The organism is Dehalobacterium formicoaceticum (assembly GCF_002224645.1).
GTDB classification, from domain to species: Bacteria; Bacillota; Dehalobacteriia; order Dehalobacteriales; family Dehalobacteriaceae; genus Dehalobacterium; species Dehalobacterium formicoaceticum.
In genome coordinates this window covers 1035594-1093264 of the sequence record NZ_CP022121.1, presented here as the reverse complement: position 1 = coordinate 1093264, position 57671 = coordinate 1035594, and the positions used below count along the sequence as shown (strand labels likewise).

General features: G+C 44.8%; 52 protein-coding genes, 2 tRNA genes and 1 pseudogene (1 of these 55 only partly in view). 4 read left to right on the top strand and 51 right to left on the bottom strand.

The window, feature by feature from the left end:
• Positions 1 to 140 precede the first annotated feature (140 nt).
• From CEQ75_RS05315 to CEQ75_RS05250, 14 genes and pseudogenes are all read right to left on the bottom strand, one after another.
• Positions 141 to 2405 (bottom strand): cohesin domain-containing protein, encoded by a 2265-nt coding sequence (locus CEQ75_RS05315; protein ID WP_089609413.1) that lies wholly within the window; start codon positions 2403 to 2405, stop codon positions 141 to 143.
• 107 nt (positions 2406 to 2512) lie between these two features.
• Entirely contained in the window at positions 2513 to 4171 is a 1659-nt protein-coding gene (locus tag CEQ75_RS05310) for an Ig-like domain-containing protein (RefSeq protein ID WP_089609412.1), read from the bottom strand.
• A 187-nt stretch (positions 4172 to 4358) separates the two neighbouring features.
• Complete coding sequence (locus CEQ75_RS05305) at positions 4359 to 6935, bottom strand: carboxypeptidase-like regulatory domain-containing protein (RefSeq protein WP_089609411.1); 2577 nt, start codon at positions 6933 to 6935, stop codon at positions 4359 to 4361.
• 284 nt (positions 6936 to 7219) lie between these two features.
• A complete protein-coding gene (locus tag CEQ75_RS05300; protein ID WP_089609410.1) occupies positions 7220 to 8005 on the bottom strand; it encodes a stalk domain-containing protein in 786 nt (261 codons plus the stop codon).
• Positions 8006 to 8193: 188 nt separating this feature from the next.
• Positions 8194 to 8625: a transcriptional regulator gene (locus tag CEQ75_RS05295; RefSeq protein ID WP_089609409.1), complete on the bottom strand. Its 432-nt coding sequence runs from the start codon at positions 8623 to 8625 to the stop codon at positions 8194 to 8196.
• A 157-nt stretch (positions 8626 to 8782) separates the two neighbouring features.
• A complete protein-coding gene (locus tag CEQ75_RS05290) occupies positions 8783 to 9499 on the bottom strand; it encodes a response regulator transcription factor (protein WP_157677342.1) in 717 nt (238 codons plus the stop codon).
• Between the two features lie 327 nt (positions 9500 to 9826).
• A complete protein-coding gene (ndk, locus tag CEQ75_RS05285; protein ID WP_089609407.1) occupies positions 9827 to 10276 on the bottom strand; it encodes a nucleoside-diphosphate kinase in 450 nt (149 codons plus the stop codon).
• Positions 10277 to 10281: 5 nt separating this feature from the next.
• The gene (gene ftsH, locus CEQ75_RS05280; RefSeq protein WP_089609406.1) at positions 10282 to 12180 is read right to left on the bottom strand and encodes an ATP-dependent zinc metalloprotease FtsH; all 1899 of its coding nucleotides are present in this window, start codon (positions 12178 to 12180) and stop codon (positions 10282 to 10284) included.
• A gap of 124 nt (positions 12181 to 12304) precedes the next feature.
• Entirely contained in the window at positions 12305 to 12871 is a 567-nt protein-coding gene (tilS, locus tag CEQ75_RS19195; RefSeq protein WP_276327727.1) for a tRNA lysidine(34) synthetase TilS, read from the bottom strand.
• A gap of 282 nt (positions 12872 to 13153) precedes the next feature.
• Positions 13154 to 13692: pseudogene (tilS, locus tag CEQ75_RS05270) on the bottom strand (tRNA lysidine(34) synthetase TilS); the annotation flags it as partial.
• Between the two features lie 109 nt (positions 13693 to 13801).
• The gene (gene spoIIE, locus CEQ75_RS05265) at positions 13802 to 16309 is read right to left on the bottom strand and encodes a stage II sporulation protein E (RefSeq protein WP_089609404.1); all 2508 of its coding nucleotides are present in this window, start codon (positions 16307 to 16309) and stop codon (positions 13802 to 13804) included.
• A 193-nt stretch (positions 16310 to 16502) separates the two neighbouring features.
• Positions 16503 to 16581 (bottom strand) — tRNA-Glu (locus tag CEQ75_RS05260).
• A 4-nt stretch (positions 16582 to 16585) separates the two neighbouring features.
• Positions 16586 to 16662 (bottom strand) — tRNA-Met (locus CEQ75_RS05255).
• Positions 16663 to 16749: 87 nt separating this feature from the next.
• Positions 16750 to 17193 (bottom strand): DMT family transporter, encoded by a 444-nt coding sequence (locus CEQ75_RS05250; protein ID WP_089609403.1) that lies wholly within the window; start codon positions 17191 to 17193, stop codon positions 16750 to 16752.
• Positions 17194 to 17318: 125 nt separating this feature from the next.
• On the opposite strand from CEQ75_RS05250, the gene CEQ75_RS05245 reads away from it, so the two are divergent.
• Positions 17319 to 17975 carry a DUF421 domain-containing protein gene (locus CEQ75_RS05245; RefSeq protein ID WP_089609402.1) on the top strand — a complete coding sequence of 219 codons (657 nt, stop codon included), beginning with the start codon at positions 17319 to 17321 and terminating at the stop codon, positions 17973 to 17975.
• A 117-nt stretch (positions 17976 to 18092) separates the two neighbouring features.
• On the opposite strand, the gene CEQ75_RS05240 is transcribed toward CEQ75_RS05245, so the two are convergent.
• The 3 genes from CEQ75_RS05240 to CEQ75_RS05230 all read right to left on the bottom strand — a co-directional run bounded on the left by CEQ75_RS05240 (position 18093) and on the right by CEQ75_RS05230 (position 21363).
• On the bottom strand, positions 18093 to 19214 hold the full coding sequence (locus tag CEQ75_RS05240; protein WP_089609401.1) for a glycosyltransferase family 4 protein: 1122 nt from the start codon (positions 19212 to 19214) through the stop codon (positions 18093 to 18095).
• Between the two features lie 138 nt (positions 19215 to 19352).
• Positions 19353 to 20345 (bottom strand): CotS family spore coat protein, encoded by a 993-nt coding sequence (locus tag CEQ75_RS05235; RefSeq protein WP_157677341.1) that lies wholly within the window; start codon positions 20343 to 20345, stop codon positions 19353 to 19355.
• Position 20346: 1 nt separating this feature from the next.
• Positions 20347 to 21363, bottom strand: a complete 1017-nt coding sequence (locus CEQ75_RS05230) for a CotS family spore coat protein (RefSeq protein WP_157677340.1) — start codon at positions 21361 to 21363, stop codon at positions 20347 to 20349.
• Positions 21364 to 21640: 277 nt separating this feature from the next.
• Between CEQ75_RS05230 and gdhA the strand changes: the two genes are divergently transcribed.
• A complete protein-coding gene (gene gdhA / locus CEQ75_RS05225; RefSeq protein WP_089609398.1) occupies positions 21641 to 22978 on the top strand; it encodes an NADP-specific glutamate dehydrogenase in 1338 nt (445 codons plus the stop codon).
• A 110-nt stretch (positions 22979 to 23088) separates the two neighbouring features.
• On the opposite strand, the gene CEQ75_RS05220 is transcribed toward gdhA, so the two are convergent.
• The 3 genes from CEQ75_RS05220 to CEQ75_RS05210 form a co-directional block, all read right to left on the bottom strand.
• Positions 23089 to 24144 carry a protein kinase family protein gene (locus CEQ75_RS05220; protein ID WP_089609397.1) on the bottom strand — a complete coding sequence of 352 codons (1056 nt, stop codon included), beginning with the start codon at positions 24142 to 24144 and terminating at the stop codon, positions 23089 to 23091.
• A 28-nt stretch (positions 24145 to 24172) separates the two neighbouring features.
• Positions 24173 to 25171 (bottom strand): protein kinase family protein, encoded by a 999-nt coding sequence (locus tag CEQ75_RS05215; RefSeq protein ID WP_089609396.1) that lies wholly within the window; start codon positions 25169 to 25171, stop codon positions 24173 to 24175.
• A 72-nt stretch (positions 25172 to 25243) separates the two neighbouring features.
• On the bottom strand, positions 25244 to 26428 hold the full coding sequence (locus tag CEQ75_RS05210; protein ID WP_089609395.1) for a LysM peptidoglycan-binding domain-containing protein: 1185 nt from the start codon (positions 26426 to 26428) through the stop codon (positions 25244 to 25246).
• Positions 26429 to 26558: 130 nt separating this feature from the next.
• On the opposite strand from CEQ75_RS05210, the gene CEQ75_RS05205 reads away from it, so the two are divergent.
• Positions 26559 to 27059, top strand: a complete 501-nt coding sequence (locus CEQ75_RS05205; RefSeq protein WP_089609394.1) for a peptidylprolyl isomerase — start codon at positions 26559 to 26561, stop codon at positions 27057 to 27059.
• Positions 27060 to 27125: 66 nt separating this feature from the next.
• Here the strand turns inward: CEQ75_RS05205 and CEQ75_RS05200 are convergent, their stop codons facing one another.
• The 20 genes from CEQ75_RS05200 to pth all read right to left on the bottom strand — a co-directional run bounded on the left by CEQ75_RS05200 (position 27126) and on the right by pth (position 45575).
• Entirely contained in the window at positions 27126 to 28247 is a 1122-nt protein-coding gene (locus tag CEQ75_RS05200; protein ID WP_089609393.1) for a glycosyltransferase family 4 protein, read from the bottom strand.
• A 16-nt stretch (positions 28248 to 28263) separates the two neighbouring features.
• Positions 28264 to 29271, bottom strand: a complete 1008-nt coding sequence (locus CEQ75_RS05195) for a CotS family spore coat protein (RefSeq protein WP_089609392.1) — start codon at positions 29269 to 29271, stop codon at positions 28264 to 28266.
• A 12-nt stretch (positions 29272 to 29283) separates the two neighbouring features.
• Positions 29284 to 30219, bottom strand: a complete 936-nt coding sequence (locus tag CEQ75_RS05190; RefSeq protein ID WP_257913238.1) for a CotS family spore coat protein — start codon at positions 30217 to 30219, stop codon at positions 29284 to 29286.
• Between the two features lie 156 nt (positions 30220 to 30375).
• Positions 30376 to 31458 (bottom strand): mannose-1-phosphate guanylyltransferase, encoded by a 1083-nt coding sequence (locus CEQ75_RS05185; RefSeq protein WP_089609390.1) that lies wholly within the window; start codon positions 31456 to 31458, stop codon positions 30376 to 30378.
• 98 nt (positions 31459 to 31556) lie between these two features.
• A complete protein-coding gene (locus tag CEQ75_RS05180) occupies positions 31557 to 31934 on the bottom strand; it encodes a S1 RNA-binding domain-containing protein (protein WP_089609389.1) in 378 nt (125 codons plus the stop codon).
• A gap of 106 nt (positions 31935 to 32040) precedes the next feature.
• Positions 32041 to 32451 carry an FtsB family cell division protein gene (locus CEQ75_RS05175; protein ID WP_242965449.1) on the bottom strand — a complete coding sequence of 137 codons (411 nt, stop codon included), beginning with the start codon at positions 32449 to 32451 and terminating at the stop codon, positions 32041 to 32043.
• Positions 32444 to 32692, bottom strand: a complete 249-nt coding sequence (locus CEQ75_RS05170) for a helix-turn-helix transcriptional regulator (protein WP_089609387.1) — start codon at positions 32690 to 32692, stop codon at positions 32444 to 32446. Before CEQ75_RS05170 ends, CEQ75_RS05175 begins: the two co-directional genes overlap by 8 nt.
• A 124-nt stretch (positions 32693 to 32816) precedes the next feature.
• Positions 32817 to 33350, bottom strand: a complete 534-nt coding sequence (gene yabQ / locus CEQ75_RS05165; RefSeq protein WP_089609386.1) for a spore cortex biosynthesis protein YabQ — start codon at positions 33348 to 33350, stop codon at positions 32817 to 32819.
• A gap of 14 nt (positions 33351 to 33364) precedes the next feature.
• On the bottom strand, positions 33365 to 33649 hold the full coding sequence (yabP, locus tag CEQ75_RS05160) for a sporulation protein YabP (RefSeq protein ID WP_089612508.1): 285 nt from the start codon (positions 33647 to 33649) through the stop codon (positions 33365 to 33367).
• A gap of 87 nt (positions 33650 to 33736) precedes the next feature.
• Positions 33737 to 34366 (bottom strand): NF038143 family protein, encoded by a 630-nt coding sequence (locus CEQ75_RS05155; protein ID WP_089609385.1) that lies wholly within the window; start codon positions 34364 to 34366, stop codon positions 33737 to 33739.
• Positions 34367 to 34465: 99 nt separating this feature from the next.
• Positions 34466 to 34735 carry a hypothetical protein gene (locus CEQ75_RS05150; RefSeq protein ID WP_089609384.1) on the bottom strand — a complete coding sequence of 90 codons (270 nt, stop codon included), beginning with the start codon at positions 34733 to 34735 and terminating at the stop codon, positions 34466 to 34468.
• Between the two features lie 33 nt (positions 34736 to 34768).
• Complete coding sequence (locus CEQ75_RS05145; protein ID WP_089609383.1) at positions 34769 to 36511, bottom strand: YeiH family protein; 1743 nt, start codon at positions 36509 to 36511, stop codon at positions 34769 to 34771.
• 402 nt (positions 36512 to 36913) lie between these two features.
• Positions 36914 to 37879, bottom strand: a complete 966-nt coding sequence (locus CEQ75_RS05140) for a SpoIID/LytB domain-containing protein (RefSeq protein ID WP_089609382.1) — start codon at positions 37877 to 37879, stop codon at positions 36914 to 36916.
• A gap of 71 nt (positions 37880 to 37950) precedes the next feature.
• Positions 37951 to 38220 carry an RNA-binding S4 domain-containing protein gene (locus tag CEQ75_RS05135; protein ID WP_089609381.1) on the bottom strand — a complete coding sequence of 90 codons (270 nt, stop codon included), beginning with the start codon at positions 38218 to 38220 and terminating at the stop codon, positions 37951 to 37953.
• A gap of 57 nt (positions 38221 to 38277) precedes the next feature.
• Positions 38278 to 38553: an HU family DNA-binding protein gene (locus CEQ75_RS05130; protein WP_089609380.1), complete on the bottom strand. Its 276-nt coding sequence runs from the start codon at positions 38551 to 38553 to the stop codon at positions 38278 to 38280.
• Positions 38554 to 38639: 86 nt separating this feature from the next.
• Positions 38640 to 39422 (bottom strand): nucleoside triphosphate pyrophosphohydrolase, encoded by a 783-nt coding sequence (gene mazG, locus CEQ75_RS05125; RefSeq protein ID WP_242965378.1) that lies wholly within the window; start codon positions 39420 to 39422, stop codon positions 38640 to 38642.
• A 189-nt stretch (positions 39423 to 39611) separates the two neighbouring features.
• A complete protein-coding gene (spoVT, locus tag CEQ75_RS05120) occupies positions 39612 to 40184 on the bottom strand; it encodes a stage V sporulation protein T (protein ID WP_089609379.1) in 573 nt (190 codons plus the stop codon).
• A 174-nt stretch (positions 40185 to 40358) separates the two neighbouring features.
• Complete coding sequence (locus tag CEQ75_RS05115) at positions 40359 to 41333, bottom strand: SurA N-terminal domain-containing protein (RefSeq protein ID WP_089609378.1); 975 nt, start codon at positions 41331 to 41333, stop codon at positions 40359 to 40361.
• A 27-nt stretch (positions 41334 to 41360) separates the two neighbouring features.
• Entirely contained in the window at positions 41361 to 44849 is a 3489-nt protein-coding gene (gene mfd / locus CEQ75_RS05110) for a transcription-repair coupling factor (protein WP_089609377.1), read from the bottom strand.
• A 156-nt stretch (positions 44850 to 45005) separates the two neighbouring features.
• Positions 45006 to 45575 (bottom strand): aminoacyl-tRNA hydrolase, encoded by a 570-nt coding sequence (pth, locus tag CEQ75_RS05105; RefSeq protein WP_089609376.1) that lies wholly within the window; start codon positions 45573 to 45575, stop codon positions 45006 to 45008.
• Between the two features lie 125 nt (positions 45576 to 45700).
• Between pth and CEQ75_RS05100 the strand changes: the two genes are divergently transcribed.
• Positions 45701 to 46534 carry a PRC-barrel domain-containing protein gene (locus CEQ75_RS05100; RefSeq protein ID WP_089609375.1) on the top strand — a complete coding sequence of 278 codons (834 nt, stop codon included), beginning with the start codon at positions 45701 to 45703 and terminating at the stop codon, positions 46532 to 46534.
• Between the two features lie 56 nt (positions 46535 to 46590).
• Here CEQ75_RS05100 and CEQ75_RS05095 read toward each other — a convergent pair whose 3' ends face one another.
• From CEQ75_RS05095 to CEQ75_RS05045, 11 genes are all read right to left on the bottom strand, one after another.
• Positions 46591 to 47538: a ribose-phosphate pyrophosphokinase gene (locus tag CEQ75_RS05095; RefSeq protein ID WP_089609374.1), complete on the bottom strand. Its 948-nt coding sequence runs from the start codon at positions 47536 to 47538 to the stop codon at positions 46591 to 46593.
• A gap of 102 nt (positions 47539 to 47640) precedes the next feature.
• The gene (gene glmU, locus CEQ75_RS05090; protein WP_089609373.1) at positions 47641 to 49020 is read right to left on the bottom strand and encodes a bifunctional UDP-N-acetylglucosamine diphosphorylase/glucosamine-1-phosphate N-acetyltransferase GlmU; all 1380 of its coding nucleotides are present in this window, start codon (positions 49018 to 49020) and stop codon (positions 47641 to 47643) included.
• Positions 49021 to 49129: 109 nt separating this feature from the next.
• Complete coding sequence (gene spoVG / locus CEQ75_RS05085; RefSeq protein WP_089609372.1) at positions 49130 to 49402, bottom strand: septation regulator SpoVG; 273 nt, start codon at positions 49400 to 49402, stop codon at positions 49130 to 49132.
• Positions 49403 to 49525: 123 nt separating this feature from the next.
• Complete coding sequence (purR, locus tag CEQ75_RS05080; RefSeq protein WP_089609371.1) at positions 49526 to 50353, bottom strand: pur operon repressor; 828 nt, start codon at positions 50351 to 50353, stop codon at positions 49526 to 49528.
• Between the two features lie 103 nt (positions 50354 to 50456).
• Positions 50457 to 51227, bottom strand: a complete 771-nt coding sequence (locus tag CEQ75_RS05075) for a nucleotidyltransferase family protein (protein ID WP_089609370.1) — start codon at positions 51225 to 51227, stop codon at positions 50457 to 50459.
• Between the two features lie 63 nt (positions 51228 to 51290).
• A complete protein-coding gene (locus tag CEQ75_RS05070; protein ID WP_089609369.1) occupies positions 51291 to 51995 on the bottom strand; it encodes a GntR family transcriptional regulator in 705 nt (234 codons plus the stop codon).
• 18 nt (positions 51996 to 52013) lie between these two features.
• Positions 52014 to 52862, bottom strand: coding sequence for a 4-(cytidine 5'-diphospho)-2-C-methyl-D-erythritol kinase (ispE, locus tag CEQ75_RS05065; RefSeq protein ID WP_089609368.1), 849 nt, complete (start codon positions 52860 to 52862; stop codon positions 52014 to 52016).
• 142 nt (positions 52863 to 53004) lie between these two features.
• A complete protein-coding gene (gene dapF, locus CEQ75_RS05060; protein ID WP_089609367.1) occupies positions 53005 to 53841 on the bottom strand; it encodes a diaminopimelate epimerase in 837 nt (278 codons plus the stop codon).
• Between the two features lie 226 nt (positions 53842 to 54067).
• On the bottom strand, positions 54068 to 54736 hold the full coding sequence (locus CEQ75_RS05055) for a lipoyl(octanoyl) transferase LipB (protein WP_089609366.1): 669 nt from the start codon (positions 54734 to 54736) through the stop codon (positions 54068 to 54070).
• Between the two features lie 440 nt (positions 54737 to 55176).
• Complete coding sequence (gene glnA, locus CEQ75_RS05050) at positions 55177 to 56508, bottom strand: type I glutamate--ammonia ligase (RefSeq protein WP_089609365.1); 1332 nt, start codon at positions 56506 to 56508, stop codon at positions 55177 to 55179.
• Between the two features lie 173 nt (positions 56509 to 56681).
• A protein-coding gene (locus CEQ75_RS05045; protein WP_089609364.1) for a bifunctional glycogen debranching protein GlgX/4-alpha-glucanotransferase crosses the window boundary here: on the bottom strand, positions 56682 to 57671 show its final stretch. It continues 2529 nt past the right edge of the window; only the last 990 of its 3519 coding nucleotides appear in the window; the start codon falls outside the window, past its right edge; it ends in the stop codon at positions 56682 to 56684.

Here is a 57671-nt window from a genome sequence, read left to right as displayed (position 1 = left end):
CCTTTCAAAAATATGTATTTTCTGACTGAAGGAAAGGGAATGCGCTTCATGGTGACTTTCTATGGAATAAAGACACTCCCCCGATTGAATCCAGGAAGAGTGTCTTTTGGTTCATGTATTCCCCATCTGCTTAAGAGATATTACTGGTTACGATACCGGTTCAGCATCGTAGCAGCTTCTGCTCTGGTTGCCGTATTCTTCGCCTTGAAAGTAGGCGGATTTCCGGGATAGCCATTGATCAAGCCTTGCTCAACAGCAATCACCACATGACCTTTAGCCCATGCTGCAATTTGAGCATCATCACTAAAGGAAGTCATTTCTTGTGCTTTGGCTGCGGCTTCATTTTGCATACCCATCGCTCGCACTAAGATAATAGCGATTTCCTGACGGGAAATTTGATCATTAGGACGGAACTTACCTTTGCCGTCGCCCATGACCAGCCCTGCCTGAGTTGCAGTTTCCACATATTGGTAGTACCAATTGCTTCTGGCTGCATCCTGATATGTGGGCTGAGCAGGATTAACCAAAGTTGTTCCTTTAACGCCTACAATAATCTTGGCAAACTCAGCACGGGTAATACTTCTTTCCGGGCCGAAGGTGCCATCGGGATAACCATTGATGATCCCTGCTTCACAGAGTTCAATGATATCCTTGTAAGCCCAGTGGTTTGCGGTCAGATCAGTGAAGGAGCAATCCGGCTTGGATGGAGTTTCTTCTTTATCATCATCCTTATCCTTGTAGCTGCCGCCGCCTCCACCGCCGCCGCCGCCACCGCTGGAAGCGACTGTGAACTTACCATTATTCAATTTGTCTGCAATTAAGGGTTCTCCTTCATCGTCAGAGAAAACAACATCGTTTAAATTAAGGTTACAGGAATTTCCGGTTCGTGCTCCGGAAACAACGGTAAAGTTGATCTTGGCCACGGTGCCTTCCCCAGCCGCAATAGCAGTTACCGGTATTTTCACCAGTAGGACATTCACAGCGCCGGCTGCAGGTTCGGCCTCGACTTCAAAGCCCGCAGTTAAAGCTCCCTTATCGATACTCTTGAAGCTAAGCAATGCGGGATCATAAGACAAGGCAAACTGAATGCCGGCCACATTTCCTTCGCTGAGTAAGGTAATAGGCACAGAAACATTTGATCCGGCTCTCCCGGTAACTGTTCCAGCCGTCAAAACCAGCTTATCGGAAGCAGCTGTTCCTGTCACGGTAAATAATCCGTTCGTGGAACCATTATCCGGCAATGCTTCCCCCTCTACATCTGCGAAGATGATGTCGCTGAGAGCCAAGGGGCTTGTTGCCCCAGGCTGAGCTGAATTTAGGACATTAAATTCCAGAACTGCCACGGAGCCGCTGCCTACCGGGATTGCAGCCACCGGTATATCAACGATCAGGATATTAACCTTCCCATCCTGAACCGGTTCTGCATCCACTGTAAACCCGGAAGTCAGCGCACCATCACTAATCCCCTGATAAGAAAGGATTTCAGGATCATAGTTTAGGGTAAATTGCATCCCGGCAACAAGTCCCACGGTGTTCAGCATCACAGGAACTTCAACCGTCGTACCCGGATCCCCGGTCACGTTAGGAATAGACAGAGCCTGACTGTCGATGACAGTTACGGGGACGGTAGAAGTGACTGCAATATGATTTTCTTTATTCGCAGTCACAGTAATCGTTGTGTTACCGGCTGCCACCGGAGTCACCAAACCGGTTGCGGATACTGTCGCAACATCATCATCATCGGACTCGTAAGTGAAAGCTGCACCAGCCGCCACAGGTGACAACTGTTCGCCGGAAGCACCAACTACAAGATTAAGGGCAGCAGGCAGTCCGGTGATTATCATATCCCCGGCAATAGTGAAAATGCCGTCGTTAATGGCATCCGGCGTTAATGTTTCCGCCGATGGATCGGAGATCAAAACATCAGTCAGATCTAAATTACTTTCCTGAGCCGGAGCGGCAGCCGCGTTAACCTTAAATTTCAAGTTAATAACGGTAAAGCTTCCCGCCGGAATGCTTTCACCCAGCGAATGATAAACGATTACCCTGATATCATTATTCCCTAACTTACTTCCAGCTACAGAAAACCCAGCGGGTAAGTTACCAGCCGTAAAATCCAACACCAACTTATCTTGACTGTTCTTAACCTCAATGGGTGTCAGTAATGATGTATCATACTTTAAATCAAACTGCATCCCAGCAGCCTCACCATCACTGGTAAAGACAACAGGGACAGAAATCGTTGCACCCGGATCGGCCGTCTTGTTTCCGACACTTATGGTCAATCCGTTCTCTCCACTTGCCCCTAAGGCGCTTAACGAGATCGCCCCGAAGCTTAACAATAACACCAGAGAGAAGGTCAGCAGGCGCATTAAGCTCTTATGATTGTTTTTCCAATTCTTCATGTAGCTCCTCCCTCCTGATCGCTCATCATGAATTGTCTAATATACACACTCCCCTCGGCTCGTCCAAGGGGAGCGTTTTAACCATGTTTGATAAAGGTAAACTAATACTAAGCTTCCATCACCAGATTGATGATTTTTACTACGTCTAAAATATTTACCTTGCCATCATTATTCAAATCTGCCGCTTCAATTTGTAATGCCGTAGGAACAGTTCGCCCGATGGCAATATTGATCGCAGTCTGAATATCAAGAGTGTTCACTTCACCATCTAAATTCACATCACCGGAAATTATAGGAGCTACAGTAACTGCCACTGTTTCTTGCACATCATCATAGCCTTCCTTGGAGGCTGTTACGGTGATGGTCGCTCCACCAACTGCTACCGCAGTAAGCTTGCCATTAGCCACCGTCACAACTCCTGCATTTGAAGTCTCGTAAGTAAGAACAGCATCAGTCGGAACAACAGCAACCGTCAAATCAAAACTTTGACCGGTTTCACCCAGATAAAGGGTTACTTCAGCCGGTGTTACTGTTAGCTGTAATTCACCAGGTTCGGCTTCAGTAACGGTAACATTCACAGTTACTGTTTTTGGTAAATAACCGGTGAGGGAAGCTGTAACTTTAATCGTGGTGCTTCCTGGAGCTACGGCAGTGATTACGCCGCCAGCTACTGTAGCAACCGTTGGATCTACGGATTCATATGCGATAGAAGCACCTTCCGTAGCATTAACAGAGAGCGTGCTTGTGGCATCCTCTTCCAGGGTTACATCCAAGGGGCTGACTGTGAGAGCTACTTGTTCCATGGCTTCCGTTGTTACATAAACGGTAACCTGAGCCGTGGCATCATTATAATTCGCTCTTGTCGCAGTTACGGTAATGGTAGCATTCCCCACTGCAACAGGAGCCACTAAACCATTTGTAACAGTAGCTACACCGGCATTAGTGGATGCATAACTAAAAGCGGCACCCGGGGCTGCGGGATTCAACTGTTGGCTAGATCCGTCCACTAAAAGATTAAGGGATGCGGGGAGTCCAGTAATAGTCAAATCACCTTTCTGAACCGTTACATTAACGGTAGCAGCTGCATCTGTGTAATCATCTGCACTGGCATTAACGGTGATCGTAGTTGTACCGGGGGCAACAGCTTGCACAAGGCCGCTGGTATTAACGGTAGCAATGCCATCATTAGCAGATTCAAAGGTCACGGCAGCATCTTCAGGATCAGTAACGACCGCCAGTGTAGCAGATTCCGCAGCACCAAACTTCAGGGTTAAGTCACTGATAGGATCGATCGTCACAACCGGATCTTCGGCATCGGCTTCACCGGTAGTGAAGGTAATCATTCTACTGCTAATATTCTCATAAGCGAATCCATAGTTGTTTGCTCTTACTAAGTTTTCAGGAATATTCAATTGATATTGGGTGTCTTCCTTTAAAGAAGCATTAAGTGCCATGCTCATTTGGGTCCCGCTGGCAGTAAGCGTGAATGGAACATCCACCCCTGATACTTTTTCCTTAAGAGTCAGATCATCATTAAATTGTCTTTCCATTTCAGGTACTAATGTAATGTTCTCATCCCAATCCACAGTGATGGCAGATAAACCAGGATCAACATTGATTGCTCCATTCATTGGATTGGATGATACAAATTCAACATATCCTGGTACGCCAAAAGCCGTACCGGCAAAGCATAAACACAGGATCATCACTAAAGTTATGACTAAAGCATATTTTTTTCTCGTTTTTTTAGGCTGCAAGTTCATCATCTCCCTCCTTACAGCAAATTTTGTTTTTTATTTTCCATTGTATGGTGCATCTGATATACATCAGGAAAGGGGAAGGGTTAAGGTTAACCCTTCCCCCATTACCTTAATACATCGAAGCTGTTCATTTAAATAAATGGGTTATTTATGCTAAACTGAGTTAAATCCAGTTAAGCATATTTTTAAAGTACTAATTAAGAGGTGCTGGCCAATACGGAGGTTGAGCAATGGGCTTATAGTTGCCGCCGATCCACTCAATCATATCCAAACCAACATTAGTGGTATTAATATTTGGCCCAAGGATACCGGAGCTGAAGACCCAGTATACGTCGCCGTTATACACCGTAGCCCAAGGATCAACAGAAGTGTTCGGTGTTGCATTGCCGCCTAAGGCAAGGCTGGTAAATTGATCATTGACGTTGGCTAATTTTTCACCAGGATTCCAAACCATGATCGAATCTTTATTTTTGATCAAGGCACCTAAAGCTTGTGCTGCCGTATCAGACTGCATGGTCATCGGATCATCTGATGCTTTGGTATCATCTACGCCTACACCAACGCTGTTCCAGTAGAAAGGAGCCAAGTTAGCTGCATCTGCAGGAAGCGGCGGATAAGTCATTGTGTAAGGCATGGACAAAGTGGGCGTAGTTGCCCGGGCAAATACATATTCAATTTGGAAAGGAACTTTTCTCATATTCCAATCGCCTTTTTCCCGTTGAGGGGTTCTGACATAATAACCGGCCAATGGCTGAACTTCTTCATCAGGCATTACTACACGCCATGCACCATTTTCATAACCCAAGACAAACAATTCAAGTTCATCATACATGAAAGGTCCGCCATCAAGCATTTCTTCGGCTAACGGCCAAAGCAACTCATAAACCTTTCCGTATTGCGGAGTTTCTTCACAGCGGGCAGCTAAAAGCTTCGGTGTGGAGAAGGTCTGCCAGGAATCAGGAGCCAATTCTCTTGTTAATTCAACAGGGGTAACAAAGTTCAAAGGAATATCTACGCCTTTGTTATTGGTGAAGAAATCTGCCGATGCGGTACCAACGCTGTCAACGGTTACTTCAACCTCAAAATCACCTCTTAAATCTTCGCAGGGATAAAGCATGAAGTACCATTTATCGGTGCAATAAGGGAAGATCGCTTCATAGTCACCTTCGCATTCGGATGCAGCAACACCAAAAGCAGCAACAAACTCATCATAATTCATAGGAGGAATGTAATCCGGACCTGTATAGCCATTTACTAATTGATCGGCTACGAGCACAGGTTTGCCGTTGATGGTGAAGCTGACATTATAGTTGGCACCGGCAGTTCTGTCTAAAGCGACAGCGGCAACGATGGGCCAGCCAGCTCTAACGTTACCTTGATCATCGGTAGCCAAGGGGTGGAGATCCATCATTACTTCTCCTGGAGCAAAAGAAGTCACTGTTTTACTTTGGGTAATTTCACGATTACCAATCTTAATAGTAGCGGTAATGGTGATTTCACCTTCAACCAAAGGAACCATTTGAACATTTACACAAGAATCATCCGGATTAATGACCATGGAGTTGATTTGGCCATAATTCCGATCCCAATGTGTACATTGACCATTAATGATGCTATCATATTCGCAACCACAATCAACTATTTCAGGACATACTTCATAGAAATGACCGGCTACGATGGGATCCTGCCCTGGTCGTTCCTGAGTTGCTGTGAAATAAATCGTGGTAGGTGCAGTTACGGTTGCATCCCAGTCACAATCATCGAAGAGACAAAATTGAACATCGTTACATTTGTTGTACCGCAGTTCATCTTCTACCCCATCAGCGCTTTCAACATAAATTTCCATGTTGGTGGCAAATGTCTTTTCAATGGTTAAAGGAACGGTTGCTGAGGCATCTTCGCAGGGACCGTCTGCTTCTACCTTTACTGTGTATTCACCCGGTTCCCATTCTCCTCTAATGTTAAAGCTAAAGTTTCCGTTGGCATCAGTTACAGCGCCACTTGGCGGTGTTACGTCTGTACCGTTTAAATAAGCAGATAACGGCCAGTTGAGAACTGGTTCATCAGCACAGTTGAGAAGTCTGCCTGTTACAGTATAGCAACGTACGCAATCGCCAGGAGGTGTTTCAGCTGGGGTTATCGCCAAATGAACAAGACCTTCTGCGGCAGGAGCAGATTTAATCTCAAAATAATCCTTGAGCACGAGATCTTCACAAGTTCCATCAATAATCATCTCAATGCAATATTCATCAGCTTCACAGGGATTGATAACTCTGAGATCTTGATTTTCATCCCCTACAACAACCTCAGTGATGTATTTGTACTTGCTGTCAATCTGCAGATCTTCAACCTTCAGAGTAATCGTGCTTTGAGCTGCAAATCCAGGACCTCCCGGAACGGTAGGCTGAGCAGTATACCAAGCACCTTGGGCACCGGCAGTGCCGTAGGGTTTATCTTGAGCCCATACCTTAACCGGCAGAGAATAATCCCCATCTAATTCTACTGAATAAGATTCTTCATCACATTCAAAGTTCAGAATGATATCAAAGCCCTTGTCATTATTTAAACAATCAGTCGTAAAATATTCAATGCCGGTGGCATCCAGGACATATGAGGCTTCACAGCCGGTATAACCAAAGTCATCATATGCACCGTTATTATCACTGATTGTAACATCTAAATATCCGGCTGCTGCCAAAGCAGATCCGCCAAAGGCCAGGCATAAGATCGCTACAATCGTCAAAACTAGCGCTAATTTTGATTTTTGCATACTCTATTCCTCCTTAAAATTTAAAATAGAAATACAGTTTTGTTCTGACCCTGCTGATGGTATCAACAGTATCATCTTGCCTTGTCCCAACCACCTCCTTAGTCTAAGTTATCGTGTCCTCTCCGCAACCCCTCCCTTCGCCTTGCTTTTTATTGCTTTCCAACTTTTTTTATAGCAAGGGTTTTCACCCAGGCCGTCAAACTGAATCCAATGATGATCCTATGATTTGAAAAAACAAATTATGTATATTTTTTCTCCCGCTCCACGAGCAGGAATTAATTCCCTCAGGTCTTACATTCTACTTTTTCTCCGCCGCTGTTTTCCATAGGTGCTTTAATGGCTCGATCCGCAGTTTTGGTACCCTGCCAAGCGATATCAAAACCGTACATCATGTTCTTAACCGGCAGTCCCTGAACACCCAGAACCCCGGCCAGCAGGCCGGATTGATTACCGGTGTAGCAATAGAGGACGATTTCATTCTTGCCGCCCAGAGCTACATGTTCCTTTAAGAGCTTTTTCAATTGGTTGATGTTTTCCTGATCCCCCATCTCGGGTGCGGCTGCTATCCAGGTGGCACTGGGGATATGGGTAGCAAGATATTCCGCCTCACCACGCACGTCCACCACCAGAGGATCATTCTTAACGGAGTCGCCGCCGTTATGTCCCGACCTATAATCAGCAATATCATTGTCTGCATCGTCATCGAGCAGATTTTTCAGATCCCGCGCCGAAATCATATTGTTGCTGATGCCCTTATCACCTTGAGCAAAATTTTCTCCCTTTAAATAGGAACTTCCGCCATCACCTTGGCTTCCCTTGCCCTCCCCGGTTACAACGACAGCATTATTCTTTTGATCCCACTGAACCTTTGCACCCAATCCCTCGGAAATGACCCGGATGGGCACCAGGGTACGCCCCTGAGTAAGGAGAGGTGATACATCACTGGGGATAACGGAACCGTTCATAATAATCCTGATTGTACTGTCAGCAATGGAAGGATATGCCACGGTTGAAAATAACACGGCTCCTGCGACGATGACTCCTGCTAAAAAAACTTTTGTCTTTTTCATAAATCACGTCCCCTGTCTGCTTTATTAGCTCTTGATAATCATAATCCTGATCATCAATCCTGGAAGAAAAAAGGCCAGCACGGACACTACAACTTCCTATAACAAATATATCATGATTCCTAAATTATTACGTCCGCCGTCAGGTGGAGCGACGGATGATTTTCCATAATTTTGCGGTGATCTAAGTTTCATGCCTGACCGTTGTTGGCAAAGACCTCCAGATCTTTTGGTGCCCCTAAAAAGAAAAAACGCCCTGAATAACAGACCAGTTCAATCGCTTTTTGAAGAAACCCCGGCATTAAAGGACCCTGGATATAACCATCACACAGTTGGGAAAACTTGTTGATTTTCTGGATATTCAGGTTGTTGCAGCTATAAAGAATAATTTTGGTCCAGCTGCAATTTATTCTCAACTGATGCAGAATCTCCTCGTATTCTTGCACATCAGCGCCATTCAGTTCAAAAAGGATAAAATCAGGCTGTATTTCAAAAGCTTCTTGTAAGATATCGGAGCTGTCCCGGCCAACGATCTCAAAGTTTTTGATGCCGTTGAGGATTAAGGCAATTCCTTTTCGGGTTACTTTTTCTTTAGAGGAAACCATTCCCCGAACTTTTTGCATTATGCTTTCCCCTCCCATTCGACCGGATCCGATTAATCTGAAAAATTTGAATGACTAAAGAAAGGAGAACGTATCATTAAGATATGTCCTCCTTAAGGTTAAGATATTTGGTAGATCTTTGCAATCAGCCTAAAGTATGATATTTTTACCGACAATTTTAAAAGAATGATTTTAGGAGGGCAGCCAGACTGCCATGGAAAAGGATGAGAGCGGAAATCAATCCTGCCTGATAAGAGTAAACAACGGCTTGTGCTCTGTTATTCTGCTTTAATTTGCGCAGAATATTGCTCACATGGGTTTTCACAGTTGCTTCGCCAATAAATAATGTTTCGGAAATTTGCCGGTTAGATAAGTTTTCAGCCATTAATTGCAGTACTTCATACTCTCTTTTGGTGAGAACTTCATTACCGTCCAGAACAAATTTTTTTATATTCCCGGCGGCGGAAGGAGCGGCACCGTTCAGAGCTACCTTGCTTTTTATCGAGCCGGGGAGGCAAAGGACACCGCACCGGCAGACCAGTTCAATGGTCTTGACCAGGCTGCCCCGCATCATGCCTCGAGGGATACAACCGTCGATGCCATGGGCAAGGAGCGCAGAAATAATATCATTTTGTTCCTCCGTCACGATGGAAAGGATCATACTGCAGGGGCAGGCTTCATTTAATTGATCCAATCGCTCAAGCTGCTGGGGAGTGATCCGATCCTCAATATCCAGCAAAACCACATCAGGTTGAATGGAGATCGCTCGGCGTAGACCTTCTTCAATAGCATAAGTTCCTACCATTTCAAAAGTATCCTCTTGAGCAAAAATAGCGGCTAGTCCCTGCCGGGAAGAGGAATTCTCACTTAAAACCATCATCCGGATCTCTTCCATATCATCATCCCCCATCAGTTGTAGTTCGGATATGCTTTTCCCTCCGATGATAGGGAATATTTCCCTATCCATATCATACTTTCTTCATATTTATTAAAAGTCCTGCAATATTTGGTAAAAAAAATATGGCATTTTGTCATAATTTTATATTGAATAGATTATAATAATCATCTCAAGTTCTGAGCCTATACTTTGATCAAGGAAAAGGAGATGGGGGAGGAGAATTCTCCCCCATCCCGGGCAGGAGAGTACCACCGGGGATAAAAAAAGATGGAACGAAGGATGTATTCGTTCCATCTGGTCAGGCTTAGGCTTACTGATATTAAATTATTCATAGATCCATTGATCGATGTTCTTTTCGTAGGAGATTAATTCCCCCGTCTGAAAGTATATGGCTATCTCCCGCCCGGCACTTTCAACAGAATCTGCCCCATGGATGATATTCCGGCCCAAATCCAAACCATACATGCCCCGAATGGAGGCAGGATCAGCTTCAGCAGGATTGGTGGAGCCCATCAGCTTGCGGGCGGCGGATACCGCATTCTCTCCTTCCCAAACCATGGCCACTACCGGTCCGGAGGTAATGAAAGAGATCAACCCATCATAAAACTTCTTGCCCACATGTTCCTGGTAATGGGCCTCCGCCTGCTCCGGGGACAAACGTAAAAATTTCATGGCGGTCAGCTTCAGCCCTTTTTTTTCAAAGCGATTGATAATCTCCCCCGTGAGATTACGCTGCACCCCATCGGGCTTGATCATCACATAAGTTTTTTCCATCACCATCACTCCTTATTACCCCAAGTAAAATTTAATTTAAACATCACCGGAAGAGGTTCCCCCGGAGTGCTGTCCCCTTCTTTTGCCGGAGGCTCCTTGGGATCATCAAAGGACTTCATCAAAGCTGCGAATTCCTCTGCCTCTAGGGTCTCCTTATCCATTAGAGTTTGTGCCACAGCCTTTAAGCGATCCATATTATCCGTGAGCATTTTTTTGGCTTTATTATAAGCTTCATCAATCATGCGCCGGGCTTCTTTATCGATGGAATAGGCGACAGCCTCCGAGTAATTGCGTTCCTGGGAAATATCCCGACCCAGGAAGACCTGATCATGACGATTACCAAAGGTCAAGGGCCCCAGCTCCTCAGACATTCCGTAGCGGGTAATCATTCTGCGCACGGTTTCTGTAGCTCTTTCCAGGTCGTTTTGGGCACCGGTGCTAACTTCCTTTAAGACCAGCGCTTCCGCCATCCGACCTCCTAAGAGCATCACCACCTGATCCTTCATTTGAGATTTGGTCATATAATTCCGGTCTTCTTTGGGCAGAAGCAGGGTATATCCTCCTGCGCCGCCCCGAGGAATAATGGACACTTTATGCAAAGGATCTGCATTAGGTAATAAGTAGGCAATGACAGCATGCCCGGCTTCATGATAAGCCACCAGTTTCCGTTCATAATCGCTGATGACACGGGATTTTTTCTCCGGTCCGGCAATCACTCTTTCCACGGCATCTTCCATATCCTTCATATTAATTTCATTTTTATTACGGCGGGCGGCAAGTAAGGCCGCTTCATTCAAAAGATTGGCCAAATCCGCCCCGGTAAAGCCGGGCGTGCGCCGGGCCAATACCTCAAGATCAACATCCTTGCCTAAAGGTTTTCCCTTGACGTGGACCTGAAGAATTTCTTTACGGCCCAAGATATCGGGAACATTAACCGTAATCTGCCGGTCGAAACGTCCCGGGCGGAGCAAAGCTGGATCGAGAATATCCGGTCTGTTGGTGGCTGCTACCACAATAATGCCTTCATTGGCGGCAAAACCGTCCATCTCTACTAAAAGCTGGTTCAGGGTTTGTTCTCTTTCATCATGGCCGCCCCCTAAGCCGGCACCTCTCTGTCGGCCGACAGCATCAATTTCATCAATAAAAACAATACACGGGGCGTTCTTTTTGGCTTGTTCAAATAAATCACGTACCCGGGAGGCGCCCACACCCACAAACATTTCGACAAAATCTGAGCCGCTGATGCTGAAGAAGGGCACCCCGGCTTCTCCGGCCACTGCCCGGGCCAGCAAGGTTTTCCCGGTGCCGGGAGGTCCGAATAATAATACGCCTTTGGGAATTTTCGCCCCCAGCTGGCTGAATTTGCGGGGAGACTTTAAAAACTCCACGATTTCTTCCAGCTCTTCCTTCACCTCATCAACCCCGGCCACATCAGCAAAGGTCACTTTCTTTTTTTCATCGGTATGCAGCTTGGCTCGGCTTTTGCCAAATTGCATCACCCGGTTCCCGCCGCCCTGGGTTTGCTGCATCATAAAAAAGAATAAACCAACCAAAAGCAAGATGGGCAGCAAAGCGGAAAGGATGCCGGTCCACCATGGAGGTCCCGGCTCTTCATCAAATTTCACCTTAACGCCCTGACCCTCGAGAATCCCTAATAATTCAGGGGCAGGGGCCGCCGTAGTGGTAAATTTCTCCTCATTTTTCAGGATACCTTCGATGGCATACCGATGCTCACCGGCCAGAATACTGACCTCTTTTACTTCCCCATTTCCTACCTTAGCCATAAATTCGTCATAAGTTAATTTCCCGACCTCTTCCGCAGGGGGAGCTGTCATTTGATAAAAAGAAACGGCGATTAAGACAATCAGCACATAAATGGCAAGGTTTTTAAAAACTCGGTTCAAACGTTACACTCCTCTCGACACAATGAAAAGAAAACTTGGCTCGCACCAATCCTTTTTTTCAATATATATGCAATTTTACTATGTGATTGTACCATATTTTATTTCTATTTTCAAACTATGGTATTTATGACGGGCAACTCTTTTTTAACCGAACCAATACTGCTTTGTGATCATCTCGCCCCGCTTCAAAAAGCCTGCTCCGGCGGTATCCCGCCACCCAGACAATCTGATCTCCCGCCAGGAGGAGGGGGACGGTTGCTCTCTGGGATTGGGGGATTTTTTCATCAATAAAGAAATCCTTTATTTTCTTTTTGCCCCTCATCCCCCGGGGATAAAAATAATCTCCCCCACGGCGATTTCTGATCGTTAAGGTTTTCTGCAAAATGTCCAAGCTGAAAACCTGGGTCTCCCTGTCCGGAGTTAATCCCGGCTCCGGCCAGGAGATTAGTGATACGGTTACCGCCCGTGCCAGCCGGGGCAGATAGGTGGTTCCCGGTGCTGTGAGCTCCACGGGAGCTAAAACCGGTGCTGCCGGAGCTTTCCTTTTTTCCGGGGAGAAAATCAGGGTGCTGCCTTCCCGATAGGCATAGATCGGACCCGGTAAAAACAACTCCTGTCCCGGGGCAAGGTTCAGCAAGGCTTCCGTATGATCAAAGGTCAATGTGCCCTGCTTACCGGTATAATCATCCATGATCTGACGGATCAGCCGCCGCTGGATGGCCGGATGAAAGGATTTCATTTGATCAAAATCCAGCCCTGTATGCCCAGACCCAAGGGGGACCTTGATTTTTTCTCCCGCCGACCGGGTTAATTCTTGCAATAAATCATTTTCTTCCCGTAAAATATCAGCCGTTTTCACCAGGGAAGGAATGATGCGGGGATTAAATTGTTTCAGGTGGGGGATCAACCCTAACCGAATCCGGTTGCGGGTATAAATCTCTTCCTGATTGGTGGGATCGAGACAATAGGCGATCCCCTGCTCATGGCAATAAACCAGGATTTCCTCCTTGGTAAGGCCAAGCATTGGCCGAATCAGAGCACCTTCACGGGGGACATGGCCGCTAATCCTTCCGGCCCGGTACCACGCAGGAGATGAAGTAGTACCGTCTCTGCCTGGTCATCCCCATGATGGGCAGTCACGATCCCATCAGCCTGGATCTCCTGTGCTGCCCGATGCAAAAATTGATAACGCAGGATGCGGGCGCCTTCCTCCGGGGACAAACCTGTCTCTTGAAGATAGCGGGGTACATCTACTCTGGCTACCCTGCAGGGAAAGCCCATCTCCTGAGCCTTTGCGGCAACAAAAGCGGCTTCTTCCTCTCCCTGGGTGCCCCGCATCATATGATTCAAATGGGCCGCATAAAGCTTCAGCTGCCAATCAGAAGCGATTTGACCCAATACATAGAGCAAAGCCATAGAATCAGGCCCCCCGGAAACAGCAAGAACCAGGGTGTTTCCCGGGGCAATCAGGTGATATTTTTCGATGGCGGTGAGAATTTTCCTTTTGATCATCTTTTCCTTTTCCTACCCTCTAAAAATAAATCAATTTTTATGCAAAAAAACACGGTCCTTACCGTGTTTTCGCGATCCATTGCTCTTTTCCCTTTATTATGACCAAATTTTATCTCTCGTAATCTTCAATTTCTGCAACATCTTCCACAACGGCCACGATGACGGAGATATCATCCCGGGGTCTTCCTCCGCCCAGGTTGACTGCGTTTTTTGCCAAGGATTCTGCCAATTTATTGGGGTTCTTTTCCAGACTATTTTCAATGATCCCGGCAATCCAGCGTTCCGCATCCTCCAGCTTATGCCCTGTATCCAATAAACCATCGGAGGATAGAACGATCACATCCCCAGGGCGGATGGTCTCTTTGATGGTTTCCATTTCCACATGATGCAAAATTCCGATGGGCAGGCTGGAGGCCCGAATGACTTTTACCCCTTCCTTATTCTTAACAAAGCTGGGCCCGGCGCCGATTTTAATGAAATCTGCCTCACCGGAAAATAAATCGATGATGCAAATATCCATGGTGGCAAAAGTATCTTCCTTGGCCCGAAACATGAGGACCGAATTAATAGTGTGGATGGCGCTGTATTCATCAAAGCCGGTTTCCAGTAATTTTTCCAGAAGCTGAAGGGAAGTCCCGGATTCCGCGGCTGCGCTTGCTCCTACACCCATACCGTCGCTGAGCATGAGAATCTGTTTTCCCTCGGGAAGTAAGATGGTATTGGTGCTGTCACCGCACACTTCCTCTTCATATTTGGCAATTTTATATTGGCCGATATTCAGCCGATAAGCCTTGGCATCCATCATTCTGAAACAGCAATTTTTAATGCCGGTATCATAGGAACAATTGGAATGGAGGATCTGATATTCCATCCCCGTCAAACGGGATAAAGCAGGCAGCAGGACTTGACGGCAATTGTCAACCCCGGGGCAGGAGGTTACCTCCAAAGATAAATCCAAGGTCTTTTCCCCCATTTGCTGGATGTTGACCCTGTCCACAAAAAACCCTCGGCCGGCTAACATCTTTTTTAGATGGGCCTCCAAATAATCCCGGGCATTACTGCTGTTTTTGATTTCTTTGGTGATCTTGTCAATGATCTGCGCGGATCCGGTCAATTGATTGGCCATCAGGCTGCGGGTATTTTCCATATGCAGCTGCCAATAATGATTTTTCTGATACAATTCAAACAAACAATTAATGGCGGTGAGCATTTCCTGGGCATGGGAACATCTTTTGCGCAGAGTGGCCGGCATATCCTTGACACTGACAGCGCCGTTCTGCTCAATGGTGGTAAATAAGGAAATAATAGAACGGTAGGTTTGATAAAAATCCTTTTCCCAGCATAGCTTCTGCAAGGTGCAATCCTGACATACCCGGGCAGAAATACGGTGCAGCACAGAATTAATATTATAATCATCGGCAAAATCCTGTTCCCCGGCGATTTGCTCCATGGTGGCGGCCAATTCATGAAAGACATGGCTCATGGTATTTAATTTGCCAAGGGCTAAACGTCGAATACGATCTTCTTTTTGAGTCTGATCCCCATCAGCCAGGCTGTAATTAAAGATCCTGCCCATCTTATGCAGCCCCGCTTTGGGTATCAAGAAAAACAAAATACCGGCAGCAGCGGAGGCGGTGAGGGAAGAAATAATCAGCTGCGTATCCAGCAGATATAGGGCCAGGAGGAGATTGCCTAAAAAAAATCCCATTACCACGCCCAAGCGGCCAAAGCCGTTAAATGATCCGGCCAACAATCCGGAGAAGGCATACATGCCGATGATCGAGGGGGCAATCATGGAGGAGAGGCTGGGCACTACCCCAACCAGGGCTCCCATGGCGGCACCGGCACCGCCTCCGCCCAGGAATGCAGCTAAAATTACGATCAAACGACTCACCATACTGGCAATTTCCATACCGGCCACGCTCCAGCTGCCCAGCCCCATGATCATTCCAATGACGGCGATAAAAATACAGATCATCTCATCGGCAGAAAAGCGGTTGATGGCTTTCCGATTCAGGATCAACCTTTGTACCACCAAAAAGACCAGGGATAACCCGGCAGCGAAAGCACCTTCAAAGACAAGGGAGATGATTTGGTATTCTGAAGCATGTCCCAGGAAAAGTCCGATGCCCTTCACGACAAGGACGGCACTGAAAACCAAGGCCGGCACCTGGGTCCATTGCCGATCCAGATCGATGGAATGAAAGAAAAAAACAATGGCCAGAAGCAGAATCACACCCATATTATAAAGATAAGCCTGTCCCTGAAAAACGGTTAACAAACCGACCATAATGGGCAGGGCCTGGAGGAAGGCCTGTCTTCTGTCACTGCAGGCTAAAGCAGCGTAAAAAGCGGGGCCAAAGGGCAGGAGACTGCCCAGAACCTCTGCTCTGCTCAGAAAAAAACCCATGACTGCAAAGATCATGATTTCCGGCAGCACCAGAACCAAATCATCCCAGGACCAGCGGGGAATTTTATATTTAGCCGGCGGTACAAACTTGGCAGCCATTTTTTTGGTGCGCATTTTTAGCTTGACAGGCCAGTCGTACTTGTACTTAAATTTGGAGCGCCTTTTTTTTCGTTGATAATCAATGTTGACATGAGGGTTTCCCGACACAGCACCACACCCTTAACTATTATTCCTTAACATTATAGGATGAGGGCGAAGAAAAACTTGTCGGTTTTGATAAGATGAGACTGGGAACATTGCGACCATCTTTTTAGTTTTCTACAACTTTTTCATTAAAATAAAAAGAAAATAAAAAAGCATGCGGCAAGATGTAATACCTGCTGCACGCTTTAAAAACCTTTGGTGACCCGTAGGGGATTCGAACCCCTGAAACTGCCAGCGTGAAAGGCTGGTGAGTTAAGCCGCTTCTCCAACGGGCCAAGTTGGTAGCGGTGACTGGATTTGAACCAGTGACACCACGGGTATGAACCGTGTGCTCTGACCAACTGAGCTACACCGCCGCAATTCGCTACTTTTAGATTATGCCTGAACCTTGATTAAATGTCAAGCATAAAATTTCTTTTCAGGAAAGAAGATGGTTCCCAAAGCTATTTGGGCAGCATCAGTCTGGCACCAAAGGCTAAGAGCAGGATCCCAAACCCTTTTAACCAGGTGAAAGGGAATTTTTCCATGCCCAAAAATCCGGTACAGTCAATCACTAAAGCCGCTGTAACCTGTCCCACAATGATGGCGGTGGTGGCGTTGGCCACGCCGACCTTGGTCATGCTAGCTACGACACCGTAAATAATCAGCACCGAGATGATGCCGCCCAAATAGCCATACCAGGGCACCTCTCCCAACCTTGATAACTGCCCCCGACCCAAATGAAAAACAAACAAGACCAAGGCCGCCGTCACTACGCCAATAAGATGGACGATAAAGGTCGTCTCCATTTGGCCGATAGTTTTAGACATAAATGAATTCACCGTTCCCTGGAGCGCCATGGCTACTCCGGAAAGAGCCGCAATTAATAAAGGCAACATTATTTCCATCTTTCATCCTCCCGGTATCAATGTAGAAACCTGTATTATTCTTCCCTGAGCCAAGGAATGTATGCCTTATTTCAATATAATAAGTTGCAAAAAAAATGGCAAACTAAAACGGAGGTGAATCAAAGATGGAAACAGTTTTACGGACTGTCGGGTTGTTGGCTTTTGGCTTTATCTGCTATCGCCTCATGGGCTATCGTTCTATGGGGGATATGGAACCTACGGATTTTGTCATCATGCTGGTAATTGCGGAAACATTAGGTACTCCTCTGGCGGACGAAAGCCTCTCCCTTACCAATACGATTATTGCGGTCAGTACCCTGACCATACTGCAAATTTTGTTTTCCTGGACCGGTTTAAAAAGCACTTTCCTGTTACAGCTGATGGACGGCAAACCCATTCCCGTAATCCAAAACGGAAAAATCCTGGAGAAAAATATGCGCAAAGCCCGGGTTAACCGTTCCGACTTAATGGAAGAATTGCGGGTCCAGGGACTGAGCAACTATCTGGATGTAGAATTTGCCTATCTAGAACCCAGCGGTCGCTTCAGTATTATCCGCAAGAAAGAAGTAGAGCCCATCACCCCCCGATACTTAGGAAAAAAAACATCCAAGACGATTATGGAAAACGGCGAAATTTTTGCCGATCAACTGACCCAATCCGGTGTCACGGCAGCAGAATTGGCCGAGATCCTGGAAAGTTTTCATATCGATGATTTAAACCAGTTAGAATCGATAGTGATCACCCCCGACGGTCATATTGCTCTGACAAAAAAACAGCAGTGAACTCGTTCAGCTAAAGCTGAACATCGGGGTTTCAGATGGGGAATCTACCCCACCTGAAGTGAAAATATGAGCTCCCACTTATAGAATTGGGAGTCTTGGAATTTGATAAAGAGCCTATCAGCATCCGGAGATAGTTTTTTGATAGGTCTTAACAGTTTCTTGAGCGGTCTTGGCCCAGGAAAATTTCTGAGCCTGGTGATAACCATTTGCCCCTAAATTCTTTGATGCTTCGGGATGAGTCAAAAAGAAGAACAGACTTTCCGCCAGTTCCATATAATTATAAGGATCAAACCAGGCGGCACCCCTCTCCAACACCTCCGGCAGAGAAGAAGCACGGGCCGCCAAGGTGGGAGTACCGCAGGCCATGGCTTCGAGGGGAGGCAGTCCGAAGCCTTCATAATAAGAAGGGTAAACAAAAAGTTCTGCCCCGGCATAGAAATAAGGCAAATCACCCACGGGGACAAAGCCGGGAAAGAGGACCCGGTCACTGATACCCAAGGCGGCGATTAAGGCATCCAGATAATCCGGTTCCTTTTGCTTTTTCCCCGGCAGGACCAAATAGATGGGCTTTTCAATTTCCTTGCTGATTTTTGCAAAGGCCGTCAACAAGAGCTTAATATTTTTGCGGGGGCTGAATCCGCCCACATACAGGATATAGTCTTCCTCCAGCCGATATTTTTCACCCAATAATTTGCGGCACAGGGATTTTTCCAAAGGCCGATAGACCGGCTCAGGGGCTTCCCAAATAACATCAATCTTTTCTGCCGGATAAGCGAAGATCTGGGTAATATCCTTTTTCGACCAATGAGATACGGTGATGATGCGATCCGATTCTTCCATGATGCGGGGCATCTCCGTAAAAAAGGTTTTTAAATAACCTTTCCCCACCGTCTCCGGATAAATATAGGGGATCAAATCATGAATCGTTACCACCTGGGGACACTTTTTGGTTTTAGGCAGACCAATCCCGTTTTGGGGTACGTGATAAAGGTCAAAGTGTTCCCTGGTCAAAGCCCGGGGCAAAAAAAACTGTTCCCAGTATTCATTACCGATTTCTACATTATTAAATTCCTTTTCATCGGTGATATCCAACTCCCGATATTCCTCTCCGGGCCAGAAAGGCCGGTAACAAGCCCCATCCTCTCTTTGTTTTAATTGATAAATTAATTGATAAGTATAAGTGCCAATACCCGTACCCCGATACCAAATCGCCCCTCGGGCATCAATGCCAATGTTCATGATAGCTCCTCCTGTTTTATTTCACCTTCCAGTCCTGCTTTCATATTCTGAGATAAGCTTTCAAATTTATTGGGCGCATAGGTATCAGATATCACAGCAATTTTCAAAATCTCACCTCTTTCATGATACCCATTTCCGTTAGACGAAATTCTTGAGAAATTTATCAATGGCGCGATGTTGATCCAAACAATTCTCCAATCTTTCTGTCAGATAAAGGTCATGTTGAGGTGTCCGATTTTCCTTTTCATAATATTCCCGGAGCAGGCGCCAGGGAATCTCAGGAAATTGGAGAAAAGCGCCCAATACCTCTTTGTGTCTTGATTCCAGAGGCACAAATTGATCATAGCTGTCCATGATTTCTGTTGCCAGCTCCATTTCCCAATTGTTTCTGGATAATGCCCGCCGCATCAGGCGCCACAAATCTGTGATATTCACATCCATGGCGATGGCATCAAAATCGATCAGCACCAACTCCCGGCCCTGACGGATAAAATTCCGGGCCGCAGCATCCCCATGGGCCAAGGAACCCCAATCCCGTGCTTCATCCACCAAATCAGCATAATGGGAATCAGCCAAATTTTTCACACTCACCCGGGCATGATTCAGCATCCATTCGCCAAAAAGCATTACTTTGCGATCAAAACCATCGGGATTTGCTTTGGTACGGGCAACATTAAGGTATCTTTCCAAATCTTTGCATTTATCCTGGAGTTTTTTTGGCCATTTGCCCAGTTTGTTCTTGGCCTCATATCCTTTTTGGGGAGTAAAACCAATACTGGCCCGATGAAAACAGCCCAGGGTCTTTGCCGCGCCCAGAAGATCCTCCCGGTTCAGGTAATCCAATTCCCTCCCTTCTACCCACTCCTGGAGGTAATAATAAGAACCTTGGTAGGGCACGACCAAGCTGCCCTCCGGCGTGGGCACACAATTGGCCAACTGGGCAAAGCCCCGTTTCTGAACAAATGCCATGCCCTCCATCATAAACTGTGCCCGCTGTAAACTTTTTCTTCCTTCTTTCAGGCATCTCATCCCTTGCCCCGTCTTAATCCGATAGACACCGCGCACCTGACTCATTTCCAAAGGAGACTCTCCCCAGTTAGATAAAATACATTTGATATCATGATGATCCATATCATCCCCCCTTACGCGCTTGACAATATTTATTTTCAAAAGAATGACAGAATTTCTCCTGATAAGACATTTTACGCAGAGCTGAGGATAATTTCTTAAGAAAGCCTTCATCCTGCCAGGAAACCTTCCCTTCAAAATATCTCTCTGAGATGCGCCAGATCTTTTGCGGAAATTGTAAGAATGCCAGCATGACCTGATACTGTTCCTTTTCCAGAGGGTAAACCTTTTGATAGGACTTCAGGATCAGATCTCCTTTTTCTTCATGCCAATGCTGATCCCGCAAAGACCGCTCAAGCAAACGTACCACATCCGCTGCTCTGATATCATAGCGGGCATAATCAAAATCGATGAGAGCAGCCTTTTTATCGTCCTCAATGATGAAATTTCGGGCGGCCACATCCCGATGGGTAAAGGACTGCTCTTTTTCTGCTTTTTTTGCGATCTTACGATACTCCGAGGACTGCAGGGTGGCACAAGCTTTTTCACCCTGAGCAATGACCTGATCTGCAATGGCCAGATATTTTTTTTCGAAGGGCGTTAAAGAGCTTTTCTTTTGCGTCAGGGACTTGAATTTTTGTAAATCCTCAGTCCTTTTTTGCAAAACATGCGGCCATTTCCGATACATGGCCCGTGCTTTGGCTCCCTCCAGAAGCTTTGCTCCTTTGGCATGCTGATGGAATTCGGCCAGGGTCTCGGCTGCCGCTGTTAAATGATCTTCCCGTTTAAAATCGCAAGGGATTCCCGAAATCCAATGAGTCATGAAATAAATTTTATGATCCTGGTGTACCAAAGGAGATCCATCTTTCGCCGGCACCGGAAAAGACACTTTGGTAAAACCTTGTTCCTCTAAGTGTTTTAATATAGAATAAATAAAGAGCATTTTATGCTCTCCTTTATTGGCGCATTTAAGGCAATAAACACCCCTGCTTGTTTCCACACGATAAACATCATCCTGAATTGGTATGATGCCATGAATGGAAAAATCATAATGACTGAGCACGGATAAAATACCTTTCAATACTATCACCACCTACCGATATTTGCTGTCCCCTCAGGGCACCCTATTATAAACTATTGCTCTTGCTTATCCATGTTGCTAAAATTTTTCCTTTGATTTTGCACAATTTACCTTGTGTAAAATAAGTATGATACTAAATATGATTGTATACAAAAAATAATGTATACAATATTCCTGGGGGTTACCTCTTGCTTTCGCGCCATTTTTTGATATAATTCAGGTTATTAATTTACTAAGTAAGGGATTCTTCCCGATAAATCAATAAGGAGTGGTAAAGATGTCTTATGTAACAGATGTTATTGAGAGTACGATTAAAAGCACCCCCCGGGAACCGGAATTCCATCAGACCGTAGAAGAAGTACTGACTTGTCTGGAGCCGGTCATGGAAAAAAAACCTGAATATCAGGAAGCTGCCATTTTGGAAAGAATTGTGGAACCGGACCGATCCATTGTTTTTCGGGTACCCTGGGAGGATGATCAGGGAAATATCCATATTAACCGAGGTTTTCGTGTCCAATATAACTGTGCCATCGGACCCTATAAGGGCGGCCTCCGCTTTCATCCCTCCGTCAATCTCAGTATTTTAAAGTTTTTAGGTTTTGAACAAATTTTTAAAAATTCTCTGACCGGCCTGCCCATGGGAGGCGCCAAAGGCGGTTCTGATTTTGACCCGAAAGGTAAATCCGAAAAAGAAATTATGCGCTTTTGTCAGAGCTTCACCAATGAATTGGCTTACCTGATCGGAGCAGACATGGACGTTCCTGCCGGTGATATCGGCGTTGGCACCCGGGAAATCGGTTATATGTTCGGCCAATATAAAAAAATCAAAAGAGGCTATCCCGCCGGAGCATTGACAGGAAAAGGCATTACTTCCGGTGGTAGTTTAGCCCGTACCCAAGCAACAGGATATGGCACGATTTATTTCCTGGAAGAAATGCTGAAGGATCGGCAGGTGGATTTAAAGGGAAAAACGATTATTATTTCCGGCTCTGGAAACGTGGCGCTTTACGCTTGTCAAAAAGCTCAGCAATTAGGCGCCAACGTGGTGGCAATGTCCGATTCCTGCGGCTATGTATATAATCCTAACGGAATCAATTTCGAAGCCATGCAAAAAGTCGAGGAAGTGGATCGAGCCAGAATCAGTGAATATCTGAAATATGACAGCGATGCAACATATTGTGAAAATTGCAAAGGTCTTTGGACTTCCAAATGTGATATCGCAATTCCCTGTGCTACTCAAAATGAAATTACTGAAGCTGAAGCGGCAACGCTCATTGAAAATGGTGTTAAAGCACTGGTTGAGGGTTCCAATATGCCTTGCTCCGCTAAGGCAGTGAAACTCTTACTGGAAAACAAGATCCTCTTCGGACCGGCGAAAGCAGCCAATGCCGGTGGTGTTGCCACCTCAGGACTGGAAATGGCCCAAAACAGCATGCGTTTCTCCTGGAGCTTCGAAGAAGTAGACCAAAGATTAAACAGCATTATGGTGAACATCTATCACAACACGAAAAAAGCGGCCCTGGAATATGGTTATGAAGGCAATTTAATGGTGGGTGCGAACATTGCCGGCTTTATCAAGGTTGCCGACGCGATGCTGGCTCAGGGAATTCTGTAAAAGTAAAACTACACAAAAGACGGGAAAGACATAAATTAAGTAAAGGGACGGGACTGTTGACACCATCGCAGATGATGCCACGATCCCGTCCCTTTGGTTTCGGCACCTTTCTAAGCTTCTTCATCATCTTCCGGGAGAGACTTCCCTTCCTTTCCCCGGATCCCACCGAAGGCTGCTTCGATAAACCGGTGCTTCTCCTGCTCTTCTAAATGTGCCTGGGCAAACTTCTTGGAGAATTCATCGGGGGGAAATTTACTCAAGCGGCACTTTTTCATGAACCTGACAAAAGTATCCGGGTACATTAAGGCAGCCTCCAAGGTCATGACCTCTTCTCGGGAAAGATGTTTGGTGCGATGATAGGAAGTAATAATCTGTTCCCCAATTTGCTGATTCCATTGGAAATATGGCATGACCTGCTGCATAAAATAGACCAGATCTCCTACCTGTACACCGTAAGCGCAATGTTCCCAATGACGGATATGGGTGACTCCTTTGGCAATAATCCCCTGCCCAGGTTCGAAGCGGCGATGGCAAAAGGTTTTATTCTCCTTGGCCGCCTCCACCAAAGCAGGATATCCGGCGAGCTTTAATAAATTTGCTGCCTTGTGGGCGATGATTTCATAAGACGCCCAAGCTGTCTGAACCTCCGGTGGTAAATGATTCAGGTTTTCTTCCGCCCAGGATGTTTTTTCCGTCATCCCTTGTGCAATATCATCCCAACGTTCCCTGATGGCCCAGGGAGGAACTGCATGGAAAAACATGGCCGATAAATGGATTTCCCCCAGGTACCTGGCAAAAGCCAGTACTTGATCTAATTCATCCCTTTTTCCTTGTTTCCCCCCCACCCAGTCCGTCAAATAATAAATGCCTAAATCGCTTTTGACATAAAAGTCACCATACTTGGTGGGAATTAAGCGGGGTATCCCCTGAAAACAACCCTGTCCGGCCAAGTGCTCCAAAGCCAGGTGCATAAACATCACCCGATCTTCCTGAAAGGCAATTTTCAGTATTTTTTCTCCTTTATGGGTTTTAATTTTATAATCGTTATTTATTTTTTTCATTCTTTTAATGGAAAGATCCCATTCCTGCAAAATCTCTCCTTTATCTAAAAACTCCTGCATCAACTTGGTTTCTCTTTTGACCAAAGACCTGCGCTTACGAGCCAAAAACCTTCCCCCTTTCTCCGCAAACCCCTTAGGCAAACAAACATGAAAGAAATCCTTCTTTTTTTTCTTCCTGGCTCCAAAAATCTTCCAGGCGCTTTTTGGCATCTTTCCCCTTAGAATTTTGACCGGCCATTTCATGAAGCAGTTCCCAATAACCCCGCGGAAACATCATGATTCCTCTCAGCAGACGAAGTTCCCGGGGCTCTAGATGAAGGATTTGATCATATTGGGTGACCACCTTTTGACACAAAGTTTCATCCCATTGGTTTTCCCTGCCGACAATAAATAAAAAATCAATTAAATCCCGCAGGGGCAGATCCCTCTTCCAATGCATCAGACCGGTGAAAGATACTTCCTGGGACCAACCCATAATCAGATGCTCCTGAGTCAAGGCGCTATGACAGATGCTTAAATCCTGGGCCACTTGTTCTTTGAGGAACTTATATTCCGGTCCGGTGAAGAATTTTGCGGCAGTAACTGCCTGGTCCGCCATACGCTCTAGACTTTCTTTAAAGAAAAGCGGTTTTTTGATCTGCCCCTTCAGACGGACAATTTGAGAAGCAGTCCTTAAGAAATCTGCTGCCCAGGGATTTGCATCTGTTTGCTCCCATTTTTCGCCCGTGAAATAAAAACCTCTGGAGGCCAGATGTAATTTACCCAGACCTTGCGCCGTTTGAAGCACATCTTGGTCATCCCGGAAATTTACAGGATTTCCGGAAATCCAATCAGAAACACAGTAAAAGTTTCCTGCTGCTTCTAAATAAGGCGCTCCGAATTTTGTCCGAATCAAACGGGGAATATTTTTAAATCCCTGGTGCGCCAAATGCTCCATCAATAAATAATAATGAAATATCTGGTCGGGAAAAGCCCTTCTGATTTGTAAACATTTAGCACCTACTTCCGTTTCCAGCTTAATAACCCCTCGTTGAAATGATCCGTCGAAGATTTTAAATTCCCATTGTTCGATCGTGTGCCTATCCAGATGCAGCTTAGCAATGGTGCGCTGATATCGATCTCCTCTTGCCACCTTTCTCCACTCCTTTAATAACTTTAAAAAGCACAACATTTGCAGTTGTGCTTATCGCTGTACATCTTATCTTCAGCTTCCGGGAATAGACAACAGCAAGCCGGTTCTGATCTCTTCTTCATGGATGGCATTGAAGGTGCTGATTCGTTCTCTGGAAATCCCGAATTTATCGGCAATGGCGTCTAAATCCTCTCCTGCCTGAACCCGATAAAATTTCATTTGAAAATAGCTTTGTCTGCCGGAAGATTCAGACCTGACCTCCTTTTCTTTAGCTGCCACTTTAATCAATTTTTGAGGCAAGGGCAAGGGTACCTGATTTTCCAGTGGCACCACTTCCCGGAATTGCGGGATTTCTCTTTCGCTAAATGAATCTTTACTTGCTGTCTCTGTTGGGATCTCTTCCCAGTCATTTGTCTGAGCGTACAATTCCGGAATCTCTTCATTTTCTTCAGTCCGATAATTTTCCGCCTCATAATATACTTCTTCCGTCAAAATTGGCTCGGCCTTTGGAACTTCCCCGGACTCCTCTTCTAATAGAATGGGTTCAGCACTTGAAATCTCTCTGGACTCCTCTTCTAATAGAATGGGCTCGGTACTTGGAATCTCTCTGTACTCCTCTTCTAATAGAATGGACTTGGTACTTGGAATCTCTCTGTACTCTTCTGCCACAGATATGGGCTCTGTATTTGAAGCTTCCCTGAACTCCTCATCCAAAGGAATCGGCTCCTCCGCTCTAAAAACAGGTTCTGCATTTTCCTCCGTGATCAGCTGTAATACCGCCTCATACTCAATTGCCTTGGGATTAACCAAAAACCAGTTGCTGCTATGAACAGAGGGATTCATGGTCATGGGATGATCCCGGCAAAGTCCTTCCGTATCAATGGCTAAAGTAAAAGGAACGCATATTTCCAGTTCCCTTGTCTCATCATCTTTAAGCCTTTCTTGGACCGTCTCTTCTTCTTCATCTTTCAGGGCAGATTTCAGGCGGGCAATCACCTGTTCTTCGTTTTCAGCAGCACTCCAGGTTTCATTTTCCGTTAATTGTATGCTTCTCCAGGGAATATCCTCATCCATATCATCGATGGGAAGATAACGGATTTTTAGATCCATTTCCCCGGAAATAGTGATTTCCTGATCATCTCCCTCAGCCTGGGTCATACGGGGCACAGCCCGAATCTCCTTAATTTCCTGTACACCGGGATTACCTTCCGGAATAAACAGTGTTTTAACCACCGGTGCAAAAACATCCTTAACCATAGCATCTCCTCCCGGTTTTCCTCTACAAAAAGATATGCATGCATCCTTTTAATATGACTAAATTCTATACTAATGATCAGGAAATTTTGGTATATTAATAGCAATGCTATAAAAAATAAGGAGATGTATCATGTCAAAAAACCCATTGGTCACCATCGAAATGGAAAAGGGCCAAAAAATCGAAATTGAATTATATCAAGAAGTTGCCCCGATCTCGGTTCAGAATTTTATTTCCCTTGTCCAAGAAGGCTTTTATGACGGATTGATTTTTCATCGCGTCATCCCCGGCTTTATGATTCAAGGAGGTTGTCCTCAAGGTTCCGGCATGGGCGGCCCGGGAAAGACCATCAAAGGAGAATTTGCCGCCAATGGTTTTCCTAACAATCTGAAGCATACCCGAGGAGTACTGTCCATGGCCCGGGCGATGGATCCCAATTCCGCCGGTTCCCAGTTTTTTATTATGGTTGCCGATTCCCCCCACTTAGACGGGCAATATGCATCCTTCGGTAAAGTTATTTCCGGTATGGAAACCGTGGATGAGATCGTCCAAAGTGAGAGAAATCATATGGACAAGCCTCTCCAAGATCAAAAAATGAAAAAGGTCACTGTGGAACTCTTTGATCAGGAATAACAGGATATTCTTTCTGAAAGTATTAAAAAGGCAGATGTCAAATGGCATCTGCTTCTTATTTGTTGCTCAGCATCCCAGGACCTCCTGATAAACCTTGATGGTTTGAGCTGCTGTTTTCGTCCAGGAAAAGCTTTCCGCCCTTCTTAACCCCTTTTTTCTTAATTCCTGCTCCAAGACCGGCTCCGTCAGCACCCGATGCATGGCTCCCGCTAAAGCCAGCAAATCATGGGGATTGACCAAAAGGGCTGCATCTCCTACTACCTCCGGGAGAGAAGAGACATTGGAAACGATGGTGGGCGTGCCGCAGGCCAAAGCTTCAATGGGAGGTAAGCCAAATCCTTCGTAAAAGGAAGGATAGGCAAATAAATCCCCTGCATTATAGAAAAAAGGCAAATCCTGCATGGGGATAAATCCCGGAAAGAGCACCCATTCTTCTAAATCAAGACTTTCCACTAACTTGATCAAAGATGGATAGTCTCGGGAGGGTTTCCCCAGAATCACCAATTGGCAGGGAGTTTTTAAATCCTTATAGATTTTATGATAGGCTTGAATTAAGCCCTTAATATTTTTCCGGGGATTAAAGCCGCCGATATAAAGAATAAACCGACCCTTGATCCCATATTTGTTTTTAATCCGTGCTTTGGCCACTTCCCGTTTGATAGGTTTATACGTGGACTCTGGTGCCTCATAGATGACCGAAATCATCTTTTCCGGCACCCCCATGACCGTCATTAAATCTTTTTTTGAATGTTCGGAAACCGTAATCACATGATCTGTTTCTTCCAGGATCCGGGGCATCTCCTTTTGAAAAATCTTCAGGTATCCGGGTCCTGCCACCTCCGGCAGAACATAGGGGATTAAATCATGAACGGTGACTACCGTGGGATAGTCTTTTTTCGGCGGTAAACCGATGCCATTTTGGGGAACATGATAAATATCAATGGCGTCCGGGGTAATGGTTTCCTGGGCAATGACTGTTTCCCAAAAGGCATCTGTGTTTTGGGCAATGCTTTGAAAGACCCCGCTGGTAAGGGGATCCGTCCCCTGAAATTTTTCATTGGGTAAAAAGAAATGGTATTCATTTTTCTTGTCAATCAAATAAATATTGCGGATTAATTGATAAGTGTAAGTCCCCATGCCGGTTCCCCGATACCAGATCGCCGCGCGGCTGTCTATGCCAACTTTCATCCTCTCTTTCACCCCATTATATCAGTTTAGCCAGTTTGTGAAGACCTTTTTCCCGCAGTGGTTTATCTAAGACCCAGGTTTGCAGCTTTCTCAGCAGCCGTTCTTCAGATTGGTTTTGTTCTACATAACAGGCAAAGGCCACCTGCCAAAAATCTTGGGGAAACCTTAAAAAACTCTGTAATACATCTCGTTCCTTGGAGGAAACCTTACGTACCTGCCGATAATATTTTAAGGCCAGAAGAGCCTGATTCTGATCCCAGCCGCTTCTCTTTAAGACGCGCAGCATCAGACTGCCCAAATCATGGCAACGAAGATCGCTGATACAATAATCAAAATCGATGACATAGCCCTGCCCCTGTTCATCAATGATGACATTGTGATGGGCAAAATCATGATGACAAAAAAATTGTCTGGCCGCTTCTTTCTGATTAATTTGATCATAGGCGCTTTTATCCAGGAGTTCCAGTGCTTTGATACATTCTGATATATAATAGTCCACTGATGATAAAAAAATGAGATCAAAATTGCTTTTTCGTTTGATGCGCCGCACCCCATGTTTAAAATCAAGGAGCTGATTCATTTTGTCCTCCATGGAGGATTGCCAGGTCCCCCATTTGATGCGTCCCTCCCAGGGAGGAGGAAAATAACCCTCAGAGGCTTGATGCAGAGCTGCCAGTGTGCGGGCGGCGGTTTTTAAGTCGCCTCTCCGGCTGTAATCCGCTTCTCTGCCCCCGATCCACCGGGAAAGGGCATATCGTTTACCCTTCCATAAGGCATAAGGGTAACCATCCCTGGTGGGTATCGTACGGTTGATGGCAGAAAAACCGTGGGCTGCCAGGTGCTCCATCGCCCCATAAATATAACAAAATTCATCTTCCGGAAACTTTATTTCCTTTAAGGCAAAAAAACCATCACGCCCTTCTACCCGGTAGACCATCTTATAAGGTTCAATGTGCAGGGCCTGTAATTCATACCGATCTAAAATACCAATAAAATCTTCCGGCAATAAATCCTTTTCTCCCATGCTTTCAACTCCTTAAAGGGAGAGGAATCCTTGTTCCATTTTTCTCCAGAATTGTACTTTACGGTGGTAAATTTCTCCATAGCAGCATAAAAGTTGATAAGCGTTTTTTTTCCTCTGCCCGGATAAATACCAATTATGCCCGGCTCTCCATAACTCATGAGGGAAAACCAGCAGAGCCAGCAGTAATGTTTGCTCTGCAGGCGATAAGGGAGCCTGATCCTGGTAGCGGGCTAAGATGCGCCCCCCGGTTTTGATCTCCCAAGGCTGCTCCACAAAAGAGGTTCTCAGGAACCGGGCTAAATCAACCAGAGGAGAGTCCTGCACACAGTATTCAAAATCAATGATAAAGACTTCTCCCTGATGAAGAATCAGGTTATGGTAAACAAAATCCCGATGACAAAGGGGTTTCCGCTCCTCCAAGGTGCGGCAATATGACCGGTATTCCCCTCCTTGGAGCATGCTTAATGATTGCTCTGCATCCCTTAACCCCTGAGGCAGCATTTGATGAAACAGATGATCAAAATCATTTTTACCCCCGCGGGACAAACTACCCATGATTTTTAAGTCCATGATGCGCAGCTGCCATTTGTCAGGCCAGCGACCGATATCATTTCTGGGGAGGCAATCTGCAGGAGGAATAAAACCAGCCCCCTGACGATGGAAAGAACCCAAAACATCAGCGGCTAAATCCAATTGTTCACTTTGAGAGAAATCAAGACAGGGCCCTTCGATCCATTCTGTCAGAAAGTAAAGCTCCTCACCTTCTGCCACATATAAGCCGCCTTCTTGATTCCGACAGATCCGGGAAATATGATGGAAACCTTTTTGCCACAAATATTCCATGGCAGATAAATAGAATAATAAACTTTCCGGCTTACCTTTCACCCTTTTTAAAGCATAATTCATGGGGGGCGTAAAAACTTTATTGACATTCTTATGGGTGGTGATTTTTCGTCCTTTTATTTCGTAATGCGCAAGAACCTGGGAAAGCGACTTAGCCCCATCGGCTTCACCCCTGACTTTAAGTAAAACGCCTTATTCGTAATCATAATATCCCATCGGCTCGTACATTGTTCCAAGTATGAGAAAGTAAGGGGATCGCCCCTATAAATATTCATCCAGGTCCAGCCCTTTTACCTTTTCTACCAGCTGTTTCACTTCCTGATCCCGTTCCTTGGGACAGACCAGCATGACATCTTCAAATTGAATAATAATTAAATTTTCCACCCCAATGGTGGCGATTAATTTTGCCTCACTATCAATAATGCAGCCCCGGGAGTCAATAGCAATATGTTTTCCTCCATTCAGGGTATTGTTTCTTTCATCTTTGGGCAGATATTTTTCCAGAGCCGACCAGCTTCCCACATCATCCCAAATAAAATCTCCCGTCACAGTAGCGATGTTCTGAGCTTTCTCCATAATCCCATAATCAATGGATACTTTCGGGAACTGAGGATATACTTTATCCAGCACTTTTTTTTCCTCAGGGGTATTTAAATAGGGCTCAATTTCCTGTAGTTTTTGATAAAGTTCCGGTAAATGCTCTTCAATTTCCTTAAGAATCCTGGATATTTTCCAGACAAAGATTCCGCTGTTCCAAAGATAGTTGCCCTGTTTCAGAAAATTCCTTGCTGTCACCGGATCAGGTTTCTCCGTAAATTTTTGGACGTGATAAATAGGGTATCCCTTTTCCGTGTCCAGCTGCCTGCCGCAGCAAATATAGCCATAACCTGTTTTGGGAGAATCAGGCTTGATGCCCAAGGTCATCAGGCAATTCTGTTTTTCCACATAGGAAATGGCACTTTCCAGTGTTTTAATAAAGGCGGTTTCATAACCGATGTAATGGTCGGAAGGAAGAATCATCATGATACCTTCCGAATTGATACGGGCTAATTTAATTGCGGCCAGTCCGATACAGGATGCTGTATCCCGATTGGCCGGTTCCAGGATAACATTTTCCGGAGGTATTTCCGGAATACTTTCATGAACCTGATCCTGATATTGCAGCTGGGTAAGGACAAAACAATGCTCCGGTTCCACCAACATCGAGACTCTGCGCACCGTATCTCCCAATAAGCTGGCCTTCCCCAGCAACTGAAGGAATTGCTTCGGATTCTTCAAACGGCTCTTCGGCCAAAAGCGCGTTCCCGCGCCCCCCGCCATGATCACAGCGAAGACAGGCACCACCTCAAGCACCTCCCAGTGTCATTCATCTATCTTATCTCTATGCACCGAGAGCCCCCGAAGTGTAAAAAAAACACTCCCAAAAGGGAATGTTTGTGATCTTATCTGCCGCTCTTCTTGCCTTCCTGATGGCGCTTTAAAGCGGTTAATTTTTCATTGCTGTCCTTTAGAAACTTGCTCAGCTTATCTTCAAAAGGAACCTCATTTTTAAAATTACGCTGCTGCGGTGGTGGTGCTGCCGGCTTCGGTCGCGCCTGTTTAATGGAAAGACCAATTTTGCCTTTTTCGTCAATGTTGACGACTTTCACGGTCACCTTGTCAGCTTCCTTTAAGTAATCTTTTACATCCTTCACATAAGCATCTGCCACTTCCGAAATATGAACCAATCCGGTGACTCCTCCGGGCAATTCGACAAATGCGCCAAATTTTGTAATACCGGTAACCGTTCCTTCAATGATATTCCCCACAGCCAGCTCCATAAAACAATAATTCCTCCCTATAAATTTCCCATGTATATTTAGTATATCCAAGTAAAAACCTTATGTCAATGACAAAATTACATTTTCCAGCTTATTTCTTTCATGATCAATGAATATTGTTGGAAAGCTCCTTGATGGATTTCACTTCCGGCAATTTTCCCGGCTCACCCGGCACCAAAAGAATCTCTCCGGGCTTAATCAGACCTAAATCTTCCCGGGCAATGCGCTCAATATGGGATCGGTTCTCCAATAAAGCCATCTCCGCCTCCAGGCCTTTTTGTTCCTGCAGGAGTTCATTTTTAATTTGAGCATATCCTGCTATTTCTTGATCCATTTGATGCATGGCATAATATTGCTGCCCAAAAGAAAAGCTCACATAGACAATCAGTCCCACAAACAGGAAGAATCTCCTTTTGACACGAAATTTTGGTTTTTTCTTTTTGGGGTGCATCTTGTTCATCTCGAATACAGGTTCAGTCATCCCTGCCACATTAAATGGGGTTCTCTTTTCATTCATTTTCACGGTTCAATTCTCCTTCATCCTGATCTAAATCAAAAATACCCAGGCTGTCTCCCGGCAAAATAATCACGACTTCATAGCCCTTATTTTTCGCACGATTATAAAGGGTGGCCACAGTGCTGGCGCTTAAGGATAATCTCTTTGCTATTTCCTCACCGGTTTTACCCATTTCCTTCATGGCGACCACTTGTCGCTCCCGGAAGCTTAGTTTTTCCACGCCGCGGATTTCGATCTTCACAAATATTATCCCTCACCTGAATCTTGTCCTCAATCTAGCCACAGATTTTCCACAAGTTATCCACCGCTTATCCACAACTGTGGACAAAATTGCTACGTTTTTGCTACAAAATATATTCTATATTTTATTTCTTTTTCCTGCCTCTGGGGATAATAATTTTCTTGATCATGATCTTACCTTTCCTGGGGATAACTTTCAGTAAAAAGTAAACTACTTTTCCAGACTGAATGATCCCGCTCTTGATTTTATTAAAAAGTAAGAGCAAAAGCCAAATGGGCCATACCAAAATTTTTTTCATAATTCTGAAGGGCATGACCAGAATCCGCACCACTGTTTTTACTGTTTTTTCCGCCCAAAATAAAAAGTCACCGAAAAATTTTAAAAAATGAGCACTGAACTTCTTATAGTAAAAAAGAAAACCGGAGACCAGGCCTAAAAATAAATAGACCCTCAATTCCCCCCCATTAAGCTGCACTAACAGTATAAAAACTACTGACGTAATCGCGAGCCACCAAAGCACATCCCAGATTGGAATAGATCGGGCATTTGGAAACCATTTTATTCCTATGCCGCAATAAATACCCCATAAAACCCCAACGAGAAAGCCAATCCCTACCGCACCTAAAAAGAAAAAAAACTGACTGTGAAAAAAATCCATAGGAACCTCCCTGCTTATTTAAGCAGTCGCTGAATAATTCCTTTACCCTTTCCTTTCAGGGATTGATAGCCTTCTGCATCCAGATATTGAATGGACTTGATCAATCCCAAAACGGAGAGATCTCCCGTTTCCAAATCGAGATTATTAATATGCAAATTTTCCCCTTTCAGTACCAACGGCCCTCCGTTCGTTGCTAAGACGATTTCTGAATCATCAAAGGTTTCTACCTTGGTCACGCCTTTTAGCTTAAAATCTTCTTTATTAATTAAAGAAAATTGATGTACTTTGCCCACAGACATTTTTTGGTCTCCTTTCTTGATCACACCTACCAAATAAGTATGAAAAAAAAAGGCCGGATATGCCACATGGACAGAGAAAGTTTCCCCTTATTCGTCAGGAAAAATTAAAGCGGCTTCTTCCCATCTTAATGCTGAAAGATAGGTGTTCATTTTCTCCATGATCCCCTTAGCCTCTTCGGCATCACCCTGATAAGCAGCGGTGCTTGCTTTTGTTACTTCCTGTTCCGCTCGGGTGATGCTATGGATATAATTCAAATAATTGCTCTTGGTCTGATAATAGGAGCGCACCATATCCTGATATTTTATTTTTTCTGTTGCTAACAATGATCCATAATGGCTACAAAGGATTTCAATTTCCAGAATCTGTTTCTCTTGGATCTTTGCTATGATGGGGTTTGCCTCAGGATTCTTTTCCACCAGGCCGGCAATGGCAGCGTGAGCGTCTGTGGTAATAAGCTCTTTAGTTGCAATGCGATAAGCCGTATCCATGGCAATTCTTTTGGTATACAAATAACCCTCACGAAACATTTTGCTGCCTTCTTTATATCTTTGAAGCTGGATATAATATGGCACGAAAACAATGGGAATTAAAATCATCCAAGCCGACAGCACCGGTTTATCCATCACCTGCGCAGCAATTTCCCGGGCAAATTTATTTTCATAGGCTAAAATACTGTTATAGTTTTCAGCTGATTGTTGACCTGCCGGTATTTTCATCTTTGACCCCTTTCTGATCGAAACTTTTTTGAAAAAAACTCTCCCAAGAACCTGGGAGAGTCTTTTTATTTCTGGATTGCTCTGTTAATGACGGGTTTTTTACATACCGGGAGTATATCTCATCGTGTTATCAATACGAGGCACAATCTCATAAATCTGATCGACAAAAATGTAAAACCATTCTCCGGCATGGATGTCTTCATCGATGATCTGCTGATGCTGCTCCGTGAAGCCTGCCACTTGTGAGAGAAAGGGCATTGCCACTGAGACAAAGAGATACATCAATATGAAACCGCCAATTAGCAGGATCCACCTGGGCAATAATTTGTGCTTAGCTTTTTGGGGCACAGACTCTGCTAAGGCTATCATGCTTCACCTCCCATCCCAAAAGATATGTTCTTATTATCTCAGCAATGCTTCTGTTACGTGGGGGAATACTTTCGTAAACATCAGATAACACATGGTTAAGGAAGCACCTAAGCTGAAGGTTTGACCGACAACGTAAAGGATTAACGGCTTTCCGCCCTTTAAGTACTGACCGAATTCGCGGAAATTCGTCGATAAGCCGATGCTGGCAAAGGCCAGGGCGAAGAACCATTTCTGCAGACTGCCGATGGTAGAAACCAGACCGTTATCGATAATCACGGTGGCAGTATCGGTACCTACGATGGCATAAACAATGGAGAACAAGATGGATGCTCCTAAGAAACCAAGGACAAATTTGGGGAAACGGATCCAAATTTCCCTAAGAGCTCCTTTAGCTGATAACTCTACCGCGGATTCTGTTCCTTTGCCTTTATCCACGACTAGCGTCCAGTAGGCTGCAATCCCAAAAGCCATAACCCCGATCAAGATATTTTGAATCATTTTGATGGTGGCTGCCACATCACGGGCCACGGGGCCAAGTAATTCACCGGCCGCTACCACAGCACCGGTGGAGTCAATGGTTCCGCCTAACCAGGCGCCGCCCACCACTTGGTTAAGACCTACCGCCTTAATAAATAAAGGCATCAACACCATCATGATGGCGGTAAAGACCATGGAAATACCGATGGCCAGGGCCAGTTCTTCTTTCTTTGCCCGGCAAGCAGCAGAAGCGGCAATAGCTGCGGAAACACCGCTCACAGACATATCTGCGGAAATAACCATATTGAGGGTAGCCGATTCCATTTTCAAAACTTTCTGTCCAAAAATAAAAGTAAGAATCAAAACAAAGGGAGTTACACCCCAGGTCACAATAATTCCGGGAGGTCCGATCAGCATGATTTTATTCATGAGAATAGTGGCCCCCAACATGACCAAACCTGTTTTAATATAATATTCCGTTTGCACGGCGGGCATAATCCATTTTGGCGTACCGATGGTGTTACTGACCAAAATACCAAGGAGAATGGCCCACAACACGTATTCAATACCCCAGGCCTTAGAAAACTCATGATTGCCCAGGAAGAAGGACAATACCGCTACCAAAAACACGGCGGGGAAGGCTATTAAGAATTTCCTTGCAGAGTCACCGATAAAATATCTTCCAATGCTGAAAAGCAGCCCTAAGAATACCATTAAGACAATCATCGTCAGAATATAATTGTATGATTTCGTATCCGCGGCAGTTTTGGCCTTGGATTCAGCTGCTTTAGCATCCTGCCAGGCAGCAATTTGAGTTGTAGCTTCCTGATTCAGGGCGTCATCCGCAAAACCTGCTGCTGCGGCAGCTTCTTCCGCCAGAAGAGCAGTTTCTTTAGCTTCCGTTGTTGCTGCTTTGGCTGCTTCGTAATCGGCAGCTGCAGACGTTCTTTTTGCTTCGGCAGCATTCTCACTCAAGATAAATGATTTTCCAGGATTACTGGAATCCCAGGAACCGGGAGTCTTTAAATAATTATTAATGGTTTTGGCAACAGGGGCACTGCTCCCTTTCAAACCGGCCTTGGCACTGTTGGCATCATACCAAGCCACTGTTTTAAAAGGTGCCCGATCTGCTTCAGCCTCCATAGCAGCATTACTGTCCGCAATAATTTGATTCATATCTGCGGGAGGATTGGCAAAAAAGAGAACTAATCCTAATAACAAAATAAATGCACCGAGCCAAATGGCCCAATAATCTTCGTGTTTTAATAAAAAGGAAAGACCTCGTTTTTCACTTGACACTTACATGACCTCCTCATTGTTAGAATGTCGTTTTCATCCCCACCAGGATTTATATTTTTTGTCAATCTATCATTTTACATCTATTACACCCCCTTAAAGGAAAATCTAGTTACGTAAATACTTATTTTAATGATAAGTATTTACGATGTGTAACCCTTCGACAAAAGCAGTCAAAAATCCTTTATTGGATATATAAGAATACCCTTTTTATCTAATCTTAATAATTTTTTTAGGATTTTATGCCAATTTATATTAAGGAAAAAAGAAAACTTGGCGTAAGCCTTAGTTGCACTTATACTTTCAACTTTTATAAGTTATACGTGTGAAAATATAAAAAAATGCCCCAAGGGGCATTCGTAGATTTCATAATCCATTTTGATATTTTTATTTAAATGAAGGAGTTCACTTCCACGCCTTTTTTAGTTCTACATCCTTAAACCAATACTGAACTATTTCTTGCGCACTTTTTCCTTGTTCCGCCAAAGCTCTTGCCCCCCACTGACTCATACCTACACCATGACCGTAACCTTTGCCGTGAATCACAAGCTTCCCGTTCTCGATAGCAAATTTATCAATTAAGCTGGATCTCATTTGATCATTACCCAGGGCCAGACGTAAAGCCGGGGCACTAAGGGTGACATCGTTGATTTTGACTTTCATAGCTCGTCCCGAGGGACCCTTCTCTAAAATCGCCGCTGACTGAACCGGTCCGGGATCATTACCGGCTGTTTCTTTAACTTTTTTCCGCACTGTGGCTAAGTCAAAGCTGGCGGTCCAGGATTTATTCTCCGGCTCCGTGATAGTTTCTCCGGGATCTTTGACACTGGTAATATAGGGCGCCTTTTCTTTGCGAAATTCCAGACCTTCAACGGCGGAAGATGCGGTCTGCCCTCCTCCATCAGCAAAGAACCATCCGTTGATATATGCTCCCTGATAGGTTAGAACCTCTCCTCGCGTATCCCGTACCGCCTTACGCACCCGGTCATTAATCCGGGAAGGATCATAAGCCTGAAATTCCTCTACACTGGTAGAGGCATCCGTGCCATAAGCTTTCACCCCTCCGTCTTGAATCTTTTTCAGGGTAAAGGTTCGGGCTAAAATGGCCTGAGCAGCCAGACTGTTTTGGGGCCAGGCAGGGTCCATTTCCGCAGCAACTACACCCTCGAGATATTTTTCCAGCTTGATTTTCTCCGTTTGTTTCGTTTCATTGATATATAAGGATATGGTAGGTTCGGTTTGATATGCCTGAGAATCATCCTTGTTCCCTTTAACCTGGGGCTTCTGTTCCGGGTTAGAACAACTTACCAGGGTGAGTCCAAGTAAAATCATCGCCAAAATCATTAAAATACGCGAAGCTGCTTTTTGCATTCTGATTCCTCCCGGTTTTTCCTTATTGATCTTGCTTTTTTATCCTTTCCGAGAGGAGACCAATTTATTCTTTAGAACCATTCCTGGGTGATTTTGACGTCCTGCAATACCTTGTACAAATCTCTCGCCTGGTCTGCCCGCACCGTATCCGCAATCGCCAGAATTTCCACCTTCAACATGCGGGAACCAAAGCCCAATTCCAAAATATCCCCCACCTTAACCTCCGTACCGGCTTTGGCAGACCTGCCATTGACCGACACCTTGCCGCCGTCGCAGACCTCCTTGGCCACCGTACGCCTTTTAATTAAACGGGATACTTTTAAAAATTTATCTAATCTCATGTTCTCTCCTTTAAAATTAAAAGTCAGGTCCCTAAAGGACCCGACTCTTAAAATGATTTATTTTGCCACTGCATCCTTTAAACCTTTACCCGCTTTAAAGGTAGGGACCCTTGCCGCTGCTATGTTAATGGTTTCTCCCGATTGAGGATTCCGCCCGACTCGAGCAGCTCTTTCTTTGACCTCAAATGTTCCAAATCCCACCAATTGAACCTTTTCATTAGCTGCCAGCGCTTCTTCGATACTGGATAAAACGGCATTAATCAGTTTCTCTGCATCTTTTTTGGTCACTTCTGTTTTTTCCGATACACTGTTAATCAGATCGGTTTTATTCAAAACAAATCCCTCCTACTAAAAGTTGATACTAGATAACAATTCGTTACAACCCAAGATATTCCTGCCTTTGTTCCGTTTTTTTCTTGTTATTTGTTAATTTTTTTTGCTTGATTCCAATATTGATCCATTTCTTCTAAAGATAACTCCTGTAAGGGAACCTTCTGCGCCTTGGCCTGTGATTCGATATAAGAAAAACGTTGGATAAATTTCCGATTAGCATCCTGCAACGCTTCTTCTGCATCAACACCTAAAAATCGGGCTGCATTTACCACAGCAAAAAGAAGATCGCCCAATTCTTCTTTGATACCAACACCTGTCCCTTCCGCCTCCCGCAACTCTCCTAACTCTTCCGACACCTTATCCCAAGCACCCTGAATGTCAGGCCAATCAAAACCAACCCGGGCAGCTTTCTGTTGAAGCTTTTCTGCCCTGTATAATGCGGGAAAGTTTTTTGGTACATCCAACACCGGTCGAGGCTGATCACGTTCTTCATCTTTGATTTCTTCCCATTTCACCAGGACTTGCTCTGATGTTTCCAAGTCTTCACTGCCAAAAACATGGGGGTGGCGTCGGATCATTTTATCAACGATCCCTTTAATGACATCATTGATATTAAAATGACCATTTTCCTCGGCCATCCTGGCATGAAAGGTAATCTGTAGTAGTAAGTCTCCCAACTCCTCACATAATTTATACATATCTTTTTCATCAATGGCATCCAATACTTCATAGGTTTCTTCCACTAAATATTTTTTGATGGATTCATGGGTTTGTTCTTTATCCCAAGGGCAGCCTTCCTCCCCCCGTAACGTCATCATAATATCAACTAAGTCGGTAAAGGACACATCTTTCCCATTTCGATACGTCAATTTAATCCCATCCTATCCTCGACCTGATTTTCTTTAGTAATTAACATTATTTTAGCAAGTTTCCCCATTTGTTGCAAGTATGACAAGGACACATGACAAGGGGACGGGGTTGTTGACAACATCTCAGATGTTGTCAACAACCCCGTCCCCTTGTCACCCTTGCTGCTCGTCACTTGACACCTTTGTTTTTTATTGCTCCATTTGTTTAGCTAAAAATCCCGCAGCGGTTTCCGCCAGTTTTAGTTCCAATTCTCCCATGGTAATATTCGCTTCTTTGGAACAAAGTATCACAGCCCCAATGGGGTCGCCTTGGGAAATAATCGGTGCAATGACTTGCGCAGAAAACTTGCAGCCTTCTTCCTCGTTATCACTTTCAATAATAGCACAATCTTTACCTGAAGTGATATCACCGGTATTATTAAAGAGGATAGCATTTCTATCCTCCATAACCCGTTCTACGGCAGAACCAACAGGTTTATCAAGAAATTCTTTTTTGGAAGCTCCGCTCACAGCTATAATGGTGTCCCGGTCCGAAATGCAGGCAATATGACCAATAGCTTCAAAAAGAGAATCCGCATATTCCTTGGCAAAATTACCCAATTCCCCAATGGGTGAGTATTTCTTGAGGATGACTTCTCCTTCCCGATCAACAAAAATTTCTAAGGGATCGCCTTCTCTAATCCTTAAAGTTCTACGAATTTCTTTCGGGATCACTACTCGGCCCAAATCATCTATACGACGTACGATGCCTGTTGCTTTCATGAAATTCATTTCCCTCCTTTAGCTCAACTAAATCGCTGTTCCTTTGTTTCAGACTTAGTATATAACTTTTTCTTGTCGATTATTCATTTTTTGCATAGGATGGAAAAAGACAAAGGAAGGAGATCTTCCCTTGTCTCTTTTTAAATCTTCGCCTTGGCACGAGCTAAGTTTTCTTTATTCTTTAGAGATATTATTCTTAATATCAGCTTCTTGCTCCGCTTGATCCATATATGTTTTGAAGGCTGTATTTTTCTCTGTACTTAAAAGTTGAGCACGAATATCTTCCTTCACTTCTTCCAGGGAGCCTTTCTTCTCATCTAATTTGATGATATGATACCCAAACTGAGAAAGAACCGGTTCTTTGCTATAATCCCCCACCTTTGCCAGTTGGAAGGATCCGGCAACAAATTCCGGAACCAAGCCCTGCTCGTTTTTTGAAAACTCCATATCTAAGACCCCCCCTTGGGCAGCAGAGCCGGGATCTCCTGAATATTTCTTGGCCAAGTCAGCAAAATTAGCCCCCTGATCCAATTCTTTAATCACGGATAGGGCTTTCTCCTTAGCGGCTGCGATTTCCTCTGTAGTGGCTTTATCCTTTTCGGCATTGATCAGGATATGAGAGACCTTAATTTTATCCCAAACTGCCGGATCTTTTTCATAAAATTCTTTAACGGCCTGATCTGTCACGGTAATTTTCCCTGTTATTTTTTCAAATAATTTCTGTCCCGTGAACTGATATGCAATCCGGTTCTTAAACTCATCCTCCGTAATTTCCATGGATTTAAGCCATTCCTGGTATTTTTCATCGTTTTCAAAAGAACTCTTTACATCCTTTTCCAGATAGTCATTAATTTCCTGGTCGGAAACTTCAATCTTCTCTTTCTTTGCGGACTGCAGCACCAATTTTTCATAAATCAGGCCCTTGATGGCATCTTCCTTTAAAGCTGCCAGATTTTTCTCTCCTTCTGCTCCTTCAAAAGAAGTACCCATCTGTTCCCCGTATACCTTTAATTGACTTACATAACGGTCAAACTGCTCTTGGGTGATTTCCTCCCCATTGACCACTGCCGGCAGTTTCTCACCGCCTCCGCAGCCTGCCAATAATAATGCTGCCATAATCAATACCATAAACAAAAACCGCTGGCGCAAATAAAACACCTCCTAATTGATAACTTATTATATCATGTCAGTCTTTTGGATGAAACCTAATAAACTGATTAAAATTTTTTGCAGCATGGTCAGTACTTTTTCCTGGGAAAGTTGCTGGGCTTGCAGGTGAATTTCCAATTCTTCTGAGACGCTGAAAGATATGCGCCGGCCAAATTCCCGGGCAATTTTACCTAACTCTTCCCCCGATACCTGATGTTCCGGGGAAAAACGAATCGTGACCTTATTCTTAAGCTGAGTAATGGCGGTAATTTTTAATTTTTGCGCTAAAACCTTGAGCTTACTGAGAAAAAACAAATTGCGCACCGGCACCCCCATAACACCAAAACGATCCTCAACCTCATATTCCAGGTCATCCACTTCCTGAAGCTCCTCTGCTCCGGCCAACCTTTTATAGATTTCAATTTTCAAATCAACTTCGGCCACATATTGATCGGGAATAAAGGCATCAATATTTAATTCCAGCAGGGGCGTAATTTTCTCCGGAATGCTTTCATGCTTGTTGCGCTGTTTGGCAACCTCTTCCGCCAAGAGTTTACAATAAAGATCAAAGCCCACCGCCATAATATGTCCGTGCTGTTCCGCTCCTAAAATATTCCCGGCCCCGCGAATCTCCAGATCCCGCATGGCAATTTTAAATCCTGCCCCTAATTCTGTGAAATCCCGAATCGCTGTTAATCTTTTTTTGGCAATGCCGCTTAATACCTTATCTTTGCGATATGTAAAATAAGCATAGGCTTGCTTTGAGGAGCGACCTACCCGTCCCCGCAGCTGATAAAGCTGGGAGAGGCCCAAGCGATCTGCTTCATTGACAATTAGAGTGTTCACATTAGGGATATCAAGTCCGGATTCCACAATGGTGGTGCACACCAGAACATGATAATTTCCTTCTACAAATTCCTGCATTACACCTTCCAGTTCATGTTCTTTCATTTGGCCGTGTCCGACAATTACCTTGGTTTCCGGAATTAAGGCTCGAATTTGATCGGCCAGGCTATAGATATTATCAATGCGATTATGGACAAAATAAACCTGTCCGCCCCGATTCATTTCCCGGGAGACGGCTTCCCTGATCACCCGTTCCTGATACTCCATCACATAGGTCAGGACAGGCTGCCGGTCCTCGGGAGGCGTTTCAATTAAACTCATATCACGGGCGCCCACCAAGGACATATGCAGAGTGCGGGGGATGGGAGTCGCCGTCATGGTTAGCACATCAATGTTCTTTCTTAACGTCTTAATTTTCTCTTTATGCACGACCCCAAAGCGCTGTTCTTCGTCAATAATTAAGAGCCCCAAATCTTTAAAGATGACGTCCTTGGATAAAAGACGATGGGTGCCGATGACGATATCCACACTCCCCCGAGCCAGATTCTTCAATGTTGTCTTAATGTTGGCAGGTGTTTTAAAACGACTCAGGACTCCCGTGGTCACAGGAAGGCCTTCAAACCGCTCTTCAAAGGTCCTTTGATGCTGCTGCGCCAAAATCGTGGTGGGGACTAAAACAGCCACCTGTTTTCCATCCATCACCGCCTTGAAAGCGGCCCTCAAGGCAACCTCGGTTTTTCCATAACCTACATCGCCGCAAAGTAAGCGATCCATAGGCTTTGAGTTTTCCATATCCTTTTTTATTTCTTGAACTGCTTTTAACTGATCCTCTGTTTCCGGAAAAGGAAAGGCATCCTCAAACTCTTTTTGCCAAACAGTATCCGGTGAAAAAGCATAGCCTTGAACTGCCTCCCGCGCCGCATACAAATCCAAAAGTTCCTTGGCAATGTCCTGAACGGAAGAACGGACCTTAGCTTTCACCCTGCTCCATTCCGTGCCGCCCAGCTTGTAAACCTTCGGTGCCTGTCCTTCGTTGCCTACATATTTTTGGATTAAATCTACCTGATCCGTAGGCACATAAAGCTTATCCGCCCCGGCATATTGGAGCAGCAGATAATCCCGCTCTGCATCTCCAATTTCCAGCCGCTCCACACCCATATAACGCCCAATCCCATGATTAGCGTGAACTACGTAGTCCCCCACCTTTAAATCAAGGAAGGAAGCAATCTGCTCTCCTTTGCGCATGGGGCGACGGTTTTTTGCGTGGAGGTTTTGTTCCAGCACATCCGTTTCACTTAAGACCACCAGTTTCAGATCGGGACTGTCAAATCCACGGGACAGAGCTCCATCCACAATCTCAACACCGTACAAATCAATTTCCTTCATCAGTTCCCGCAGTTTTTCTTTTCTGATCTGAGAGCTGGCACTAAGGACAATCTTGTATTTTTTCCGCTGATAATATTTTAAATCCTCCGCTAACCTTTGGATTTGTCCCCGATAATTGGGAAGATCACGGGTGATCGCTTCATTTTGGTATTTAATGGGCAGCCCGGCCGTTTCCGGCAGATGAGCCAGCAAAAGATAAGGATGAGACTGGATCATCCCGGTGAAATGCTCATAGTCTAAAAAATTCTGAGCAAAGGAAGGAAGTATTTTCCCCTCCTCCAATAAATCGTAGTACCAGGAATTAAACTCCTGAATTATTTTCTCCATATTCCCCCGTACCAGATCCGGTTCATGAATCAAGACCAGACCACCAGGCGGAAGATAATCTGCCAATCCATTGATTTCAGGATAAAGATAAGGTAAAAATTGTTCCATGCCCTGACTCCAAATACCCTGCTCCAGGCCCTCGATGAGAGGGGAAAAATGATCCTTAATGTTTTTTTTGGCGGCTCCGGAATAGGAAGACAAAATACCGCTAAGTTCCTGGGACACTTTTGCCCCCGCTTCCATCAATAAATCCCCATGAGCAGGAAATTCATGGGCGGGAGAGATCCATATCTCTCCTTTTTCCTCCAGGGAGCGTTGAGTATCCGGATGAAAATGACGCAGGGATTCAATTTCATCATCAAAGAATTCTACTCGGTAGGGAAGGTTTTCTGTCATGGGGAAAACGTCAATGATCCCGCCGCGCACGCTAAGGGTGCCCGGTACCTCTACCAAATCCTCCTTTGTATACCCCATACCCACGAGTTTTTGTGTCAGTTCCCGGGTATCTATCTCCTGTCCGACAGCTAATGATATGGAAAAATCCATGATGGTTGTGGAGGAAACTAATTTCTTACCTAATGATTCCACACTTGCCACTACAATCACCGCTTCCCGGCGCGCAAGCTTCGTCAAAACGGTGATTCTTTGTGCGGTAATTTCCACATTCCGTGCATAAACCTCATAAGGCAGCAAATCCAAATGAGGAAAGTAGAACACCTTTGCCTCCGGTAAGAGAGATGTTAAATCATGATAGGTTGTTTTTGCACTTTCAACGGTGGGTGCAATGATCAGCATGGGATCAACCGTATCCTCTGCCAGAGCTGCGACCCAACACGACCGGGGCAAGTCGGTTAAGCCCACCACCAATTGCCCTACTCCAGGCCGCAACTCTTTACGTACCTGATCATAGGGATGCTTTCCTTTCCAAATTTCTACAATCTGAGCCAAAGTCATCATCTTTCTCCTAACCCCTTACCTTAAAGTAACAAAATCCCCATGCAAAAATTAGCACGATCCTTGCAACCGTGCTTATTGTTTTCAGCTTTTCACATTTCATCCCAGTATATCCAGTCAAATTTATTCCGTCAAGGGACATTTTTAATAGTACTCAGTTTATTGAGGTGATATGCTATTGTAGCGATTCATAGCAGGTTCAATGCCTTCTTTCAGCCAAACCTCCGCAGCCTGAGCTGCTTTATCAATGGAGGGCTTTACCAAGTCCCACTCTTGATCCGGGAAAGGCATTAAAACATACTTAACCGTTGTTTCCCGCTCCGGTCTGCCAATGCCGATTTTGATGCGGGCAACCTGCCTCCCGGATAAATGGCTGATAATCGAATTGATCCCGTTATGTCCCCCATCGCTTCCTCCCGGGCGAATGCGTATTCTGCCGGGAGGTAAATCCATGTCATCATAGATAATCAATAAATCCGTTAAATCGACTTTATAAAAATCAACGGCATCTCTTACGGCACGGCCGCTAAGATTCATAAAGGTCATCGGTTTCATCAGGAGCACCTTTTCTCCTCCCACGCGGCCTTCCCCCACCGTGGAAAAATGTGCTTGTTTTCTAAAATCAATATTCAGATTTTCCGCCAGCAGATCCAATGTCATAAAACCCACATTATGTCGCGTTGCTTCATATTGGGATCCGGGATTCCCTAACCCAACAATGATTTTCATCCTATCCCCTCCCCATTGTCTTTAACATCATCGGTAAAAATAAAGTCCTCAAGATATTTTGCATATCATATGCTCCCTCAGCATAATATTCTATCAGGTTAATCCTCAATGAAGGAGGTGCTTCCATGGAAAAACCGAGTAAAAAAGCCCTTTCCCTTCCTGTATTAAGCGTACACGAAGGAGAGCATCTGGGTCAAGTAAAAAGCATAGTGATTGATCCGGTCAGCAAGGTTGTGGCCGCATTTGTCATTACCAAAAAAAGATGGCTCAAAGAAGAAAAAATTATTCCTTTTTACCGTGTCAATCAAATTGGAGATCACGCTATTGTCATAGACAAAGCCGGGACGGTAGAAAAAGTCGCGAATTTACCGCAAATCTCTAAATTAATGAAAAATCCAATGCCCATCATCAATTCCAGGGTTGTCAGTACTTCGGGAAAATTATTGGGTCATGTAGAAGAATTCTGGTTTGATGAGACTGGGAAAATTACCAAATATGAGATCGGCGGCAAACTTACAGAAGGATTATGGAAAGGAAAAATCCTTCTCTCCGGGGAAGATGTCGTGACCATTGGCAAGGACGTAGTAATGGTAGCCGATGGAGCAGAAAATCGACTCATTTCAGGAGACAATCATATCCAGAAAACCATGAGTGATCTTAAAACCGCCACCGGAAAAATATGGGGCAGCACAGTGGAAACCTCTCAAAAGTTAGGGCATGCTATTGTCAGTTCCATCAATAAATTGGCGGAAGAGGAAAGAAAAGAAAAACAAGCATCTGAAGAACTGCCGCCGGAAGAGCCAATCGTGGAAAAAGAAGAAATATATGAGGAAGAGATTCCTGAGGAGGAACTTACCAACGCTGAGATTCCTGAAAAAGATTTGATTCTTTTAGATGATGAAACCCCGGAGCAGCAAGAAGAGCCTCAGGAAAATACCAGCCCTCCCAAAGAAACTTAATGCCAAGAATAAGCCCCTGCCAAAGGCAGAGGGCTTTTTCTTATACTTTCCTAACTTTAATCAAATAAGCGACTGACGGAAAGATCTTCGTGAATTCGCATGATGGCTTCTCCAAAAATGGGAGCCACTGATAAGACCTTAATCTTAGAGCAACTTGCTGCCTTAGCGGAATCAAAAGGAATGGTATTAGTAATCAGAACCTCTTTAATCACTGATTTTTCCAAACGTTCATAGGCAGAACCAGATAGCACGGCATGAGTACAGCAGGCATGAACCTCCTTGGCGCCTCGATCCAACAGAGCCTGAGCACCCAAAGTAATAGTTCCAGCCGTATCAATAATATCATCGGCCATCACAACCGTTTTCCCTCTGATATCGCCGATAATATTCATAATTTCTGCTACGTTTGGCTGCGGACGCCGTTTATCAATAATCGCAATCTCCGTCCCCAGACGGTTTGCCAAATTCCGCGCCCGCGTCACACCTCCCAAGTCAGGAGAAACGACCAATAGGTTATCTAAATGCTTTTTCTGATAATACTCGGCTAAAATAGGGACTCCGGGGAGATGATCCACAGGAATATCGAAAAAGCCTTGAATAGCGCTGGCATGGAGATCCATGGCAACAACCCGGCGAGCACCGGCGGCCGTCAGTAAATTGGCAACCAGCTTGGCCGAAATGGGTTCTCTGGCCCGGCTTTTTCTTTCCTGCCTTGCGTATCCATAATATGGTATCACTGCTGTAATTCTCCGCGCCGAAGCTCTTCGAACCGCATCAATCATGATCAAAAGCTCCATCAGATGCTCGTTGACCGGCGCACAAGTAGGCTGAATGATAAAAACATCGGCCCCCCGCACACTTTCATCAATGTCCACGGTTACTTCCCCGTCACTGAAGCGAATAACCTTCGCCGAGGCCATGCTCAATCCCAAATATTCAGCTATTTCCTGTGCTAATTCCGGATTGGCATTGGCAGAAAAAAGCTTTATTTGACTACCGCTCATAATAAATTCAACGACCTCCTACTAATAACTATCATCCATGCTTATCTATTCGCCTTAAAACCATGATATCCTGTTATTTTCGACAATTAAATAAAAAATTAGTTATTCCTTTTCCTCTTGACTTCGTTTTTTAATCGCCCACCCGGCAAAATTGACTTGCCTTCCCCGGCCAAGGGCCAAATCACCTGCCGGAACTTCCATCGTAATGGTGGATCCTGCGCCGATAAAAGCACCTTCTCCTACCTTTACCGGAGCTACCAGATTGGTATTACTGCCAACAAAGACACCATCTTCAATAGTAGTTTGATATTTATGCTTCCCATCATAATTGCAAGTAATGGTCCCGCATCCGATATTTACCTTCATCCCAAGCTGAGCATCACCTACATAGGACAAATGAGGAATTTTGCTGTTATCTCCAATCCGTGATTTCTTGATTTCTACAAAATCCCCCACCTTCACCTGATACCCCAGTTCCGCCCCGGGCCGCAGGTAAGCAAAAGGTCCGATGTTACATAAATCCCCTGCCTTTGCTTCCACCATCACGGTGCGATTAATTTTGCACCCGTCTCCGATGATAGAATCTGTGATATCAGTATTGGGACCGATGGTGCATTCTGCTCCAATGACCGTTTTCCCTCTTAAAAAGGTCCCGGGCTCTACCACAGTGTCCTGACCAATGGTTACATCCTGGTCAATATAGGTGGTATCCGGATCTACAATCGTAACACCGTCGTCCTCCATCAAAGAAAAAATTTTGCGCCTACGCAAGATTTTCTCTGCAGCACATAGCTGAGAGCGGCTGTTAATCCCTTGGGTTTCCTCAAAATCATCCGCAATGACAGCATTGACCATCAGCCCTTGCTCACCTAATAGTGCCACCATATCCGTTAAATAATACTCTCCCTGGGCATTATCATGGCTTAAATTTTTGATGACCTCCCGTAAGCTTTTTAAGTCAAAACAATAGATGCCGGTATTAATTTCCTGAAGCAGAAGCTCTTCAGGCAATGCATCTTTTTGTTCCACAATTTTTAATAAAGTTCCGTCCTCTTTACGCACAATGCGCCCATATCCTGCCGGATCAGGCAACAGCGCTGACAGGACCGAGCAGGCACTGTTCGTTTCAAGATGATAGTCCCATAATTTTTGCAAAGTTTCCGCTCTGATTAAAGGTGTGTCACCGCAAACCACCAGCACATGGCCGTCTTCTTCCCTGATATAGGGCAAAGCCGCCATCACAGCATGCCCCGTGCCTAATTGCTCTTCCTGTAAGGCATAGGTCAGTGCGGGTCCCAGAGCTTGCTTAACCATTTCTGCTTCATGCCCGATCACAGCAATGCTTTCCTTGATCCCGATGTCACAAACGGCCCGAATCACATGCTGTACCATATATTTTCCGCCCAATTTGTGTAGAACCTTGGGCAGACGGGATCTCATCCGAGTCCCCTTTCCTGCTGCTAAAATAATTCCATATCCCATTGACAAAAATACCACCTCTGAAAAGTTAGACTTATAAAGGTATTATATAAAAAAGTAATGGAGCTCACAAGGGCTCCATTACTTTAATCACTTCATTATTTTTATCCCTTTAAACTGCTTCTTGCTCAGTAAGCACTTGCTGATATTTTTCCAATACTTTGGATTGAATGATATCACGTGCTTGTTGGGATATTGGATGAGCAATATCTCTAAATTCACCTGCCGGAGTCTTACGGCTCGGCATTGCCACAAATAAACCATTTTGCCCGTCCACTACTTTTACATCGTGAATGACGAAAGCATCATCAATGGTCACCGATACAATCGCTTTCATCTTCCCTTCCGAGAGTGTTTTTCTGATGCGTACATCCGTTACGTCCATATCTCCCACCGTCCTTTCTATGATGCAAAAACTAATTGATTACTTCATTATTCTATGTTTGCCAGTAAAACCCTTTATTATATTACTAAATTTCCAAAACTTCCTTAATTTATACATTCTTTTTCAAAATAATACGTTTTTCCCTAAAAAGGGTTTGATTATTACTTCATTAGTTTCAGCATCAATAGAAATCAGCTCTAGAAGGGCCGTATAATCTTTAATTAATTTTTGTTCCGGATTTCTGGTGGTCATGACTACCCCTATACCCACAACTACCCCATTAAATTCTTTCATCAAATTCACCATACCCTGAGCGGTGCCGCCGCCTTTCATAAAATCATCAATGATCAGCACCTTGGCATGATCCGGCAAGGCTCTTCTTGCCAGGGACATGGTTTGAATCCGATTTGTCGATCCGGAAAGATAATTGATGTTAACTGAGGAGCCTTCGGTCACCCGCCCGGAATTCCGTACGATTATCAAGGGAATATTAAAGGACCTTGCCGTCATAGCAGCGACAGGGATCCCCTTCGTTTCTATCGTGACAATGAAATCAGGTACCGTATGTTGAAACTTTGTATAAAATATTTCTCCAATCCTGCTGATAATATGAGGATCAAATATTACATCATTCATATAAAGAAATCCACCGGGAATTACCCTTTCCCGGTCATTTAATCTGTCCGCTAATTCCTTTAAGAAGTCCTGACTGCCTTTTTCATTTTGCAGTGGTTTATAAAAAATACCTCCGGCAGCACCTGACAAAGAACATAACTCTCCCAAAGAATGTGAGAGCAGCAGTTCCTTGATCAAAGTCAAATCTTCACTGATCGTCGACTTAGCCGCACCGGTCATAACCGCCAAGTCATTCAGAGAGTATAAGGTATTGGGATTCTTTGTTAAAATAGAGGATAATACCACCAAGCGATCTGTTCTTTTTAACCTTTCCATTGCTCTGTTCCCGCCCCCGAATTCAATCCTTAATTCCGAATATTATAAGCATATAATTTTTTAATATTCATGTTCTGCATCAAGAGGAAAAACCCTGTTCCATTCATTCCTTTCCCGGCGCAATATGTTTTTCCAAAGCATTCCTGACCAGAGTTAAATCACTGGGTTTATCCACATCTATGCCCACTTCCGGATATGGGGAAATAATCACCCCACCTTTGATGCCAAAAATACGGGAAACCAACGCTTCCGTTTCTGCCAAGGTCGCAGTATGGAAAAGAAATTTAATTAAAAATTTCCATCCCACCAGTTGGGCCAAAGCCAAGGGCGATTTCCGTTTCTCCACAAAAGCACGGGCTTTGCCGGCAGCTGCTGCCACAACCTGAGGATTGACCAAAAACAAATTGCCCCCGGTAAAAGTTCCTTCCTTAAACCTGATATAAGTTCTTTTTATGCCGGGATAAATACGCTCATTGGCTTCTTTAGGCACGATGGGATAATAAACATCCGCCAGCTTTTTAGAGCATCTTTTTAAAAAGTCGTCCAAGGCCTCTCTGGTCAAAAGGGGGATATCTCCAGTAGCAATAAGCACATTGCCCTGAGGTTGAAGAGCTTCCAAAGCATTCATCAGGCTATCAATAAGGCTTTCTCCCTCTGATACGACTGTTGTCCGGTCTATCCCGCCAAAAAGACGGTTCAACTCCATCCGGGGTCCAGCCACAACGATATTTTTAACTGAGGGTGAGCTTTTCAGCACATCAAGGACATAGGAAACCATAGGGCGCCCCCCGATATCAATCAGGGCTTTACAAGATTCTCCCAGCTTGTCCTCCTTCGAACTGCCTGCAAGTATGATACCGTCTACCGTGATCAAGCGACTTCATTCCTCCTGTCCCAAGAACGATTTATTATCTTCATTCAGCTTTTTATTCATTCTTCATTCTTCATTCTTTTGTCCACTCAACTGATTGCTGCTTTTCAAAGCCACCAACATACTATCCATGGAATTTTCCACATGAGCACGGGCTAAATTCTGGGCCAGGACAACATTTTTGTTTGAGATTGCCTCCACCATTTTCCGGTGTTCTTCCACTGTGATCTTGATACGTCCCGGAAAAGCTAAGGAGGTTGCCCGATACCTCTGGATCTGTTCCCTTAAATTATTGATAATCGGAATTAACCGTTCATTACGGCTTGCCTTATATATGATATCATGAAAATCGGTATCTGTATGCACGATATCTTTGAGATCATGATGATCCGCAGATTCTGCAAAAGAAACCACCATATCCTTGAGGGTATTTAGTTCTTCTTCCGTGATGCGTTGTGCGGCCAAGCCTGCTGCCAGAGATTCCATGGAAGCCCTGATTTCAAAAACATCGGCGATATCCTTCAAGGAAATTCCCGCGACATAAGCGCCTTTTCTTGGCACAATCACCAAAAAACCTTCCTGTTCTAATTTCCTGATCGCTTCCCGCACGGGTGTACGGCTGACACCCATTTCTTCCGCCAATTGCACTTCCATCAATCTTTCTCCCGGTCTTAAATATCCGGAAATTATGGCTTCACGGATGGTTTCAAAGACAATATCACCAAGAGGACGATAACTTTCTAAATTTACCGGTAATAATTTGCGTCTCATATCCAACCCCCATTACCTTTATACTGTATGCGCCACGAGCACAGTCTTCCATTGATCCTGCATCTTTTTTCCGGCCTCAATAGCTTTTTCTTTGGTTTCGGCAATACCGAAGACAGTTGGTCCGCTGCCTGACATTAAGGAAAAAAGACCGGCATCCGACAAAGCCTTTTTGATTTCCCCGACCTGGGGATACTTTTCCACAGTTACTTCCTCTAACACATTCACCATTTGATCGGCAACGGTACGCCAATCTCCTTTTTTGATTGCCTGGACCAGGCACTCCGTGTCCGGATGATGGGAAACCTCCTGATAGTTCAATGCTTGATAGACTTCCTTCGTAGATACCCCAAATCCGGGATTAACCAGAACCATCCATGCTTCCGGTAATGTCGGAAGGGGCGTCAGGATTTCCCCAATCCCTTCCGCCAGAGCAATTCCGCCCTCAATACAATAAGCAACATCAGCGCCTAAGGATTGCCCGATTTCAGCCAGGTTAGAGGCGGGAAGGCGCAAGTCATACAGGAGGTTCACCGCTTTTAATACCGCAGCCGCATTACTGCTGCCTCCGGCTAAACCCGCTTCCACAGGAATCCTTTTTTCCAAATGGATCTGGATTCCTCCTGATAAATGAAAGTTATGTGCCATAGTTTTCCACGCCTTAACCGCAATGTTGTTTTCATTTAAAGGAATATTGGCCACGTTGGAAGTAATGGTGATGCCCTGATTTTTTTTGGTCACCCGTACCTGATCCGCCAAACTAATGGATTGCATCACCATGCGCACATTATGATAGCCATTTTCTCTCTGTCCGATCACATCAAGTGACAGATTAATTTTGGCCGGAGCCAAAAGTTCAACTGATTCCATGATCTTTTCTCCAATCTATACCAATTACCCCACAACCCGCCCCAATAAATGATTTATTAAAATAAATTATATCACGAATCTCAAAAAGTGCACCCTTATGCTGCACTTTAAAAGAAATCTTTGTAATTTTGGTGACCGTATATTAAAGAAAATACCTGCCTTCAAATACAACCACCGCCGGGCCTGTCATGAATACGTGGTTATTATCCGCCCAATGGATCTTAAGGTCTCCGCCCTTTAAGTGCACCACCGCCTCGCGCTGGGTTTTGTTATTAAGGACACCTGCCACGATCACAGCACAGGCTCCGGTACCACAAGCCATGGTTTCTTGGGCGCCCCGTTCCCAAATGCGCATTTTGACCTCTCCGGGGTTGATAATTTCCACAAATTCCACATTTGTTTTGGCGGGAAAAGCCGGATGTTTTTCCAATATCGGTCCCAAGGTTGTGACCGGTGCAGCAGCTGCATCAGGTACAAAAATGACACAATGAGGATTACCCATGGAAACCGCTGTCACCTCTACTCGGTTCCCATCCACATTTAAACCTTGAGCAACCGCTTGTTTTCCCGGCAGCAAAACAGGAACGGATTCAGGCAGCAGCCGGGGTTCCCCCATATCCACCTTAATTCCCTGTACTTGATCCCCAGCATCTAAAATTACTTCCGTTCCCATGATCCCTGCCAAAGTTTCTACAGTAATAAAGGGAGTCTGAACTAATTTATACTCATAGACCAGCTTAGCCAAACAGCGAATCCCATTGCCGCACATTTCTGCTTCACTGCCGTCACTATTAATAATGCGCATTTTAACGTCTGCCTGCTCCGAAGGGAGGATCAAAATCATCCCGTCAGCTCCGATGCCATAGTGCCGATGGCAAACTTTCCTGGCTAAGGCAGCGAGATCCCCGTGGAGTTCCTCCTGCATAAGGTTGACCATCACAAAATCATTGCCCAAGCCATGCATCTTGATAAAATTCATAAGATTCATCTCCTTCGGCAAGAGCCGATCAAAACTCATAAATATAATGAACGTTATCATCATACCACAAATATACTCCGGGATTCAACTGATCAGCCTCGTGAACCAAAAACAAAATGCCACTAATACCTTCGCTTTTTCAAGCGGCGGGAAAAGTGGCACTGATTCCTGGATATTCTTCTTCCCATCAGACGGAAAAAAATTCACCTGATATTTAGAACTCTGTTTATGCAAATAAAGAAGCAGAGGAATCTTCCATGGTATAACCAAATTCTTCTTCAAACTTACTGATGAAATGCATCTTTAGCTGTCTCACGTCCACCTTTTTCTTTAACTGATGATACATAGAGGTAACACCCTTTGCCTGATTGTCCTCCAATTGAAGCATACGCAGCAGGGAAAGACGAGGGTTAACATTAAGCACCATACTAAAGCGTGTCACCTTTTGCCGTTCTTCCAAATCAATAGAGCCAATTTTACATCCATCAACCGCAATGATGCCTCCCGGTAGGATATGGGCCTGAATCCCATATTGATGAAGTAAAATAATAAAAATATTTTCCATCTTTTGCATCAATTCATCCATCGTAAGTCCTTGGCGCAGTAAATGCATGACGGGATAGATAACCAACTGTCCCGGTCCACGATAGGTCATTTCACCGTCCCAGTCTGTCTGAGAAACAGGCATATCCTCTCGCCGCGCCATGGCATAGGGAAGCTTAATTTCTGTTGAATTCCCTTGATTCCCCACAATGATCACATGGGGATGATCGACAAAAATTAAGGAATCATTGATATCGTTGGCCAAACGCTGCAACCAAAACCGATGATTAATTTTGTAAAAATCTCCAAATTCCTTTTTGCCTAAATTGACGATTTGTAAATATCTGTGCATATGTTTTTACCTCCATTGTGTAAGTGAATTCAAGCACAAGGGTGACATAACTTAACCCTTTGCTTTATATGTTTTCTTAGCGGGATCATGATCCCCATTGACAAGTTCTTATTTCAGCATGGGATTCCTATCTCTCCATCCGAATTTTGAACCGCAAGCGCATGACGCTGCCGACTTTTGATTCCAACCAGGTTTGTCAAGCCAGAAATAAGTTGAATTAATTAACCTCATTTTCATTATATCAGAAAAGACACACAATTCAATGGTTTGAAAAAGAATGAAAAGAAATTAGTACTTCTCGACATTCTTCGACAAGAAAATCAACAAATCAGATAATTATTTCAATCATGACCTTACAAAAGGGGGATCAATATGCATTATGCTTGATCCCCCTTGAAACACCCATTATAACATGCGCTGCTGTTTTGATCTTAATCCGGTTAAAACTTCGTTAAATATTGATCAATTTCCCATCGGCTGACCTTGGTACGATATTCATCCCACTCCAAGGTTTTGGCTTCCACAAAACGGTCCATAGCATGGTTGCCTAGGGCATCCATAATGACCGCATCATTTTTTAGCTCCTTAACAGCTTCTTCCAAGCTTCCCGGTAAACTGTTTATGGCGAGATCATCTTTTTCCTTTTGGTTCATTTCATAGATGTTCAGATTGACCGCAGGAGGCGGGGTAATTTTATTCTTAATGCCATCCAATCCGGCCTTGAGCATCACGGCGATGGCTAAATATGGATTACAAGAGGGGTCCGGATTTCTCATTTCCACCCGGGTGGAGACACCCCGCTTCGCCGGAATCCTGATCAAGGGGCTTCTGTTTTGTCCGGACCAGGCCACATAAACCGGGGCTTCGTAACCCGGCACCAATCTTTTATAGGAATTCACCGTGGGATTGGTCACCGCAGCCATGCCCCGGGCATGTTGCATTAAACCGCCGATATAATAATAGGCGTCCATGGAAAGCTCTAATTCCCCCTGTGGGTCATAAAAAGCGTTTTGCCCGTTTTTAAAGAGAGACTGATTGACATGCATGCCGGAGCCATTAATCCCAAAAATAGGTTTGGCCATAAAGGTGGCATGAAGACCGTGCCGCTGAGCGATGGTACGCACTACAAATTTAAAGGTCTGAATATTGTCCGCTGCTGTTAAAGCATCCGCATATTTAAAATCTATTTCATGCTGTCCCGGTGCTACTTCATGATGAGAAGCTTCAATTTCAAAATTCATATCTTCTAAATTAATAACCATATCCCGCCGGGCATTTTCCCCTAAATCCACCGGGGTTAAATCAAAATATCCTGCATTATCATGGGTGATCAGGGTGGGACGGCCTTTTTCATCCGTTTGGAACAGGAAAAACTCACATTCCGGGCCCACATTCATGGTATAGCCCATTTCAGCCGCTTCCGCCAGCACCTTTTGCAGAATCACCCTGGGGTCACCCTCAAAAGGTGTTCCATCCGATTTATGAACATCACAAATAAAGCGTCCTACTGCTCCTTCCCCTGAATGCCAGGGAAAGGTCACCCAACTGTCGATGTCCGGTCTCAGGTACATATCTGATTCCTCGATACGCACAAAGCCGTCAATTGAGGACCCGTCAAACATCAATTCCCCATCCAGAGCTTTTTCTAATTGGTTCACAGTAATAGCTACATTCTTCAAAACTCCAAAAATATCGGTAAACTGCAGGCGAATAAACTGGACATTCTGCTCTTTAACCATACGAAAAATATCATCTCTGTTATACCTTGCCATAGAATCAACCTCCGATTATCATTTCAATTTTAAACAAATAAAAGTCCTCGTCAAAATTACTTTGTACGAGGACTCCGTTGCCCACATCAAATGTCACTGAGATACTTTTTAATTAATTATAGCAAATGTTACGGGAAAAGCAACCCTTTCGGGAAAAAAGATTCCTGTGATCCTTATCTGTCAGCAGCCAGTTTGCCTAGCCATCTTTTGATTTCTTCTGTCAAAAGGGTAGGATCCATGCGCCAGGTCCAATTCCCCTCTGCGGTACCGGGGGTATTCATTCTGTGTTCTTTCCCCAGCCGCAAGAGATCCTGCAGGGGGATGATCACCCAGGCGGCATCGCTTTGATAGAGTTCTTCAATAATGGCGGGCACAGAGCAGTCCTCCTTCTGGTCCTGGCACCATCCGGCCAAGGTATCATTATCGTGGGTACCTGTGTAATAAACAATATTTTTGTAGACTTTGTCTGTCTTTTCGGTAACAGGCTCCCTGTACTCTGACTCTGAATCCGCTGTCTCCAAAGTTGACCTTTTCTTCGGCTCCCTATCAACCATCTCCTGATGGGAAAACTGATATACCAACATGCCGGGAAAGCCGCATAAATGCTTTAGATTATGAACCTCTGGGGTAATGACACCTAAATCTTCTGCAATAAAAGGCAACTCTCCCAGTTCATTATGCAAAGCTTCAAAGAATCCCAGCCCCGGTCCCTTATACCAAAAACCGGATGCTGCTGTTTTTTCTCCCCCAGGCACCGCCCAATATCCTTCAAACCCCCGGAAATGATCGAGGCGGAAATAATCATAGAGACGAATGCTATGTCTGATCCTTGCTATCCACCAGGCATAGTCCTCCCGGGCCATTTCATCCCATCGATAAATCGGGTTGCCCCATAGTTGTCCTTCGGGAGAAAAATAATCCGGGGGAACACCGGCCATCTTCAGAGGCTGCCCTGCATCATCCAGAGCAAAGAGATGCCGATGGACCCAGGTATCGGCACTGTCATGAGAAACATAGATGGGCAAGTCCCCCAAAATGGAAATCCCTTTTTCCTGACAATAATCTTTTAATTGCTGCCATTGGGTGAAAAAAGTATATTGGAGAAAACAATGATACTCCATATCCCTTACTAATTTTTTGCGATAGTAGGCCAGGGCTTCCTC

What these genes read in the sequence shown, in the direction of transcription:
- yabP (WP_089612508.1), bottom strand. Translation starts at nt 33,649, where the DNA reads ATGTCTGTGGGCAAAGTACATCAATTTTCTTTAATTAATAAAGAAGAT.
- mfd (WP_089609377.1), bottom strand. Translation starts at nt 44,849, where the DNA reads ATGATGACTTTGGCTCAGATTGTAGAAATTTGGAAAGGAAAGCATCCC.
- CEQ75_RS05095 (WP_089609374.1), bottom strand. Translation starts at nt 47,538, where the DNA reads ATGAGCGGTAGTCAAATAAAGCTTTTTTCTGCCAATGCCAATCCGGAA.
- CEQ75_RS05140 (WP_089609382.1), bottom strand. Translation starts at nt 37,879, where the DNA reads ATGCAAAAAGCAGCTTCGCGTATTTTAATGATTTTGGCGATGATTTTA.
- purR (WP_089609371.1), bottom strand. Translation starts at nt 50,353, where the DNA reads ATGGAAAGGTTAAAAAGAACAGATCGCTTGGTGGTATTATCCTCTATT.
- CEQ75_RS05135 (WP_089609381.1), bottom strand. Translation starts at nt 38,220, where the DNA reads ATGAGATTAGATAAATTTTTAAAAGTATCCCGTTTAATTAAAAGGCGT.
- CEQ75_RS05235 (WP_157677341.1), bottom strand. Translation starts at nt 20,345, where the DNA reads ATGGATCATCATGATATCAAATGTATTTTATCTAACTGGGGAGAGTCT.
- CEQ75_RS05315 (WP_089609413.1), bottom strand. Translation starts at nt 2,405, where the DNA reads ATGAAGAATTGGAAAAACAATCATAAGAGCTTAATGCGCCTGCTGACC.
- CEQ75_RS05070 (WP_089609369.1), bottom strand. Translation starts at nt 51,995, where the DNA reads ATGAGACGCAAATTATTACCGGTAAATTTAGAAAGTTATCGTCCTCTT.
- spoVG (WP_089609372.1), bottom strand. Translation starts at nt 49,402, where the DNA reads ATGGACGTAACGGATGTACGCATCAGAAAAACACTCTCGGAAGGGAAG.
- glmU (WP_089609373.1), bottom strand. Translation starts at nt 49,020, where the DNA reads ATGGGATATGGAATTATTTTAGCAGCAGGAAAGGGGACTCGGATGAGA.
- CEQ75_RS05250 (WP_089609403.1), bottom strand. Translation starts at nt 17,193, where the DNA reads ATGGAAATAATGTTGCCTTTATTAATTGCGGCTCTTTCCGGAGTAGCC.
- CEQ75_RS05175 (WP_242965449.1), bottom strand. Translation starts at nt 32,451, where the DNA reads ATGAATGAAAAGAGAACCCCATTTAATGTGGCAGGGATGACTGAACCT.
- CEQ75_RS05055 (WP_089609366.1), bottom strand. Translation starts at nt 54,736, where the DNA reads ATGCACAGATATTTACAAATCGTCAATTTAGGCAAAAAGGAATTTGGA.
- CEQ75_RS05100 (WP_089609375.1), top strand. Translation starts at nt 45,701, where the DNA reads ATGGAAAAACCGAGTAAAAAAGCCCTTTCCCTTCCTGTATTAAGCGTA.
- pth (WP_089609376.1), bottom strand. Translation starts at nt 45,575, where the DNA reads ATGAAAATCATTGTTGGGTTAGGGAATCCCGGATCCCAATATGAAGCA.
- CEQ75_RS05195 (WP_089609392.1), bottom strand. Translation starts at nt 29,271, where the DNA reads ATGGGAGAAAAGGATTTATTGCCGGAAGATTTTATTGGTATTTTAGAT.
- gdhA (WP_089609398.1), top strand. Translation starts at nt 21,641, where the DNA reads ATGTCTTATGTAACAGATGTTATTGAGAGTACGATTAAAAGCACCCCC.
- CEQ75_RS05180 (WP_089609389.1), bottom strand. Translation starts at nt 31,934, where the DNA reads ATGGAGCTGGCTGTGGGGAATATCATTGAAGGAACGGTTACCGGTATT.
- CEQ75_RS05200 (WP_089609393.1), bottom strand. Translation starts at nt 28,247, where the DNA reads ATGAAAGTTGGCATAGACAGCCGCGCGGCGATCTGGTATCGGGGAACC.
- CEQ75_RS05210 (WP_089609395.1), bottom strand. Translation starts at nt 26,428, where the DNA reads ATGGTTAAGGATGTTTTTGCACCGGTGGTTAAAACACTGTTTATTCCG.
- ispE (WP_089609368.1), bottom strand. Translation starts at nt 52,862, where the DNA reads ATGGAATCAGTTGAACTTTTGGCTCCGGCCAAAATTAATCTGTCACTT.
- dapF (WP_089609367.1), bottom strand. Translation starts at nt 53,841, where the DNA reads ATGAATTTTATCAAGATGCATGGCTTGGGCAATGATTTTGTGATGGTC.
- CEQ75_RS05300 (WP_089609410.1), bottom strand. Translation starts at nt 8,005, where the DNA reads ATGAAAAAGACAAAAGTTTTTTTAGCAGGAGTCATCGTCGCAGGAGCC.
- glnA (WP_089609365.1), bottom strand. Translation starts at nt 56,508, where the DNA reads ATGGCAAGGTATAACAGAGATGATATTTTTCGTATGGTTAAAGAGCAG.
- CEQ75_RS05155 (WP_089609385.1), bottom strand. Translation starts at nt 34,366, where the DNA reads ATGAAAATACCGGCAGGTCAACAATCAGCTGAAAACTATAACAGTATT.
- CEQ75_RS05245 (WP_089609402.1), top strand. Translation starts at nt 17,319, where the DNA reads ATGGAAACAGTTTTACGGACTGTCGGGTTGTTGGCTTTTGGCTTTATC.
- CEQ75_RS05205 (WP_089609394.1), top strand. Translation starts at nt 26,559, where the DNA reads ATGTCAAAAAACCCATTGGTCACCATCGAAATGGAAAAGGGCCAAAAA.
- CEQ75_RS05310 (WP_089609412.1), bottom strand. Translation starts at nt 4,171, where the DNA reads ATGATGAACTTGCAGCCTAAAAAAACGAGAAAAAAATATGCTTTAGTC.
- CEQ75_RS05295 (WP_089609409.1), bottom strand. Translation starts at nt 8,625, where the DNA reads ATGCAAAAAGTTCGGGGAATGGTTTCCTCTAAAGAAAAAGTAACCCGA.
- ndk (WP_089609407.1), bottom strand. Translation starts at nt 10,276, where the DNA reads ATGGAAAAAACTTATGTGATGATCAAGCCCGATGGGGTGCAGCGTAAT.
- CEQ75_RS05290 (WP_157677342.1), bottom strand. Translation starts at nt 9,499, where the DNA reads ATGGAAGAGATCCGGATGATGGTTTTAAGTGAGAATTCCTCTTCCCGG.
- tilS (WP_276327727.1), bottom strand. Translation starts at nt 12,871, where the DNA reads ATGGATGATTATACCGGTAAGCAGGGCACATTGACCTTTGATCATACG.
- CEQ75_RS05240 (WP_089609401.1), bottom strand. Translation starts at nt 19,214, where the DNA reads ATGAACATTGGCATTGATGCCCGAGGGGCGATTTGGTATCGGGGTACG.
- spoVT (WP_089609379.1), bottom strand. Translation starts at nt 40,184, where the DNA reads ATGAAAGCAACAGGCATCGTACGTCGTATAGATGATTTGGGCCGAGTA.
- yabQ (WP_089609386.1), bottom strand. Translation starts at nt 33,350, where the DNA reads ATGGATTTTTTTCACAGTCAGTTTTTTTTCTTTTTAGGTGCGGTAGGG.
- CEQ75_RS05150 (WP_089609384.1), bottom strand. Translation starts at nt 34,735, where the DNA reads ATGATAGCCTTAGCAGAGTCTGTGCCCCAAAAAGCTAAGCACAAATTA.
- CEQ75_RS05305 (WP_089609411.1), bottom strand. Translation starts at nt 6,935, where the DNA reads ATGCAAAAATCAAAATTAGCGCTAGTTTTGACGATTGTAGCGATCTTA.